This is a genomic window from Geodermatophilus sp. URMC 61 (assembly GCF_052931555.1).
This window is the reverse complement of record NZ_JBRFHZ010000002.1, coordinates 5,421,601-5,479,271: the sequence shown is the minus strand read 5'-3', so window position 1 is coordinate 5,479,271 and position 57,671 is coordinate 5,421,601. Positions and strand designations below refer to the sequence as shown.

Below are 57,671 nucleotides of genomic sequence, written 5' to 3'. Positions count from 1 at the left end.
ATGTCCTCGATCGTCACACGGAAGCAGCCGAGCCCGCCCCGGCTATCTCGCACGACGAACCATCCACGGCCACGCTGGCGCGGTACCAGCAACCCCGGCGCCTGCATCCCGCTAAGGGGATCCTCTGGGAGACACCGATGGCTGGCTGCTCCGAACCCTTGAACGTCGCCGAGGCAGCTTCATTCTTCGGGTCGACCCGCTCCGCAGCGGCTCGTTGACGGCCGTCTGCGCCGGGGAGGCGATCAATCGCTGAGGTCTTGGCGCAGCCCCGCCTTCGTCAGCAGGCCGTGGCGTGGGTGATCAGGTTGCCGCCCGGTTGTCGGCCTTCGGCGTGTCATCGAAGGCGGCGGAGCTTCACCGTTGGCCGGCCCCACCCTCGTCATGGTGCAGGCTGCCGGGGCAGCCACCCGCGCCGGGAGGACGGAGATCGTCGTGACGGGACCTGTGCACCAGCGGTCGAAGGCGGCGCTGGACGCCGACATCCGCGCCCGGCGCCGCACCGCGCTGGTCGTCAACGTCCGATCCCGCCGGGGACGCCGTCACTTCGTGACGGTGCACCGGCGGCTGCAGGCCACCGTGGAGCTGGTCGACGTGCGCCCGGTCGCCGACCCTCGAGGCCTGCCCGAGGCGCTCGCCGCCGCGGCCGACAGCGGCGCCGACCTGGTGGTGGTGGGCGGCGGCGACGGCACGCTGAGCGAGGCCGCGCACCAGCTCGCCCACCGCGACGTCTGCCTCGGCGTGGTTCCGCTCGGCACGACCAACAACTTCGCCCGCGGCCTCGGCCTGCCGCTGCGCCTGCCCGCCGCGCTGCGCGTGCTCACCGGCGGCAAGGTCGCCGACGTCGACCTCGGCCACGTGGCCGGGCGACACTTCGCCAACCTGACCAGCCTGGGGCTGTCGGTGCAGGTCGCCGAGCACGTGCCGCACCGGCTCAAGCGGGTGCTCGGCCGCGCCGCCTATCCGCTGACCGCGCTCGCCCTGCTGCCCGGCCACCGGCCCTTCACCGCGCGGCTGCGCATCGGCGACGAGGTCCACGAACTCGCCACCCACCAGCTCAACATCGCCAACGGCAGCCACCACGCCGGCCGGGCGATCGCCCCCGACACCGGCCTCGACGACCGCCGGCTGGTGGTGTACCGGCTCGGCGACGCCAACCGGCTCCGGCTGAGCCTCGCGACCGTACGCCAGACGGTCATCGGGCCCCGCCGGCCGCTGGCCCGCACCCGGTTCCTCACCGCCGGGGAGGTGTGGGTGGAGACCGACCCGCCCCTCGCGCTCGACGTCGACGGCGAGATCCGCGGATGCACGCCCGCGCGGATCACGCTGGAGGCCAATGCGCTGCGGGTGATGGTCGGCACGGGCTTCCCGGACAGCTGATCACTACTTGCCTCGCCATCATGGGCTTCTCCTGGGACGAGGAGCGCCGGCTCCTTCCGCGAGGGGGCAGGGTGATTCGTCCGCACCGCCGCCCGCGTGGGTTTCCGGTTTCTGTGCGTCAGTGACCGCGCCGTGGCGATCGCTCGCGCCCTGCAGGCGCGGACGTGGGCCGAGCAGTTCTACGACCCGCCTCACGCGGTCGTCGAGGACTCCGGGGGCTACCGAGGGACCCCGGGCGGCAAGGCGGACAGGTTATCCCGTCAGGGGAACCGGCTACGGCGACGTTCGGGCGAGCCGGGCGTTGGTCGCCAGGTCCCGTAGGGGATCCCCTGCGGGAACGGCATGAGTCGGTCCCCCCGCCAGGCGGACGTGGTCGTAGCGGGTTGGTCTACTGGACGCCGGACGTGTTCCACCCGTCCGTGGTTACCAGGACGCACTCCACGCCAGCCCTCCCCGACCGATGACTCCTGTGCAGCTATGGAGTCGTAGTGCTAGCAGCCGCGCCCAGCGGCCCACCAACATCAAGGGAAAGAAGATGCATGGCTAAGGTGCCGCCGCCGACGATCAGGCCGGTACTCGTGGCCGAGTTGCTCGCCGAGGGCGAGCGGATGCCGGTCTACGTCCACGTCATCGACCACCTCGACGCGCGCGTGCTCGTCGACACCGGCCTGACGGAGCTGCACCCGGCGGTATCCGACATGGACCCCCGCCTGATCCCCCTGAGCACGCAGGCTGACTTCGACGTGGCCGGCGTCGACGTCGTCATCAACACGCACTTGCACTTCGACCACTGCGGCGGCAACCACCTCTTCGCCAGCAGGCCGACATACGTCCAGCGCCGGGAGCTCGACGACGCGCGCAGTCTGGACGACTACACGATCCGCGACTGGGTCGACGCGCCCGGCGTGCGGTACGTGCCCGTGGACGGCGAACTCGAGGTGCTACCGGGGGTCCGGCTCGTCCCGACGCCGGGCCACACGCCAGGCTCACAGGTGGTCGTCGTCGAGACGGGCGGCCGCCCGATCATCATTGCCGGCGACACAGCCGTCTTCTTCGGGGAGCTCGACGAGCCTCGCACCGAAGGCCAGCGACTGGTGCGCGCTCTCGACCCTCAGCTGGTGTGGCTCTCGCACGAGCACGAGCCGTGGCGGCCGCAGGTCGACCAGCAGGTCTGACGCGAGGGAGCCATCCCGACCGTCCCGAGAGACCAGCAACCGGCCGCGAAGCCGTTCCGGTCAACGATCCCCTACGAGACGCCGCCGCCGAACCTTCGAGACCGCGGGGGCGTCGCCGCAGCGGGTACGTCTACTCGACACGTGGCGCGGCTGGAACGCTGGGCTCGCGCGCGTGGGATCCCTGATTCCCCTCGGCCGGCGAGAACAGGCGACCATCCCAGAGCCCCCGCCACCGGTCAGCCCGACAGCCGCTCGGCTGGGAGAACCCAGCCGAGCCGGCGTCATCTCAGGGGGCGGTAGCGTCCCCACCTCATGAGGACCGGTGCGGACAGCGCGATGGTCCCCGTCCCGGCGGGCAGCGTGGTGCTGAGGGACCGACGGTCGCGGCGCAGCTGGGCGGTCGGAGTCGCGGCGCACCAGATGTCCGCTCATCCGGTGACCCAGGCGCAGTACGCGCAGGTCACCGGGGAACGGCCGAGCACCGCGCGTGGCGACCGGCTGCCGGTGGAAGGGGTTTCGTGGTGGGACGCGGTGCGGTTCTGCCAGGCGCTGTCCCAACAGGAGCAGCTGGTCCCCGCCTACCGACTCGATCCCGACGGCGAGGGCATCGAGTGGGACGCGTCCGCCGATGGCTACCGGCTTCCCACTGAGGCCGAGTGGGAGCACGCCTGCCGCGCCGGGACCGGCGCCGCGCGGTATGGGGAGCTCGACGATGTCGCGTGGTACCGCGGCAACTCGGAGGGACGACTGCACTCGGTGGGCGGCAAGCAGCCCAACGCCTGGGGGTTGTTCGACATGCTGGGCAACGTCTGGGAGTGGTGCTGGGACGTCTACGACGCCGAGGTCTACGGCACCTACCGAGTGCTCCGCGGCGGTGGCTGGTTCGACGAGCACTGGAGCTGTCGGGCCTCGGTACGGCGCAGGAGTCATCCCACCTTCCGGATCGACGATGTCGGCTTCCGCGTCGCCCGTTCGGTCTCCCAGTGACCCGCAGCGGACCTCCGCCCCCGCTGTGGTGGCCGCGTCCGCGTCGGTGGGGTCTTCGCGGGAGGGCCAGCCGCACCGCACTCACTGAAGCTGTGACGGCGCAGGACCACCAAGCCGCCGGACAGGCCGACCTGGTACCGACGATGGCCCCACTGATCGGTGCATGGCGGACCGAGGGCGAGGTCTTCGGCGCGGACGACCGCACCGTGGTGGTGACCGTCGCGGGGAGCGACGTCTATGAGGAGCTCGGGCCGACTGTCGGAGCGCGTCGCCGCCGGCCCGTTGTGGCAGGACAACGACCTCGTCTTCGCCCAACCCAACGGCCGCCCGATCGAACGCAAGTCGGACTGGCGTGCGTGGAAGACCCTCCTGAGCGAGGCAGGCGTGCGCGACGTCCGGCTGCACGACGGCCGGCACACCGCCGCGACGCTCCTGCTGTCGGAAGGCGTGCACCCCCGGGGGGTCATGGAGGTGCTCGGACACGCACAGATGCGGACGACCACGGACACCTACAGCCACGTGATGCCCGTACTGGGCCGCGATGCCGCCGACCGCATGGGCAACGCGCTGTGGGACTGACGTGGCACCGGATCCGCGCCAGTGCCCACCACACCGGCACCAAGAACGACTCAGGGCGTCCACCGAATCGGTGAACGCCCTGGTCATCGGGGTGGAGCTGAGGGGACTCGAACCCCTGACCCCCACACTGCCAGTGTGGTGCGCTACCAGCTGCGCCACAGCCCCGTGTCCGACCCGGTCTGGTGTGTCCGAGCCAGGAGCCACTGTACAGGGCCACGACGGCGCCCCGACGCAGGGGGTCGGGTGGATCAGCTCTGCTTCATCTGGGCGATGCGGATGTGGTTGCCGAAGGGATCGCGGAGGCCGAAGTCGATGCCGTAGGGCTGGTCGACCGGCTCCTCGGTGATCTCCACGCCCTTGGCCTTGAGCTCCGCGTGGGTCTTGTGCGCGTCGTCGCACGCGAAGAACAGGTGGCCGCCGGCGGCGCCCTTGGCGACGAGCTCCCGCACCTGCGCGGCGGTCTCCTCGCTGAGGGACGGCGGACCCGGCTTCTCCAGCAGGACGGCGCGATCGGGCTGGCCGGGCAGATTGACGGTCAGCCAACGCATGGGGCCGAAGTGCATGTCGGCCTGGACCTCGAAGCCGAGCTTCCCGACGTAGAAGTCGAGGGCCTGGTCCTGGTCGGGCACGTAGATCTGGGTGATGGTGATCGCGGTCAGCATGGGACAGACGCTAGAGACGATCACACCCCCGGTGCTTCTCCGAAACTGCTCGGTCGGGCCCAGGCCATCGCGAAGCACGTGGGCACCGGCGGGAACGGGCCGCGGCGCCGGTACGCCGACGGCGGCTCCCCGACGACGTCCCGGAACACCCGGCTGAAGGTGCCGAGGCTCGCGAAGCCGACGTCCATGCAGATGTCGGTGACGCTGCGGTCGGTGGAGCGCAGCAGGAACATGGCCCGCTCGACCCGGCGCCGCTGCAGGTACCGGTTCGGCGTCTCCCCGAAGGTGGCGCGGAACGTCCGGATGAAGTGCGCCTCGGAGACCTGCGCGATCCGGGCCAGGGTGGGGACGTCGAGGGGTTCGGCGTAGGCACGGTCCATCGCGTCCCGGGCGCGCAGCAGCCTGCGGTTGGCGTCCTCGACAGCGCTGCCCACGCCGTTCATCCCAGCAGGGATCAGACCTCGACGCCGCGCTCTGCCAGCCACGGCACCGGGTCGATGCGCTTGCCGTTCATCCCGCCCTGGTGCACCTCGAAGTGCAGGTGCGGACCCGTCGACTGACCGCGGTTGCCCAGCAGCGCGATGGTCTCGCCGGCCTCCACGTACTGGCCGGGCTCGACGAGGATCTTGTCCATGTGGCCGTAGACGGTCACGTCGCCGTTCTCGTGGAGGACGTAGACGGCCAGGCCGAAGCCGCTGGCCGAGCCGGCCCGCAGGACGACACCGTCCATGGCCGCGTACTCCGGCGTCCGCATCGGGGCGGCCAGGTCGATGCCGTAGTGGAAGGTGCCCCACCGGCCCCCGTAGCCACTGGTGAATCGGGCGCCGTCGACGGGCAGCACCGCCTTGGGCCGCGCGGCCTCCCGGGCCGCCTCGGCGGCGGCCGCCTCCGCCGCGGCGCGCTCGGCGCGCGAGGCGGCCACCTCGGCCAGCCGGGCCTGGGCCTCCGCCTCGGTGATCGAGGCCATGGGCAGCGTCTCGACGTCGTCCTCGACGGTGGCCAGCTCCATCTGCGCGGCCAGCACCGAGTTCGGCCCGGTCGGGACGTCGGAGGCGTTCGAGACGCCGGTGGCGCCCGCGACCAGCCCCCCCACGACGAGCGCGGTGAGCAGCAGTGGGCCGCGTCGCGGGCCGGAGACGGGCCGCCGGGTCCGGGAGGGAGCGGGGACCCGGGGGTCCCCGGATCGCTGCGCGCGACGCCGACCGGCCATGCACCTACCCGTCCGTGGGGAGAACGCCCGTTGCCGGGCTCGAGGGCTCGCCGACGATCCAAACACTCCGTGATGGATCCGTAACCCTCCGCCCGGCGTGTCCTGGAGGACGCGCCGGAGTGACGTCGCCCACGTCCGGCGCGTCACACGGCCCGGCTGTTTGCGAGGGGTCGCGGGCGGCTACGTTCGGTCCTCGGCGTGAAAACACCGCGCCGCGACGCCCTGCGCCCATCGCGGCTCACGCCACCGAGTGGAAGGCCCTGGACTGGCCGGACCTCGTTGCCCCGTGTAGTCATGATCATCGCCGCACCGCGCGGCCCACGTCACCGGGCCGCTCAAGGACCGCCGCGAGGGGGGACGTCAGCGCACGACCTGCACGAGGGAGGACCGACGCCGCATGACCACGGCAGAGCCCATGACGGGACCCGAGGCGCCGGCCCACGACCGGGCGGCGGCCGCGGTCCTCCCGGCGCCCCCTGAGGCGGCGCTGCGGGTGCGCCCACTCCGGCAGGCGACGTTGCACAGGCACGACGCACGGGTCGCCGTCCCCACGTACGACCGCGGTGCACTTACCCCGGCCGTCGTCCACCTGAGCATGGGGGGCTTCTCCCGCGCCCACCAGCTGATCTACTTTGACGAGCTGGCCGAGCGGCGCATCTCCACCGAGTGGGGCGTGGTCGGCGTCGGCCTGCGGCGGCGCCACCTGCAGGAGGCCCTCGTTCCGCAGGACCACCTCTACACCGTCGTCGAGCGCAGCCCGGACGGCGAGCGCGCCCGGGTCGTCGGCGTGATGGTCGACTACCTCTACGCCCCGGACGACCCCGCGGCCGTCCTCGACCGGCTCAGCGACCCGCGCACACGGCTCGTGACGCTCACCATCACCGCGGGCGGCTACCTTCTCGACCCGCACACCCGTGCCTTCCGCGCCGACGACCCCGACGTGGCCCGCGACCTGGCGGAGCCGTCGGCGCCGTCCACCGTCTTCGGCTACCTGGTCGAGGCCCTCGACCGGCGCCGGCGGGCGGCCCTGGCGCCGTTCACCGTCGTCTCCTGCGACAACCTGCACCGCAACGGCGAGGCCACCCGTGCCTCCGTCGTCGGTCTGGCCCGGCTGCGCGACGAGGTGCTCGCCCGCTGGATCGACGACCGGGTCGCCTTCCCCAGCAGCATGGTCGACCGGATCACCCCGCAGACCCCACCCGAGGAGCGGGCCGCCCTCGCCGCCCGCTACGGCGTCGACGACCGCTGGCCGGTGGTCACCGAACCGTTCTCGCAGTGGTTCATCGAGGACGTCTTCAGCTCCGGCCGCCCGCCGCTGGACGAGGTCGGTGTCCACTTCGTCCCCGACGTCGGCGACTACGAGCTGATGAAGACGCGGCTGCTCAACGCGAGCCACTCGGCGCTGGGCCACCTCGGCTCGCTGGCCGGGTACATCCGCATGGACCAGCTGATGGGCGACCCGGTCTTCGCCGCGTACGTCGCCCGGCTGATGGACGACGAGGTCACCCCGCTGGTGCCGGAGCCCGACGGCGTCGACCTCGCCGCCTACAAGGACACGCTGCTGCACCGCTTCGCGAACCCGGCGATCGCCGACCGGTTGTCCCGGCTGTGCCGGCGCGGCTCGGCCAAGCTGCCGCAGCACCTGCTGCCCTCGCTGCGCCAGTCGCGGGTCGAGGGGCGCTCGGCACCGCTGCTCACGCTGGCCGTGGCCGGGTGGTGCCGGTACCTGCGCGGCACCGACGACGCTGGCCGCCCGCTGCCGCTGGAGGACCCGCGCGCCGCCGAGCTGCAGGCCCTGGCGCTGGAGGGCCGCGGCGACCCGCGGCCGCTGCTCGCCGTCCGCCCGGTGTTCGGCGACCTCGGCGACGACCCCGCGTTCGTCGCCGACCTGAGCCGCGCGCTGGCCCGGCTCGACCGACTCGGCGCCCGCGCCGCGGTCGCCGCCACCCTGGCCGCCCGCCCCCTCCCCCGATGACCGCCGTCCCGCCCGGAGGTACCACCCCGATGCCCGCCCTCCCCGAGCCGCTCGTCGCGCGACTCGAGGCCCTCCTCTGCGACGCCGACGGCAACCTCTTCCCCTCCGAGGAGCCGGCGTTCGTCGCGTCCGCCGGCGTGACGAACCGCTTCCTCGCCGACCTCGGCGTCGCCCGTCGGTTCTCCCCCGAGGAGCTGCGGCTGGCCACCACGGGCATGAACTTCCGGACGACCGCCCGCCGGCTGGCCGCCGAGGCCGGGCACCCGCAGGTCGACGTCGAGCCGTGGGTCGCCGAGGAGAAGCGGGCCGTCACCGCCCACCTCGGCGCCACCCTGACCCCGCACCCGGAGACCGGCGACGCCCTCACGGCGCTGTCGGCGTACCTGCGCCTCGCCGCGGTCAGCTCCAGCGCGCTGACCCGCCTGGCCGCCTGCTTCACCGCCACCGGGCTGGACGAGCTCATCCCGCCGGCCGTGCGCTTCAGCGCCGAGGACTCGCTGCCGGTGCCCACCAGCAAGCCCGACCCGGCCGTCTACCTGCACGCCTGTGAGCAGCTGGACATCGCGCCGGAGGCCGGGCTGGCCGTGGAGGACTCCGTCCCCGGCGCCCTGTCGGCGGTGCGGGCCGGCTGCCCCACCGTCGGCAACCTGCTGTTCGTCCCGGAGGGCGAGCGCGCGGAGCGAGCAGCGGCCCTGTTCGACGCGGGCGTGCTCACCGTGGTCGACTCCTGGCAGCAGCTGGCCGATCTGCTGCTCCCGGTGCTCACCCACCGGGCCACCGGAGACCTCATCCCGACCGGAGGAGATGGGTGAACATCGTCTACGTCGCCTTCCGCGGCCACTTCTCCGACAGCCCCCGCGCGCTCTACGAGGGGCTGCTCGAGCGCGGCGTCGAGGCGACCCACACCTGGCTCTCGGCCCCGCACACCCAGGCCACCTTCCCCGACGACATCGCCACGGTGACCTTCGGCAGCCCCGAGTCGATCGCGGCGCTGGAGGGTGCGGACCTGGTCATCAGCAACGACCACATCCCGCTGGACTGGGAGAAGAAGCCCGGCGCCCGGTACCTGCAGACCTGGCACGGCACCCCGCTCAAGCGGATCCACAACGACGTCCGCTGGGCGCCCGAGGGCCGGCTGGCCTACCTGGAGCACGACATCGCGAAGTGGGACATGCTGCTGTCGCCGAATGCGGTGAGCACCCCTCGGCTGCGCAACGCCTTCGGCTACCGCGGGGAGATCCACGAGACCGGCTACCCGCGCAACGACCTGCTCAGCAGTCCTCAGCGGGACGCCGTCCGCGCCGCCGTCCGCGCCGACCTGGGCATCGGCGACGACCAGACCGTCGTCCTCTACACCCCCACCTGGCGCGACGACCTGGTGTTCAAGAAGACCGGGCCGCAGGACTTCGAGTTCCCCGTCGACCTCGACGAGTTCACCGCCCGGCTGGGGAAGGACCACGTGCTGCTGCTGCGGCTGCACAACATGGTCATGGACCGGCTGGAGATCGTCGACGGCTCGCCGGTGCACGACGTCTGCAGCCACCCCGACATCCGGGACCTGTACCTGGCCGCGGACGCCATGGTCACCGACTACTCGTCGACGATGTTCGACTTCGCCATCACCGGCCGGCCGATGCTGTTCTTCACCTACGACCTGGCCTACTTCCGCGACGAGCTGCGCGGGTTCTACTTCGACCTGGAGGACGTCGCCCCCGGGCCGCTGCTGTCCACCAGCACGGAGCTGATCGACGCCCTCGCCGACCTCGACGGGGTGCGCGAGCGCTACGCCACCCGCTACGCCGAGTTCCAGCAGACCTTCTGCCACCTGGAGGACGGGCACGCCACCGAGCGCGTCCTCGACCTGATCTTCCCGCCGGTACCGGCCGGCGGGACCACCACCCGAGGAGGGGACGACCGTGCTCGCTGACCGCGCCACCACTGCCGAACCGACCGGGCCGACCCCCGCCGCGCCCGCGCTGGACGTGCCCGTCCAGGTCGTCATCCTCGCCGCGGGGATGGGCACCCGGCTGGGCCGGCCCTGGCCCAAGCCCCTGACCCCGCTGCACGACGGGCGCAGCATCCTGCAGCGCCAGCTCGACGGGCTGCGCTCGGTGCTCGGCCCCTCGGTCGACATCACCGTGGTCGTCGGGTTCGAGGCCGAGCGCGTCATGCGGGCGGTCCCCGACGTGCGCTTCGCCTACAACCCCGACTACCGGGTCACGAACACCTCGCAGAGCCTGCTGCGCGCCCTGCGGGCCACCCGGGACGGCGGCGTGCTGTGGCTCAACGGTGACGTGGTCTTCGACCCGGCGGTGCTCGAGACCGCTCTGCCCTCGCTGCGGGCCGACGAGAGCTTCGTGTGCGTCGACACCTCCACCGTCGCCGACGAGGAGGTCAAGTACACCGTCGACGCCGAGGGCTGGATCGAGGAGCTGTCCAAGACCGTGGTCGGCGGCCTCGGCGAGGCGGTCGGCATCAACCACGTCTCCTCCGCCGACAAGCCGGTGCTGATCGAGCACCTCGCGACCTGCGCGGAGCAGGACTACTTCGAGCGCGGCATCGAGACCGCCATCGCCTCCGCCGGGCTCCACGTGCGGCCGCTGGACATCTCGCAGCACGCCGCCGTCGAGGTGGACTTCGAGGCCGACCTCGAGCGGGCCAACGCGCTGTTCGCCGAGCACAGCCACCTGCAGCCGGTGACCGACGACCGGGTGTAGCAGCGGGTCTGCCCTGCCCCTGCCGCCGCGCGGCCCCCTGCAGGAAGAAGGACCCCCACCTCCCACCGTGGAAGGACCCCGTCCTCCTCATCCCTCGCAAGCTCGGGGTGGGACCCGGGACGGGGCCGCGGTGGGCCCCGGGAGGGGGCCACGTGGCGGAGGGCAGGGAGTCCTCTTCCTCAGCCCCTGGGCAGGGACTCCTCGGCCGGGCGGTGGCTCTCGCGGAAACGACGGGTGCCGACCAGGCCCCCGACGACGCAGCCGGCGCCCAGGGCCACCAGCACGGCCACCGCCGCGCGGGTCAGCAGCACCGGCCCCTCGGCCAGCACGTTCGACGTCCACAGCACGTCGATGTCGGGTAGCCCCTGCACGAGCAGCAGCCAGCCCAGGACGACGGCGAGCAGCGCGGTCAACCCACCGCGGCCCCGGACGGCGGCGACGAGCCCACCGACACCGACGGCGAGCGCGAGCAGCCCGGGCAGCAGCGCCGACACCAGTGCGCCGGCGTGCGAGGAGACGCTCGCCGCGGGTTCCGGCGTGGTCGCCGCGTGGTACACCGCGGCGGCGCCGCCGGCCACCAGCAGCACCCCCAGCGGGCGCGGTCCCCGGCCGACCAGCGCCGCGGCGACCGGGGCCAGTGCCAGGACGGTGTAGAGCGGCCACACCACCCAGGCCGGCGGCGGTGGGCTCCAGGTCAGCACGCCGCGCACCTGCACCGGCGTGCCGCCGTAGGACATCGGCACCACCCACGACGACACCACGTGCTCGCGGGTCGGGTCGGCGGCCACCGCGGGGGGCAGCAGGTCCTCGCTCATCCAGTGCGTGCGGTGGTCGTGCCAGACGTAGCTGGGCTCGGTCGACACCTGCACCCAGTCCGGCTCGACCGCCGGGTCGGCGTGCGCGGGCAGGGTCACCCGACCGAACCGGTCCAGGTTGATGTAGGTGGCCGGGCTGTTCGCGTTGCGCCACACGCCGTCGGGACCGATGCGCAGGTACGGCTCGTCGGAGTAGCCGGGCACCTCGACCTCGGTCGCGGTCGGGTTGACCACCTCGAACTCGTCGCCGAAGGAGAGCACCCGCACCGCGACCCCGGGCAGCGCCGGGTCGACCGCCAGCACCCGACCGTCGTAGTCGCTGCCCGCCGCTCCACCACCGACGTGCGCCTGGGCGGGCCCGGCCAGCAGCAGCCCGGCCAGGGCGGCGAGGACGACGACCAGCAGGCGGGCCGCCGCCCGGTTCACGCCCCGGCCACCAGGCCGAGGTCGCCGGCGATGTCGCGGCTGGTGTTGCCCGCGTCGAAGGCGACGTGGGCGCGGTCGTCGGCGCCGTAGAGCAGCAGCAGCGAGGAGTGCAGCCGGCCGGAGTCCTCGGCCAGCGGCACGCCCGCGGCCAGCTGGGCGCGGTCGATGGCGGCCTGGTCCCCGGTCAGCCCGAGGAAACGGGTCGGCAGGTCGGCGTCGAAGCGGCCCAGGTACTCGGCGAGCACCTCGGGGGTGTCGACCGCCGGGTCGGTCGTGACGAAGACCACCTGCACCCGCTCGGCCAGCGCCGGATCGACCCCGCGTAGCGCGACGGCGACGTCGGCCATCGTGGTCGGGCAGATGTCCGGGCAGTTGGTGTAGCCGAAGAACAGCAGCGTCGGCGCCCCGGCGGTCTCGGTGCCGAAGTCGTAGGGCTGACCGTCCGGGCCGGTGAGGGTGAAGGAGGGCCGCTGGTAGGGATCGGGCAGGTCCAGCCCGGCGTAGCGGTCCTCGGGGCCCTCGACCACCGCGGCGGCGTCGCCGGAGTGGTCGTGCCCCTCGGCGGATGCGGTGCCGTCGGCGGCCGCGCCCCCGCAGCCGGCCAGCAGGAGCCCGGCCGAGACGGTCAGGGCGGCCAGCCGGCTGCGGCAGGAGGTCGTCACGAGGACACGGTACGACGGCCCGCGCGCCATCCGACGACGATGCCGGCCACACCGGTGAACAGCGCCAGGATGGACACGAAGAGCGCCATGGCACCGGGATCGGTGTCGCCGTGGCCGGTGCCCGTCGCCGCGGTGTCGGTGGCCGTCCCGGTCGCGTCGTGGGTGGCGCCGACGGCGGTCGTGGCGGCGGCGTCGTCGGTGCCGGCCGTGGCCTCGGTCAGCGTGAGCACCGGGGCGGGGTGCTCCGGCTCGGCCTGGCCCTCGACGGTCGGCTCGATCCACGCCGACTCGGTGCCGTCGCCGTAGGTCTGCACCGTGGGGAAGGACAGCTGGCCGGCCTCGGGGAACGGTCCGCCGGAGAGGGCGAACTCCTGGAACTCGCCGGGCCGGATGCCGCCGCCGTCGGCCGCGCGGAACTCCACGACGGACACGTAGCCGGTCACCTGCTCGCCGTGGCTCTCCAGCGGCGTGGCCAGGGCCGACGTCGTCATGCTCACCGTCCAGCCGGGCACCGGCTGCGCGCGCAGGGAGGCCATCGCGGACTCCTCCGGGATGGAGATGCGCAGGGCGACGGTGCTGGCGGTGTCGCTTTCGGTCGGCACCCGGAAGGTCAGCTTGCCGAAGCCGCCGGCGGCGGCGTCGGTCGAGGAGACGCCGACGTGCGCGGAGGCGGCACCCGCTCCGGCGAGGGCGGCGGACAGCGCCGTCAGCAGGGCCAGGACGACGACGCCGAGCCGCGCGAGCGGTCGGGGCAGGGATGACGACACGGTTCTCCTGTCGGGACGGGGTGGAGCGGGATCCGAGGGCTCAGCGCACCGGGAAGGTGGTGGTGGCGGTGCCGGCCGTGAACTCGTCGAGCCGCACGGTGACGGCGAGGGTCCAGGTGCCTGCGCCGGGGACCGCCATGCCGTCGGCGACGTAGTGGCCGGGCCCGGCGGGCTCGAGGGCGATGTCGATCGGACCGATCTCCTGGGCCTCCTCGGTGAGGGTCACCCGGATGTCGACGGGCTGGGTCAGCTGCCCCCGCTCGTCGAGGAGGTAGAGGTGCAGCGTGTTCGGCCCGGCGGCGGCCGGGTCGACCGACACCTGCACGCTGCCGTCCTGCCCGGCCGTGGTCTGCACCGGCAGCGTCACGTCCACCGGCTGGGCGACCTCCGCGCGCGCCGGCGGCGTGCCGACGAGCACGGCCGACAGCGCCAGGACGACGAGGCCGACGGCGAGTTCGACGAGCACCGATCGGCGCAGCGCGGGCCGCTCGGTGGCGGCCGCGGCGGCCTGCACCTCGGCGCGTGCGCCGGCGGCCGAGGCGACCACGGGGTCGGGCTCGGGCTCCTCGGAGGACGCGGAGAAGGCGTGCGCGGTCACCCGGCGGCGCGGCGGGCGGGGCCGGCGGACGCCCAGGTGCTGCTGCACCCACACCCGCGAGACGCCGGCCGCGGCGAGCAGCAGGAGGACCAGCGCGAGCTTGGCCAGCAGCACCCAGCCGTAGGTCGTCGTCACCAGGGCGGTGGGCGAGCCGACCTCGCGGACCGACTGGACGACGCCGGTGACCACCAGCGCGGTGACCGAGCCGGCGGCCAGCCGGGAGAACGGCGGCATCGCGCGGGCGACGTCGGCCCCCGGAGCCTCCTCGCGCAGCACGCCACCCAGCAGCCCGGCCAGCCCACCCAGCCAGACCGCCATCGCCGCGACGTGCACCGCCGCGGCGGCGACCGCCAGGACCGGCAGCGGCCCGGCGACCGGGTGTCCGACGGCGGCCACGGTGCCGACGACGGCCACGGCGAACACCCCGCCCGCGACCACGTCGGGGAGCGAAGCGCTCCCCCGCCGCCAGACCGTGCGCAGGACGACCGCCAGCCCGGCCACGAAGACGATCCGCAGCAGGTGGGCGGCCCCGTTGGCCGAGTCTGCGGTGGCGCCGAGGAGCGCCGGGTCGGCGACGGAGGTGAGCCCGCTGCCGGCGGCGTAGGGACCCTGCAGGAGGAACGAGAGCGCGGCACCCACGGCGACGGCGACCAGCCCGCCGGTGGTCATGCGGCGCAGTCGCGCCGACGCCCAGCCGGCCGGCCACGCGGTCGAGAGCAGCACGGGCACGCCGATCGCGAGCGCCAGGCCGGCGAAGCCCAGCCAGCGGGCCGCCGGCAGCGCCGCGCCGACGACCGGGTCGGTGTCGCCCGTGCCCCCGGAGGCTCCCGCGGCCACCAGCTCGCCGCTCCCGACGGCGAAGGAGAAGGCCCCTGAGATGGGGTGCGAGTCGGCCGAGACCACCCGGTAGGTGACGAGGTAGCCGTCGTCGGGCAGGTCCGCGCGCAGCGGGACGACGACGGTGTCGCCCTCGACCGTGGCGTCCCCGGCGTCGACCCGCTGCCCGGAGGCGTCCAGCACGCGGGCGTAGCCGGCTCCGAGGGACACGCCCTCGGTGAAGGTCAGCGTGACCCGGTCCGGGGCCTCGGGGAGCCGGGCGCCCTCGGCCGGGTCGGTCGACACCAGCTCGGCGTGCGCGGCGGCCGGTGGCGCGGTCGCCACCCCGGCCACCGACCACAGCCCGAGCAGGGCCAGCAGGAGCAGCAGCGCCCCGGGCGCGCGGCGCCTCACGCCGGCACCCGCTCCCGGCCGACGGCGGGCAGCTCCCGGCGCCGGCGTCCCCGCCAGGCGACGGTGCCGACCAGCGCCACGCCGGCGAGCAGCAGCAGGTGGGTGACCGCACGCTCGGCGTGCACGCGTCCGGCCCGCAGGTCGGCGACGGTGAGGACGACGAGGAGCGCGGCGAAGGTGCCGAGGAACGGCAGCGCGCCGGCGGCGAGCCGGGGGGCGGCGGCCACGGCCAGGAAGGCCGCGGCGATGCCGAGGTTCCAGGCGCCGGTCTCGTGGGCCATGTGCACCGGTGCGCTCATCGCCGCGGTCCCGGCGGCGAGGGAGGGCCAGGCGAACGCGGCCTGTGCGACGCCGACGGCCAGCAGGGCCAGGCGCAGCGCGGCGGCGGCCAGCCGGGCGCGGGCCGCCGCCGCCGTGCCGGGCAGCTCGCGGGGCAGTGCGGCCAGCACCGTGGCCGTGAGATCCGGCACGACCGGGGCGGGGGCGAGCCGGGCGCGGCGGGTGACCAGCTCGGCCTGGCGCGCCCAGGCGGAGCAGGCGGGACACGCGTCCAGGTGCGCGTCGAGCTCGCCGGCGGGCAGGCCGGGCGACTCGCCGTCGAGCCGCGCGGACAGCGCCTCGCGGTACGGGGTGCACTGCATGATGGGTTGGTCGTCCTCCGAGGCTGGTTGGTTCCCCCTCATTTCGGGTGGCGTGGCGGTGACGGTCCACCGGGGAGGATGGGACGCATGGAGGAGCTGGAGCGGCTGGCGGCTGCCGCCGTCGACGGCGACCCCCTCGCCGCGGCGGCGCTGGTGCGCGCCACCCAGTCCGACGTCTGGCGGCTGTGCGCGGCCCTCGGCGACCGGCAGTCCGCCGACGACCTGACGCAGGAGACCTACCTGCGCGCCTTCGGGTCCCTGCACCGCTTCGAGGGGCGCTCGTCGCTGCGCACGTGGCTGCTGTCGATCGCCCGGCGGGTGTGCGCCGACGCCGTCCGGTCCCGCCGGCGTCGCCGGCTCACCCTCGTGCGGGAGGACGCCGAGCTCGAGGCCCTGGGCACCGGGGACGACGCCGACCGGGTGGGTGAGGGCGCCGCCGTCGCCGACCTGCTGGCCCGGCTCGCCTCCGACCGTCGCGAGGCCTTCGTGCTCACCCAGCTCCTCGGGCTGCCCTACGCGGAGGCCGCGGAGGTCGCCGGCTGCCCGGTGGGCACCATCCGGTCGCGGGTGGCGCGGGCCCGGGCCGACCTGGTGGGAGCCCTGGCGGAGGACGAGGCGGCGACCGGGCGGGCCTGACCGCCGTCAGCCGTCCCATTCACCGGGACGGGGCATGGGTCTATCCCCATCGATCTGGTAGACATTCCGTCGTGGCGGCGACGACGGTGCTCCTCGTGGGGCGGATCCACGTCGACCTGCTGCGCGTCTGCACCGCCTGCTGTCCGGGCTGCTGACTCCCGCGCTCCGCGCACTCCTCGTCGTCCCTCCCGCGCTGTGCTGCGCCTGCTCGCGCGCCCGCGGCCCCCTCCCCGGATCCGGAGACCCCAGCCCGTGAAGACCCTCGTCCTGCTCGCCCTCGCCGGCCTGGGCGCCCAGCTCGTCGACGGCAGCCTCGGCATGGCCTACGGCGTCACGTCGACGACGTTGCTGCTGGCCATCGGCACCAACCCGGCCGCCGCGTCGGCCACCATCCACCTCGCCGAGATCGGCACGACCCTCGCGTCGGGCCTGTCGCACTGGAAGTTCGGCAACGTCGACTGGAAGGTCGTCGCCAAGGTCGGCGTCCCCGGTGCGGTCGGCGCGTTCGCCGGCGCCACCGTGCTGTCCAACCTCTCCACCGAGGTCGCCGCCCCGGTGATGTCGCTGATCCTGCTGGCGCTCGGCGCCTACCTGCTCGTCCGCTTCACCCTCCGCGGCATCGACCGCCGCAACCTCGGCAAGCCGGTCCGCAAGCGCTTCCTCAGCCCCCTGGGCCTGGTGGCCGGGTTCGTCGACGCCACCGGCGGTGGCGGCTGGGGCCCGGTCGGGACGCCGGCGCTGCTGGCCAGCGGCCGGATGGAGCCCCGCAAGGTCATCGGCTCGATCGACACCTCGGAGTTCCTGGTCGCGCTGGCCGCCAGCCTCGGGTTCCTCGTCGCGCTGGGCTCCCAGGGCATCGACTTCCCCTGGGTCGCCGCCCTGCTCGTCGGGGGTCTGATCGCCGCCCCGATCGCCGCGTGGCTGGTCCGGCACGTCCCGCCGCGGCTGCTCGGCTCGCTCGTCGGGGGGATCATCGTCCTGACCAACACCCGAACGCTGCTGCGCAGCGACTGGATCGACGCCGCCGACCCGGTGCGCTACGCCGTCTACGCGGTCATCTACGCGGTCTGGGCCGCTGCGGTCGTGCACTCCTACCGCCAGTACCGCAAGGACCGGGCGCAGGAGTCCGCCGACGCCCTGGCCGCCGAGGCCGCCCGGCTGGCCGAGGCCGAGCACCCGGTGCCCCCGGCCGACGGCGCGGACGCCGCCGACCTGCGGCGCGGCGTCACGGCGGGCCGCCCCCGCGACCCGCGGGACTAGCGACCGCAGCACCACGCACGCAGGGAGGGCCCCGTCCGGCTGTAGCCGAGCGGGGCCCTCCCCCGTCGAAGGTCAGGCCATGTCGACCTGGGCTTCGACCAGTTGGCGGTATGCACCGGACACCGCGACGAGCTCGTCGTGCGTCCCTCGTTCCACGACCCTCCCTCGCTCCATGACCAGGATGAGGTCGGCGTTCCGGATGGCGCTCAGGCGATGCGCGATCACGATGGTGGTGCAGCCCACCGAGGCCAGGTTCTCCAGCACCGACCGCTCGGTCACGCTGTCCAGATCGCTCGTCGCCTCGTCCAGCAGCAGGATGGCCGGCTGGTGAGCGAGCGCTCTCGCGATGGCGATCCTCTGCTGTTGCCCTCCCGACAGGGAAGCGCCTCCGTCGAGCAGCAACGTGTCGTAGCCCATGGGCATGGCAGTGATGTCGTCGTGGATGCAGGCCAGCTTGGCGGCCTCGACCACCGCCTCGAGGGGCAGCGAGGGATCGGACAGTGCGATGTTCTCGCGGATGGTCGAGCCGAACAGGAAGGGTCGCTGGGTGACGATGCCCACCTGTCGGCGCAGGGAACGGACCTCCAGCTGGCTCATCTCGGCTCCGTCGAACAGGATCCGCCCGGACGAGGGGCTGTACAGCCCGAGGAGCAGGTGAGCGAGAGTCGACTTCCCGGACCCGGATCGGCCGGCGATGCCCAGATGCTGACCGGGCTCCACCTCGAGCGACACGTCGGCGACCACACGCGGGGCCAGCGAGCCGTAGGAGAAGGAGATCCCCTCGGCCCGCACGTGACCGTGCAGGTGGCCCGCGGGTGTCACGGATTCGCCCTCCTGCTCCCGGGGCGTGTCTAGCACGTCGTTGATGCGTTCCATGTAGCTCCGGGTCAGCTGGATCTGCAGCCCGGTCCCGACGAGCGTGGCGAGTGGCTCGAGGAACCCGGTCGCCAGCGCGGCGGCGGCGAGCAGAGTCCCGAGCGAGATCCGCCCCTCCAGGACCTGGGACGTACCCACGAGGAGCACGGCCAGCGGCGAGCCCATTCGCAGCGTGCCCATCACCGCCCCCACGGCGGCGTTCAGCCGACCTCGCGCCAGGGCCACGTTCACCTGGTCGACGTAGAGCCCCTCCCAGTGGTCAGCCGCCCGACGCTCGGCACCGCTGGCCTTGAGGGTCTCGATGCCGGCCAGGAGCTGGTACGTGTAGCCCTGCGCCTTGGCCTCGACCTGCAGGCTCTCCGACATCAGGTGCTGGTTGCGCCGCCAGGACAGGAGGAGGACGGCCACCTGGAGCAGGGCGAGCCCCAGCACGAGGGCAGCCAGCGTCGGGCTCAGCGCGACGAGCAGGACCAGGTAGAAGCTGGCCAGGCTGCCGTCCAGCAGGGCCGCCAGGGCGCCGGTCGTGAGGATCTCCCGCACGACGGCGTTGCTCTGCAGACGCATCATCAGGTCGCCGGCCGACCGTCGCAGGAAGAAGCCGTACGGCAGGTCGACGAGGTGTTCGACGAAGCTCGTGGTGAGCCGCACGTCGAGAATGGTGCGGAGCTGCAACAGGAGGTGGGCGCGCAACAGCGACGCCAGGAAGTAGTAACAGATCAGACCGGCCATGGCGGCGCCGACGACCATCAACAGGTGCTGGTCGCTGCGGGGGGCGATCTCGTCGACGATCAGCGCCGTGAGGAGCGGCAGGGCGAGTGCGACCAGCCGGATGAGCACCGACGCGACGAGCACCCGGCTGAGCATCCGGGACTGACCGAGCAGTGGTCGGAGGTAGCGCCACGTCCCCTTGGTCGTACGCGGGGTCCGCTGGAAATCGGGGCCCGGCTCGCAGATGACGGCCACCCCCGTGTAGGCACGGCGGAACGCCTCGAACGACAGTCGCCGACGTCCCAGCGCCGGATCGACGACGTGGACTCCCTTCCTCCCCACATGCTCGAAGACGACGAAGTGGTCGAACTCCCAGTGCAGGATCGAGGCGGGGGGAAGTGCCGCCAGTGCATCGATGTCGGCGGCCACCCCATGCGCCGTCATGCCGTACCACCGGGCCGCCTGGGCCAGGGCGAACGCGTCCACGCCGTCGCGGTTCGTGCTGGTCATCTCGCGCAGCTCGTCCAACGGTACGTGCCGGCCGTGGTAGGCGAGCACCATCGCCAGGGAAGCGGCTCCGCAGTCGGCTATCTCCAGCTGCCGCACCCAGGGCACCCGCCGGCGCACCACCTGCTCTCTCACGTCGACGCTCCCCTGAACTCCTGCAGGACGAGGGAGAACGCCCTCTCCGAGCCCAGGACGACCACTGCTCTGCCCGTCAGGCGCGCCGACGGCGTCGCGGGCGTGGCTCCCCCTCCAGGGCGCAGGACCCCGGTGACGAGGACGGCGGGCTGCGGGAACGAACTGAAGCCGACCCGTCGGATGTCGGCCTCGTCGGCAGCCTGTACATGCGTCACCGTGGCCGGGACATCTCCCCACCCCGCCTGCCCGGCCACATCGAGACGCAGTGGGTGACCGTCCTGCGGTTCGGTGCCGGCGACAGCTGGCAGGACGGCGACGAACGTCCGCGCCTGCGGGTCGACGAGGGCGGGTCCCGAAGCGGTCAGCTCCACCCGAACGGTGAACGCCAGCGCCAGGCCCACGGCCACCAGCGCCAGCACGACCCAGTAGAGCCATCGCACCCATGGAGCCCCGACCTGCAGCACAGCACCCGGCTGCCGCGGGCGGGACCGGTACTCGAGGGCCTCTCGGCGGAACAGGTCGGCGGACATGGTCACGACGAGGAGGTCAGGCGCCCCGCACGAGCGCTGTAGACACGGTCGAGCATCTCGTAGAGGACGAGTTCCTGGGCCCTCTGCGCGGAGCGCAGCAGCCGGTTGACGTGCATGTGGGCGTAGCTGGCCGCCACCTCGGTCAGCGGCAGCGACAGCTGCCGGCTCTCCGCCGTCCGGCGCAGGTCCGCTGCCAGGGGCGCGAGGCGCAGTGACCGCAGGTGCAGAGCCTCCAGGCCGGACGAGAGCCGGGAGGGGACACCCCTGCCGGGGTCGAACAGCGCCTCCAGGCCCGTCCGCTCCGTCCGGTACCGCCGGCCCACTGCACCTCGGAAGGCCCCATCGGCACCGAACTCCCGGCCGTACCCCTCCCGCGCCTCCCGCGCCACGGATCGCTTCTGCTCCAGACTGAGGCCGAGGTCGTCGAAGAGGAGGTCGATCCCCCGCAACGCAAGGCGCCAGCGCAGGTCGAGCCCCTCCTCCCCCGGCAGCGAGCGCAGGATGGCGAGAACGGCGTCACTGTCGGCATGGAAGACCCGCTCCGCCAGTTCGATGCCGAGGTCTCCCCCGTAGCGCTCGACCTCGCGCTCGTAGGTGTCGAACTGCACGCGCCACACCTGACCGGTGTCGAGGGAGGCGGCAGCCGCTGCTTCCAGCCGCGGCCGGACCTCGGCCGCGAGCCGCCCCGGTTCACCGTGCACCCGGATCCGGAGATGCCAGTCGGGGTCGCTGTAGCGGATGAAGAACCAGCGATCGGCGTCGCCGGCCGCCACGGCGGATTCCACCACGGGCCCGACCACCCGGGTCAGCACCTGGTCGGCGGTGGCGGCACCGGCGTACAGCTTGGCGTAGAGCCACTCAGAGCCGGGCGGGAAGCGACGACGCACGGAGACCGCACGGCCAGGCATCGTCCCCTGACTCGGCTCCTGGGGTCCTGTCCGGACGAACGGGACGATCACCTCGTGCACGAAGCGCCCTTCAGGGCCGGAGGCGCACAGCTCGTCCGGGCCCGGGAACATCTCCACCAGCACCGCCCCGCGTCGCCCGCGGATCTGGTGGGCGAGCGCTTCGACGCTCAGCACGTCGTCCAGGTCGACCAGGAGTTGGTTGTCGCCGTCCGAGAGAGCGACGTGGCGGGGCAGCCGCCGGTCGGCACGCCATCGCTGCACGGCGGCGAACCCGGAGGCGGTCCCTGCCTGACCGAGCGTCTGCACGTCCGACTCGGCCAGGTTCCAGCGCGCACGGGACAGCACCACCCGTCCACTGACCACCCGGGGCAGGAAGGACGCGTCGGAGAGCGGACCCCAGTCCCAGGCGAGGTACCCGGCCACGTCCTGGGTCTGGAGCCGGCACAGGAAGCGGTAGAGCCCCAGGCTCCGCCAGCTGTAGTTGTGCGCGGTGGTCAGCCGGGGCACGACCTCGCACCCGAGGCGACGGGAGCGGAGGACGACCCGGTCACCGCGCACCGACACCAGCAGGTCCGAGACGGGGATCTGCCGATCCGTCGGCGCACCGGAACGGCCGAGGTAGGGGATCTCGTAGTCACGCAGTACAGGGCGACACAGGATGTTGCCGATGCGGCCTTCGGGCAGGTGCACGATCTCGGCGAACACCGGCTCGGGACGGCGCGCCTCCTCAGCGTGCAGCTGGGCCTCGACCCGCGTGAGCAGATCCGGGTCGGCATGGCAGAAGCGACCCAGCATCGTCGCACCGGACGGACCCGCCACGTGGTCGATCAGGACCCGGAACGCCCCTCGTGCGATGGCGTCCTCCGACTCGGCGGCCACCGCGGCCATGACGTGGAAGGCGTCGGGGACCGGAGGTCGCCGGCCGGTGGCGAGGCGCTCGAGGTCGGCGGCCTCGATGCTGACCTCACCGGCCCCTTCCTGGAGCGCCCGTACGAGCTTCTGGAGGAGCAGGCCGTCCCGTCCTGTCCAGCGCCCGCCCTCGGACGTCCCGCCGCTGCCGAGCGGTAGCCCGGCCAGGAGAGGGGAAGCTCCGGCGTGCGGCGCATCGGAGACCTCGAAGCCGATGCCCGTCTCCTCGTCCAGCGCCTCGGCGAGGGGGACCTCGCGGGTCTCATAGCGAGAGCGGAACGCCTCGCGGAACCGGGACAGGCTGTCGCGGAGGCGGGCCGGCGCCAACTGGTGGAGCACCCGCACGCCCCGGCTGATCTCGCTGAGGACCTGGCTCCCCAGGGTGGTGTCCCCTCCCGGCTTGACCAGGTCGACCTGGACGAGGCGCGAGAGCTCGGGCCGGGCGGGGAGCTCGTCGAGGACCGCGGTGATCGCCCGGTAACGATCAGGCGATACTCCCGGGCCCTCGGCGTCGATCTTCTCCAGCGCAAGGCGCGCCTCGTCGAGCCGGCCGGACAGCGGCGCGGTCTCGGCGTGCCCGGCCAGGGTCGCCACCAGGCCGTGGATCGGCTCGTCGCCCGTGACGCCCGGGCGCAGGTCGGACACCAGGAGCTGGCTGTCGACGAGCTCGGCGACGTACTCGTCGGCCTCGGCCCGCGTGATCTCCCCGTCGACCAGCGCAGCGGCCAGCTCCCCGAGCGTCGCGCCGTCCTCGGCCCGCTCCAGCGTGGCGGTCAGGTGGGGACTCTTGTCGACCGCCACTAGGTGGTACGAGCGGCGCGCGTCGGCGAAGCGGGCCTCGGCGAGGTGCAGTCGTCCCGCTGCTTCGTACAGGCTGGAGTTGGGTCGGTAGGTCAGCCCCGCGCGCAGGCGCGGGTCCCGCTCGACCGCCGCGGACAGCGCCCAGAGGTAGTCCATGTCCAGCCGGCTGTGGCGCTGGTAGTGGGCCCGGGACGGCAGCCGGAGGCTCGTCTGCGGGCCGGTCGTGCCGGTCGTGCAGCCGGCGAACAGACCGAAGGGCGTGGCGCGGGCGGCAGCCCGGCTGAAGTACGCCACCAGGGCGGCCTCGAGCCTGCGACCCCGTCTGCTGTCCGGTTCCCGGGTCCAGTGGTCGAACGCCTCGTCCAGGTCCGGGGAGGCCACGAAGAGCGCGTCTCTGAGCTCTGGGCGGGACACCGCTGCCCGGAGCCGCTCGCGGACCCTCGCCCGGTCCCTGGCCAGCGCCCGATCGAGCCCATGCGGGTCCTCGACGGCCCCGACGGCCTCCAGCCCCTCACCCAGGGCTGCGAGTTCGTCGAAGGGCAGCAACGGGGTGCGGAGGACGAAGAAACCCGAAGGAGCGAAGGGCGGCGTCTGTCCACGCCCGGTCATGTGATTCGTACCTCCGAGTCGCGGGGTGCCGAGAGCAGGAACACCTGGTCCCACGAGGGTTCGACCGGCGTGGCAGCGGCCAGGAGCACCAGAGCGATCCCCGCTGCTCCGCCGACCACCCCGATGCCGGTCCACGGCCCCGCCCGGAGGTCCGGGGTCCCGGTCACCCACTGACCCCCGCTGGACCGCGCCAGGTCACACCAGTCGAGCGTCCGCTCCAGCCAGTCGATCGCGGCACGTGCCAGCTGCGGTTCTCCACTGGCCTGGTACAGCCGGTTGTAGACGTGCGCCAGCCCAGCCGTGCCATGGCACACGCTGGCATCGACGACCCCCGTCTCCGGCACCGGACGCTCGGCGGCACGGCAGGCGAGCGCCACCGCCTCTCGCGCCCACTCCGGTTCTCCGGCGCCCTGCGCTGCCGTCCACAGGGCTGCGGCCACTCCCGGATCGCCGTAGCACCACGCAGTGCGGGCGGGAACGGGCTCGAAGCCCGGCGCCACCCAGATGGGGAAGGTGGGCCCCGACGCGGTCTCCACTGCCTGGGCCAGGAGCCAACGCACGGCGCCCTCGAGGAGGGGACGCACGGTCGCCCGCTCGACCCCGGCGCCACAGAGTGCGCCGAGCAGCGCGATGACGCCGGGGACCCCGTGGGCCACGCCGAGGTCGGCGCGGCCGGACGGATAGCGCTCCCGCTCGCTCGCCTCCCAGATGTGCGCTGGGTCGGTCCACCAGAAGACCCCGTCGTCGTCCTGTCGCGCGATGTCTGTGAGTCGCTCGACGATGCGATGGACACACTCGGCCGCCACGGGACGCCGACGGCGTTGCAGGGCGTACACGCCGAGCCCGGTCAGCCCGGCAACCAGGTCGTGGGACACCGGCCCCACCGGACGGCGCGACAGGACGCGTGCGACGGCGTCGTCGACAGCCGCACCGCCGTCCTCACCCGGTCCGTCCAGCAGGCAACCCACGACGTCGGCCGCCCACGCGATGCCGGTGAACCCGCTCCAGAATGAGCTCCCCATGACCTCGTGAGCCAGGCCCTCGATCGCTTCATCGAGGTGATCTCGAGCGAGCTCGGCCGCGCGGGCGTCTCCACGCGCCCTCGCCAGCCACGCGTAGAGGACCGCTAGGCCCGCCTGTCCCCCGGCGAGCGAGAGAGCCCGCTCACCGGGGGACCGGGAAGTGACGGACTCCGCGATGGCATCGACAGTTTGCAGAGTCCGCTGTCGGGCGGTACCCGACACCAGCGGTCGCCAGTTGGTCACGGCTCGCCCACGCCTCCGGTGGGTGCAGCCGGCAGGTCGATCGCCAGGGGTGGCCAGGCGGAGCAGCATGATCTACAGGTCGGAGGTCGACCCGTTCGCGCCTCCCGGCCCAGGAAGACCCGCATGTCCATCTGGCCTCTCGTGGTGGATCGAACCGACTCGACTAGTGACCGTTGTGCTCGTCGTGTTCGTCCGGGCCGGTGCCATTGCAGCTGCCGTGCTGGCCCGAAGGACCGTTGCCATTGCCGTTGCAGCTGCCGTGCTGGCCGGTACCACCGTTGTCGGACGGGTCCCCGCCACCCACGACACGGGCCAGGTCCTCGTCGTCCAGGATGCGGAGCGTCTCCTTGGAGAGGGTCAGAGTCCTTCTCACCATGCACCTCCATGTGTCATTCCTGGACTGATGTCACTGCATGCAGCCCAGCCCAGGTCGATATCGGCTGCCTACTAAGAGGGCCCACAACGGGCATTGCGGATTCGTCGTTCAAGGCATGCGAAATCTGAGTGACGACGTGATTCAGACTGGAATCCAGGTGGCAGGACCAACCGCACTGCCTGGATAGGGCCGAAGACGATAGCTGGTGATATCGGGTCTACGGGGCCGATGGCTGGTAGATCCGGAACAGTAGCGACCGCCCTAAGACCCGTAAAGAGGGGGTTGCCATGTTTTCCGGGACTATTTTGAGCTTCATGGTGGTGACGGAGCGTCACAAGGGCTTGTCATCCCTATGAGCTTCACGGTGGTGACTTCTCGTCACGGAGGGCCAGGTCCCCTTCTCTGTTGAGCGTCAAGATGGTTGCTGAGTGTCACGCGGCCCGCCATCTCTTTCCTTTGAGCTTCATGGTGATGACCGTGCGTCACGAACGCTGGCTGTCCCTCGCGGCGGTTCGGGGGTGCCCGGTCTCCCACGGGGCCCACCGGAGCCTCGGGGAGGACTCTCGCCCTCTCACGTCACCGAGCGGCCAGCAGCGTCGCCTCGAGGTCGGCGGGCAGTCCGGGACGGGGCAGGCCGTGCGGCGGGGGCGGCAACTCCTCGACGCCGCGCAGCCAGGCCCAGGTGTCGGCCACGGTCCGGGCGAGCGGCCGGCTGGGCAGCCCGAGCTCCCGCGCCCGGGCGGTGTCGACGTCCCACGCCGTCCGGGCCATCTCGGCGCGCAGCCACAGCGGCAGGTGCAGCCACGGCTCGACGCCGGCCGACAGCAGGTCGGCGTCCGGGACCGGGACCCACTCCGCGTCGCCACCGGTCACCTCCCGGCAGAGCTCGAGCAGGCCGCCGAGGGTGGCCATGCCCACCGGCCCGGTCGCGTTCACCGCGCCGGGTACGCCCCGCTCGGCCATCTCCACCAGCCAGCCGGCCAGGTCGCGGACGTCCACCGCGGCGATCGGCTGGTCCCACCCCTCCGCCGGGACGACGACCCGGCCGCCGCGCGCGATCCGCCGCAGCCACCAGCCCAACCGGTCCACCCGGTCGTCGGGGCCGACGATGAGGCCGGCGCGCGCGGTGAGGAACCGGCCCGGCAGCGCGGCACCGATCGCGCGTTCGGCGAACGCCTTGACCGGCCCGTACTCGTCGTCGTCGCTCTGCCAGGTGGGTTCGCCGTCCTCGGGGCCGAGCGGGCCGGGCGGCCAGTTCGCGTAGGCGTTGAGGCTGCTCACGAAGGCGTACCCCCGCACGCCGCTCAGCACGGCCGCGGCGTTGCGGGCAGCGGCCCGGGTCTGGCAGGAGGTGTCGACGACGAGGTCGGGCGTCCAGCCGTCGAGCGCGGCCGGGAGCGCAGCGGGGTCGTCGCGGTCGCCGTGCAACGCGCGGGCGCCGGCGGGCGGGTCCCCGGAGACGCCGCGGGTGAAGGTCGCGACCTCGTGACCGCGGTCGAGGGCCGCGGTGGTCACGTGCCGGCCGAGGAAGTGGGTGCCGCCGAGGACGAGCAGTCGCATGCCCGTCAGCCCAGCCCAGCCGCTCCCCCGCCGTCCAGCCGGTTCGCGGTCGGCGTAGCCGGCCCCCTGCAGGGCCCCGCCCTGAGTGTGCGAGAGGTGGGGAGGACGGGGTCCTTCCTCAGACCGCCCGGGTGTAGGGCGAGCCCACCGGCACCTGCGGCAGCGGGGTGGACCGGGCGGCGGCGAGCACCATCTGCGGCGAGCGCGGCAGGCCGCGGCGGGTGCACAGCCGCAGGGCGCGTGCCCCGGTGATGACGTCGGTCTCCGGGGGGACGACGAGCAGGTCGGCACGGCGGGTACCGCCGGCCCAGGTCAGGCAGACCACCCCGGCGTCCATGCTGCGGAAGCCGCCGGTGCGGACCACCCGCCCACCGACGACGACCTTGCGCGGCGCCGGCGACCAGACGTCGAGCGGGTAGGTGAAGCGCTCGATGCGCAGACCCCGCTTGTCCAGCGCGGCCACCAGCTCGGGCACTTCGACCGCGAGGTCGCGACTGCGCGGGAACCAGGCCCCGTCGAAGGCCTGCTCGCCGGACCCCGCGTCGCTGCGCAGGCTCACCCGGACGTCGATCCCGCCGCGGTGCCCCTCCGCCGCCGCCAGCGTGTGCCGGGTGTCCCTCATCCGCGTCGCCTCCTCGTCGATCCGGGCCCGCCGACACGGCCCCGAGGAGAACGTAGGCAGCCGACGCGGCGGGTCCCCGTGAGCGTGTCGTGGGCGGGTCGGCGCCCTCCGGCCCGCCGTCACCCCTCGTCATGGGACGGTCACGGCGCTCCCGCGGACCTGCGCGTCCGCGGGAGCGCCGGGAGCGTCAGGAGGTCAGCTCGAAGACCGTCGTGCTGTCGTAGACCTCACCCGGGCGCAGCACCGTGGAGGGGAAGTCCGGCTGGTTGGGCGAGTCCGGGAAGTGCTGGGTCTCCAGCGCCAGCCCGTCGCCCTGCCGGTAGACCCCGCCGCCGGTGCCCACCAGCGTGCCGTTGAGGAAGTTGCCCGAGTAGAACTGGATGCCCGGCTCGGTGGTGGAGATCGTCAGCGTCCGGCCGCTGGCCGGGTCGTGGAGCACCGCGGCCTCCTCGAGCGCGTCCTCGGCATCCGAGCCCTCGCGCGCGCCGTCGTCCCCGCGGTCGAGCACCCAGTTGTGGTCGTAGCCCTGCCCGTACAGGAGCTGCTGGTCGGCCACGCGGATGCGCGCGCCGATCGGCGTGGGCCCGCGGAAGTCGAACGGCGTGCCCTCGACCGGGGCGATCTCGCCGGTCGGGATGAGCGTCTCGTCGACCGGCGTGAAACCGCTGGCGTTGAGCTGCAGCTCGTGGTCGTAGACGTCCCCGGAGCCCTCGCCGGCCAGGTTCCAGTAGGTGTGCTGGGTCAGGTTGACGACGGTCGGGGCGTCGGTCGTGGCCTCGTAGTGCACGGTCAGCCGTGACTCGGCGTCCAGGCGGTACGTGACCGTAGTGGTGAGCGTGCCGGGGAAGCCCTGGTCGCCGTCCTCGCTGACCAGCTGCAGCTGCAGTGCGGCCACGTCGGCGTCGCTGACGTCGGTGGCGGTCCAGACCCGCTCGGAGAAGCCCCCGGGGCCGCCGTGCAGCGTGTTCGGGCCGTCGTTGAGCGGCAGCTGGTACGTCTGCCCGTCGAGGGTGAACCGGCCCCCGGCGATGCGGTTGCCGTAGCGGCCGATGAGCGCGCCGAAGTAGGGGTCGCCCTGGGTGTAGTAGCCCTCGAGGTCCGGGTAGCCCAGGACGACGTTCTCGACCTGGCCGTCGGCGTCGGGGACCTCCAGGGTCTGGATGACGCCGCCGAAGGTCAGCACGCGCATCGTCGTGTCGCCGTTGCTGAGGGTCCAGCGCTCGACCGCGGTGCCGTCGGGGGTGGCCCCGAAGGGCTCGACGGTCGTGCTCGGGCCACCGCCGTCGTCCCGCCCGTCGTCGTCGGTCGCGGCGGCGGGTGAGGCGAGGCCGCCGGCCAGCAGGCCGGCGCCGAGGACGGCGACCAGCGTGCGGTGGCGCGCGGTGCGGAACGGGCTGGGGTGCTGTCCGGGCATGAGGACTCCGGTGTCCGTGGGCGGTCCACCGGCGTCGTCGCACGGTGGCAGGACCGCTGCCGGACCCGTCCTCGCGGACGGCGTGCGCCCGGCCCCCGTGGTGCGGCCCCAGAACGCCGCCAGACGCTAGGGACGCCCTGGAAGGGGTGTCAACGCCACTGCGCCTCCCACCCCGCGAAACGCGGGAGGCCCCGCCCGGGCACACCGGACGGGGCCTCCCGCACGGCCCCCGTCCAGAGGCTCGTGGCGGGCTTGCGACCTACGAGGAGGACGGGGTCCTCTTGCGGTTCTTCGCCTTGCCCCGCTCGTTCTGGTCGAGGATCACCTTGCGCACCCGGATGGTGGCCGGTGTCACCTCGACGCACTCGTCCTCGGCGCAGAACTCCAGCGCCTGCTCGAGGTTCAGGATGCGCGGCGGGACCAGCCGCTCGAGCTCCTCCGCGGTCGAGGACCGCATGTTGGTGAGCTTCTTCTCCTTGGTGATGTTGACGTCCATGTCGTCGGGGCGGCAGTTCTCACCGACGATCATGCCCTCGTACACCTCGGTGCCCGGGGCGACCATCATGGAGCCGCGCTCCTGCAGCGAGAACATCGCGTACGACGTCGCCACGCCCTGCCGGTCGGCGACCAGCGATCCGGTCGGTCGGGCGCGCATGTCGCCCATCCACGGTTCGTAGCCCTCGAGGTTGTGGTTGAGGACGCCGGTGCCGCGGGTCTCGGTGAGGAACTCGGTGCGGAACCCGATCAGGCCGCGGGACGGGACGATGTACTCCATCCGCGCCCAGCCGGTGTCGTGGTGGACGAGGTTCTCCATCCGGCCGCGCCGGGTGGCCAGCGCCTGGGTCAGCGTGCCGACGTACTCGCCCGGGGTGTCGATGGTGACCCGCTCGACCGGCTCGTGCAGCTTGCCGTCGATCTCCTTGGTGACCACCTGCGGACGGCCGACGGTCAGCTCGAACTCCTCGCGGCGCAGCTGCTCGACGAGGATGGCCAGCGCCAACTCGCCACGGCCCTGCATCTCCCAGGTGTCCGGCCGCTCGGTGGGCAGCATCCGCACCGAGACGTTGCCGACCAGCTCCTGGTCGAGGCGGTTCTTGATCAGCCGGGCGGTGAGCTTCTTGCCCGAGCGGCCGGAGATCGGCGAGGTGTTGATGCCGATGGTGATCGAGATCGACGGCTCGTCGATGGTCAGCGGCGGCAGCGGCCGCGGGTCGTTCGGGTCGGCGAGCGTGTCGCCGATCATGATGTCCTCGATGCCGGCGATGGCGACCAGGTCTCCGGGGCCGGCACTCTCGGCCGGGGTGCGGGTGAGGCCCTCGGTGACCAGCAGCTCGGTGATCTTGACGCGCTGGATGGTGCCGTCGGTCTTGCACCAGGCAACCTGCTGGCCGTTCTTCATCGTGCCGGAGTGGATGCGCAGCAGGGCCAGCCGGCCGAGGTAGGGCGAGGCGTCGAGGTTGGTGACCTGCGCGCGCAGCGGCTCCTCGGCGTCGTAGGTCGGCGCCGGGATGGTGTCCAGCAGCGTCTTGACCAGCGGGCCCAGGTCGGGGCTGTCGGGGCTGGTGCCGTCGGCCGGCCGGGTGAGCGAGGCCTGACCGGTCTTGCCGTTGCTGTAGACGATGGGGAACTCGAGCGCGTCGGTGTCCAGGCCGTTGTCCTCGAGCAGCTCCATGAACAGCTCGTAGGTCTCGTCGACGACCTCGGCGATGCGGGCGTCGGAGCGGTCGGTCTTGTTGACCACGAGGATGACCGGCATCCCCTTGCCCAGTGCCTTGCGCAGGACGAAGCGGGTCTGCGGCAGCGGGCCCTCGGAGGCGTCCACGAGCAGGACGACGCCGTCGACCATCGACAGGCCGCGCTCGACCTCGCCGCCGAAGTCGGCGTGGCCGGGGGTGTCGACGATGTTGACCGTGACGGGGTTGCCGTCCTCGTCGGCCAGCCGGATGGCGGTGTTCTTGGCGAGGATGGTGATGCCGCGCTCACGCTCGAGGTCCATCGAGTCCATGACGCGGTCCTGCGTGGAGTCGTTGTCCGTCCCCTCGCCCTTGGCGCGCCCGAGCGCGCCCGCCTGGCGGAGGAGGGCGTCGACCAGGGTGGTCTTGCCGTGGTCGACGTGAGCGATGATCGCCACGTTGCGCAGGTCGTCGCGGGTGGGCATGCGGGAGGGCACCTCGGGAGAGATCAGGGGGGTCGGCGCGTCCGTCTCTGTTGCGGAGCGCCTCGACACCAGGGTCAACAGCCGCCGGCCCGGCGACCTTCCCATGCTAGTTGAAGGACCCCCTGCCCCCTCCGGAGAAGGACCCCGTCCTCCTCACCGCTCGCAGCGAGCCTCTGGAAGGGGCCGCCCGGGACGGGGCCGCGGCGGGACCTGCAGGGGGCCGACCGGCCGGTCAGGCGCGGTCGGCCACCGCGTACGTGACCCCGGCGGCGACGACGGTCACCAGGGCGACCGCCAGCCAGGACGCCATCCCGACGCCGAGGGCCAGCACGTGTGCGAGCACGAAGGCGCCGATGTAGAGCGCACCGAGACCGAGGGCCACGGCCCAGCCGCGGTGCCGCTGCCACAGCCACGCGGCCGCCAGCCCGGCACCGGCGAACAGCGCGCCGCCGAGGGCGCGGATCCCGGTGCCCTGCGCGACACCGAAGCCGGCCGCCAGGCCGATGGCGACCAGGAGAGCGGAGGGGAAGCGGGTGCGCGTGCGGTTCAGGGTGGAACTCGTCATGCGGCCAGTCTCCCCGGCCGCGTCCAGCCGTCGTCGGTGCCGGGCTACACGGCCGGACGGACGAGCCCGAACCGTCGGCCGAGCAACGGGCCGACGACCGGCCAGGCCGATGCCCGCAGCGATGTGTCCCGTACGGTCATCCGCCAGCGCTCCTCGGGCGCGAACCACGACGCCGTGCGGGCGCCCGCGTCGGCGAGCCGCGCCACGACCGGCCCGAGTCGATCATGGGCCCGGTCCAGCGCAGCGGGGACCTCGGCAACGGCCGACGCCGTCGCCAGTTCCTCGGCCACCGCCACACCGCCGGCCAGCGCGAGGGAGGCCCCCTGTCCGGCGAGCAGGGAGACGCACCAGCAGGCGTCGCCGAGCAGCGCGACCCGGCCACGGTGCCACACGCGTGAGCGGACCTGGACGGTGCGGTCGGTGTAGCGGTCGACGGCCGAGGAGAAGGTCTCGAGGAGGTCGGGGACGAGCCAACCGAGGTCGCCGAAGCGGCGGTGCAGCGTCCCGCGGAGGTCACCATCGGGCTCGCCCCCACCGTCGGGCGACCGGTGCACGAGGAACGCAGCCGTGCGCCCCTCGTCCAGGGGATACACGGCCACCAGGCGTCCGGGGGCGGTGAGGGTGACGAAGTCCTCCCGGCGCACACCCGGCAGGCTGCCGTCCAGGATCCAGGACCAGACGGCGTGACCGAGGTCGCGGGTGCTCCACTCGTCCGGCGCCAGCAGGTCGTCGCGCACCCGGGAGTGGATGCCGTCGGCCGCGAGGACGACGTCCCACTCCTCCTCGGCGCCGTCGGCGTAGCGCACGACGACCGGGTCGCTGGCCGCCGCGGCCGGCTGCACGCCGATCACCTGGCGACCGTGGGCGGACTCGACCCCGGCGTCCCGCGCTGCGGTGTGCAGCTCGGTCTCGAGGTCGCCCCGCAGGAAGTTGTAGTGCCGCCCGCCGAACACGCGACGGCGCAGAGCCGGGTAGCCGACGGCGAGCCGTGGTCGACCGGACCCGTCGACGAACACCAGTCGCTCGATCGGGGCGTGGATCCGCTCCAGCCCGGGTCGCAGCCCCAGCCGGTCCGCCGCATCGACGCCCAGGCCGAAGAAGTCGATCATGTAGCCGCCACCTCGTGGCCCGGGCGCAGCCTCCACCACGGTCGCGGACCTGCCGAGCTGGCGCAGCCGCAGGGCCACCGACAGCCCGGCGATCCCGGCTCCGACGACGAGGACCCGCACGCCACGCCTCCTCCTGCCGCGCGGAGCGGGACCGAACGCCGCTCCGTGTACGAACTCGCAGACGGCACGAGGTGCGGTGGGGTTCCCACGACCCGCGGGCTCCCGGACGCGCGAAGGCCCCGGACGATGATGCGTCCGGGGCCCTCGCGTCGCCCGTGGTCAGCAGCAGGCGGTCGGCCGACACGTCGTCGGGCGCAGCCACCCGCCGCTGACCACGGGGTGGAGCGTGCGTCTCAGCGGAGCACGGCCTCGATCTCGAGCTCGATGCTGATCTTGTCACCCACGACGACGCCCCCGCCGTCCATCGGCATGTCGATGTCGACGCCGAACTCCTTGCGGGAGATCTCGGTCTTGGCGCTGAAGCCGGCGCGGGTGCCGCCGTAGGCGTCGGGGCCGAAGCCGTTGACCTCGAGGGCCAGCTCGACGGGCTTGGTGATGCCCTTGATGGTCAGGTCGCCGACGACGGTCCAGTCGGCGCCGTCGGTGCGGACCTCGGTCGAGCGGAAGGTCATCACGGTGTGGTTGCCCACGTCGAAGAAGTCGGCGGAGCGGATGTGCGCGTCGCGCTGCTCCTGCCGGGTGTCGATCGAGTCCATGTCGATCGTGGCGGTCACGGTGGACCGCGTCGGGTCCTCGGCGGTGACGATCTCGCCGGAGAACTTGGTGAAGTAGCCGCGGACCTTGCTGACCATCATGTGGCGGACGGAGAACCCGACCGTCGAGTGGCTGGCGTCGATGTCCCAGGTGCCGACGACGTACCCGGGGATCTGGATGGCGGTGGTCATGAGGGCCTCCATGTGGTTGAGCGTTTGACCTTCTGCCCAGCGACAGCATAGTTGAGCGCTCATCTATTCCGCCAGTACCCTGGGAGCATGACCTCCGACGTGTCGCTCGCTCCCCGGGACCCCGGCTCCGACGCCGAGGGCACCCGCTGGCTCGACGCCGAGGAGCAGCAGGCCTGGCGGGCCTGGCTCTACAGCGCCCAGCTGCTGCTCGACCGGCTCGACCGGGAGCTCACGCACGCGACCGGGATCTCGCACGCCTACTACGAGATCCTCGTCGCTCTCTCGGAGACCGAGGGCCGGATGATGCGGATGAGCGAGCTCGCCGACCGGTGCCTGTCCTCGCGCAGCCGGCTCTCGCACGCCGTCTCCCGGCTGGAGGAGCGCGGCTGGGTGCGCCGGCAGGTCTGTCCGGACGACGGCCGCGGCCAGCTCGCCGTCCTCACCGACGACGGGTTCCAGGCGCTCGAGGCGGCCGCTCCGGTGCACGTCGAGGGCGTCCGCACGCACCTGTTCGACCAGCTCTCCCCCGAGCAGGTCGCCGCGATGCGCGACGTCGGTGAGACGCTGCTGCGCCACCTCGGCCCCCGCTGAGGACGGACCCTACGGCGCCGTGACGTCGGCGGGCGGGGCCGGCCAGCGGGGCACGCCGGCGACCGCCGGCCCGTCCCCCAACCGGGCGGGAAACCGCGGCGGCCGCCGCTCGAGGAACGACGCCACGCCCTCGGCGGCGTCCGGACCGGCGCCGAGCTCGACGAGGGCCCGGGACTCGGCGCGGTGGGCGTCCCAGGGCGAGGGCGCGCCGAGCATCGACCACAGCAGCTGACGGGCGGCTCCCACCGCGACCCCCGAGGTGTTGTCGGCGATCTCGCGGGCCAGGCCGAGCGCGGTGGGCAGCAGCTCGTCGTCCGGGACGACCCGGGACACCAGCCGACCGCGCAGCGCCTCGGCGGCGTCGAACACGCGGCCGGTGGCCACCCACTCCATCGCCTGGCTGATGCCGACGATCCGCGGCAGGAACCAGGACGACGCGGCCTCGGGCACGATGCCGCGGCGGGTGAAGACGAAGCCGAACCGGGCCGACGCGGCGGCGATCCGGACGTCCATCGGCAGCGTCATCGTGGCGCCGATGCCGACCGCGGCCCCGTTGACCGCGGCGAGCACGGGCTTGCGCAGCCGGGCGAACGGCAGGGACGCGATGCCGCCCCAGTCCCGCGGGACGCCGTCCACCGTGCCGCGCGGGACGGGGTCGGGACGCGCGCCGCGGTCGCGGAAGGTGTCCTCTCCCCCACCGAGGTCGGCCCCGGCGCAGAAGGCCCGGCCGGAGCCGGTCACGACCACCACCCGGACCTCGTCGTCGGCGTCGGCTGCTGCGGCGGCTCCGGCGAGCTCCGCGGCCATGACCGGTGTGAAGGCGTTGAGCCGCTCGGGCCGGTGCAGGGTGATCGTGGCGACGCCGTCGGCGACCGCGTAGCGCAGCTGGGTGGGGGTCACCCGAGCGCGCCGGCGACCGCGAGCCGGGCGACGGCGTCCAGGTGCTCGGCGGCGTCACCGAGGAGCAACCGGTCGACCTTGGCCCGCCGCCAGTACAGGTGGGCGTCGTGCTCCCAGGTGAAGCCGATGCCACCGTGCACCTGGACGCAGGTCTCGGCGGCCCGCTCCAGCACCTCGGCGGCCAGGGCCTTCGCGGCCGACGCGGCCAGCGGCAGCTCCTCGGGCGCGGCGTCGGCCGCCCAGGCCGCCCACCACACCAGGGAGCGCAGCTGGTCCACGCCGACCCACGCGTCGACCAGCATGTGCTTGACCGCCTGGTAGGAGCCGATCCGCCGGCCGAACGCCTCGCGCTGCTGCGCGTAGCCGACGGCCATCTGCACGGCGGCGTCGGCCGCACCGAGGTCCTCGGCGGCGAGCACGACGGTGGCGACCTGCCGGGCGCGGGCCCACAGCCCAGCTGCGTCCTCGGCGAGCACCCGGCGCGAGGTGAGCCGTACCGAGGCCAGTCCGCGGGTGGCGTCCAGCGGTGGCCCGGCGGTGGCCTCGCCCTCCCCGACGACGAGCGCGCCGCCGTCGTCCAGGCCGAGGAAGGAGGTCGCGCCGGCCGCGTCGATCGAGGGGGACGAGCCGGTGAGCGGGCCGTCGACGACGGCGAACGCCGCCGACCCGTCGGCCAGCTGCGCGGCCAGGTCGGGGGCGCCGGTCAGCAGCACCGCGGCGCGCGCCGCGGTCGCCAGGGACGGGCCGGCCAGCACGGCCCCGCCCTGCTCGGCGACGACGGCGAGGTCGAGCAGCGACCCGCCCGCGCCGCCGGCGGACTCGGGGACGGGAATGCCGAGGAAGCCGATGTCGGCCAGCGCCTTGCGGCCCGGCGCGACGGCGCCGCCCTCGAGCGCGTCGCGGGCGGCGGCCGGCGAGGCCGAGCCGCGGTAGAAGTCGCGCGCGCCGGCGGCGGCGTCGCGCTGGTCGGGGCCGAGGTCGAAGTTCACCGCGCACTCCCGGCGGGCCGGCTCGAGAAGGGCGCCGCCTTGTCCGAGCGCGGTTCCGGCGGGAGGCCGAGCACCCGTTCGCCGAGGATGTTGCGCAGCACCTGGTCGGTGCCGCCGGCGATGGCCAGGCCGGGCAGGAAGCCCTGGCTGCGCTGCCAGGTCTCGTCGCCCTCGGCGGTGGCGGCGTACACGGCGTCGTCCCCGAGCAGCCGGACGCCGGCGTCGGCGACGAGCTTCGCCGCAGCGGTGCCGGCCAGCTTGCCCGCGCTCGCCTCCGGCCCGGGCATCCCGCCCCGGCCGAGCTCGGTGAAGCGGCGGTAGCCGGTGTAGCGGGTCGCGAGGGAGGCGACGACCGCCCGGCCGACGGCCTGCCGGGCGAGCACCTGCCGCTCGGGGTCGAGCTGCGGCAGCCGCTGCCGGGCGTGCGCGACGAGCCTCTCGACCGGGACGCCGAGGTCGCTGCCGGCCCCGCCGATGGCCACCCGCTCGTTCATCAGCGTGGTCAGCGCGACCCGCCAGCCCTCGCCGGGCTCCCCCAGCCGCTCGCTGTCGGGGATCCGGACGTCGTCGAAGAACACCTCGTTGAACCCGGCGGAGCCGATCATCTGGCGCAGCGGCCGCACGGTCACACCGGGGGCGTGCATGTCGACGACGAACATCGTCAGGCCGGCGTGCTTGGGCTTCTGGGGGTCGGTACGGGCGAGCAGGATGCCGTGGTCGGCGACGTGCGCCAGCGTCGTCCAGACCTTCTGGCCGTTGACGACCCAGTCGTCGCCGTCCCGGACGGCGGTGGTGCGCAGCGCCGCGAGGTCGGAGCCGGACGCCGGCTCGCTGAACAGCTGGCACCACACGTCGTCGGCCCGCAGCAGACGGGGGAGGTACCGCTGTCGCTGGTCGTCGCTGCCGTGGGCGATGACCGTCGGCCCGCACATGCCCAGGCCGATGTGGTTGATCAGCGCCGGCACCCCGGCGCGGGCCAGCTCCTGCTGCACGATCGCCTGCTGCACGAGCGTGCCGCCCTGCCCACCGTGCTCGCGGGGCCAGGTGACACCCACCAGGCCGGACTCGTACAGCACCCGCTGCGTGCGGCGCAGCTCGGCCTCGGCGGTGGCGGCGTCGACCGTCTCCTCCCCCGCGCCGACGTGCAGCAGCTCGGCGGCGTGCTCCTCGAGCACCCGCCGGACACCGGCCCGGTACTCCGCTTCCTCGGGGGTGTCGTCGAAGTCCACGAGCGGTGCCTCTCTCCGGCCGGCGGGGTCGGCCGCAGCGTGACAGCGGTCACCCGCAGTGGTCAACGACGACCGACTGTTGACCACCTCGGTCGCCCCGGCCAGCATGACGCGGATCACGCCCGGCGGTCAGGAGGACCAGGTGAGCGCAGACGTCCCCCGGCTGATGGGCCGCGGCATGACGACCAGCGACCAGCTGGCGCGGTGGGCCCGGCGGACGCCGGACGCCCCGGCGCTGCGGTTCGAGGGGACCGGGCACAGCTACGCGGAACTCGACGAGCGGGTGACCCGGCTGGCGCGCGCGCTGGCCGACCGCGGGGTGGGCGTCGGCGACCGCGTCGCCGTCCTCGGGCTCAACGGGCTGGAGGTGTGGGAGGCCTACCTCGCCGGGGTGCGGCTGGGCGCGATCGTCGTCCCGGTGAACTTCCGGCTCGTCGCCGACGAGGTCGCATACGTGCTCTCCGACAGCGGCGCGGTGGCCCTCGTGGTGGACACCGCGCTCGCTGAGGTGGCGGCCAAGGCCCGCGAGCAGGCGCCCGGCGTGCACACCGTGCTGACCATCGGCGGGGACTACGAGGAGGCGCTGGCCGCGGCGGGCACGGAGCCGCTGGACGTCGAGGTGGACGAGGGCGCGGCCGCCTTCACCATGTACACCTCGGGCACCACCGGCCGGCCCAAGGGCGCCGTGCTGACCCACCGCAACCTGCTCATGCACGTCTTCAGCCAGGTCACCCACCTCGGCTGGGACCCCGACGACCGGGTGGCCGTCCCCGGGGCGCCGCTGTTCCACATCGCCGGGCTCGCCGGCGGCCTGCCGCCGCTGCTGCTCGGCGGCACCCACGTGATCCTGCGCTCGGGCGGCTTCGACCCGGTCGCCACCCTCGACCTCATCGAGCGGGAGCGGGTCAGCAGCATCTTCCTGGTGCCGGCGATGTGGGCGGCGGTGGTCGCCGTCCCCGACATCGCCTCGCGCGACCTGTCCTCGCTGCGGCGCATCTCCTGGGGTGCGGCGCCCGCGTCGACGACCCTGCTGCGGACGATGGCCGACACCTTCCCGCAGGCCGAGGTGGTCACCGCCTTCGGGCAGACCGAGTGCAGCCCGGTCACCTGCTTCCTCCGCGGCGAGGACTCGGTGCGCAAGATCGGCTCGATCGGGACGCCGATGCTCAACGTCGAGGTCCGCGTGGTGGACGACGCGATGGACGACGTCCCGCAGGGCGAGGTCGGCGAGATCGTGTACCGCAGCCCGATGGTGATGCGGGAGTACTGGAACAAACCCGAGGAGACGTCGATCGCCTTCGAAGGTGGCTGGTTCCACTCCGGCGACCTGGTGCGGCAGGACGAGGAGGGCTACCTCTACGTCGTCGACCGCAAGAAGGACATGATCATCACCGGCGGCGAGAACGTGTACTGCGCCGAGGTGGAGGACGTGCTCGCCGGGCACCCCAAGGTCGGCGAGGTCGCACTGATCGGCGTCCCGGACGCGCGCTACGGGGAGGCGCCGCTGGCCGTCGTCGCCCCGCGGGACCCGGCCGACCCGCCGTCGTCGGCGGAGCTCACGACGTGGTGCCGGGAGCGGCTCGCCGGCTACAAGAACCCTCGGGAGTACTCGATCGTCGAGGCCCTCCCGCGCAATCCCGGCGGCAAGGTGCTCAAGACCCGGCTGCGCGAGGAGCACTCGGCCGGCTCACTGGTCGCCGAACCGGTGGTGTGAGCCTTACGGCAAGTAAGGAAGCCGTTGCGGAGTGAGGTGGGGTCATGCCCACGAGCACGGTGACGAGCAAGCGCCAGATCACCATCCCGCTCGAGGTCCGGCATCGGCTCGGGCTCGCCCCCGGTACACGGATCACCTTCGTGCTGACCGACAGGGGGTCCTACGAGATCGTGCCTGCCACGAACACCGTGCGGACGCTGAAGGGTCGCGTGCCCGCCCCCGCACGGCCCGTGTCCCTGGAGGAGATGGACGCAGCGGTCGCCGACGCAGCTCGGCGAGCAGCCGCCCGGTGATCGGCCTCGACACCGACGTCCTCGTCCGCTACATCACCCAGGACGACCCGGAGCAGTCCGCTCAGGCGAACGCCGTGGTCGACGCCCTGGACGAGGAAGAACCCGGCTTCGTCTCGATCGTGACCTTCGTCGAGCTGTACTGGGTGCTGACCAGCGCCTACGGCGTCGAACGACGGGAGGCGGCGGTCATCCTCCGCACCCTGTCGGAGGCGCAGGAACTCGTGTTGGAGTCACCGGAGGCGGTACGCCGGGCGCTCGGTTCCGTCGATGACGATGCCGACCTGGCGGACGCCGTCATCGCCGAACTCGGGGTCATGGCCGGCTGCCGCACCACTGTCACCCTCGATCGGCGAGCCGGCCGCCTGCCCGGGATGTCACCGGTCCCGAGCGCCTGACGCGTCCGTCACCGCGAGGACCGACACGTCAGACCGAGCAGCCATCCGGGCCGCAGACCTCGCCGCCGGTGATCACCGGGATGAGCGGCGTCCGCTCGGCCCAGGCCCGCTCGAGCACCTGCAGCAGCGCGTCGGCCGGCTGGGCGCCGTTGACGCCGTACTTGCGGTCGACGACGAAGAACGGGACGCCGCTGATGCCCAGTGCCTGCGCCTCGGCCTCGTCGGCCCGGACCGCGCCGGCATAGCGCTGGTCCTCCAGCGCCGCACGCACCTCGTCGGCGTCCAGCCCCGCCTCGGCGGCCAGCCGGACCAGGGTCTCGCGGTCGCCGACGGCCTCGCCCTCGCTGAAGTAGGCGGTCAGGAGCCGCTCCTTGACCGCGTCCTGCACGCCGCGCTCACCGGCCAGGTGGATCACCTGGTGGGCGTCGAAGGTGTTGGCGCGCACCGCCTTGCCGAACCGGAAGTCCAGCCCCTCGGCGGCGGCCTGCTGCGTCATGTGGTCGGTCATCTGCTGCGCGCTCGGCACCGAGGTGCCGTACTTGCGCGCCAGCCGCTCGGCGTACTCGGTCGGTGAGATCTCCTCACCCGCGGCGGCCGACGGCGCGCCCGGGTCGAGCTCGAAGGACTTCCACTCCACCTCGACGGCGTCCCGGTGGGGGAACCGCGCCAGCGCGGCCTCGAAGCGGCGCTTGCCGATGTGACACCAGGGACAGACGACGTCGGACCAGATCTCCACCTTCACGCCCGGCCCAACGTCGGCGTGCGGCTCGGCTCTTCCCGAGGGCCGGCGGTCGTGGGACGCCGGGTCTCGCGTACGCCGGGTGATGGGTGTAGGGCTGGTGCGTGAGCGGTCGGGGGACCGATTTCTTCATCAGCCACGCCGGTCGGGACACCGCCTGGGCGGAGTGGCTGGCGTGGCAGCTGCAGGAGGCCGGGTACTCCGTCGAGCTGGCCGCCTGGGACTGGGCGCCGGGTGAGGACTTCGTGGCCCGCATGCAGACGGCGCTGGAGCGCGCCGACCGGCTGCTGGCGGTGTGCACCGAGGCCTACTTCACTTCCGCGTTCGGCGGCGCCGAGCTACGCGCGGCCTTCGCCGCATCCGCAGCGGCGCAGGGGCGGATCGTGCCGGTACTCGTCGAGCCGGTCACCCTGCCGCCGCTGTACTCCAGCCTGGTCCACCTGGACCTGACCGGCATGGACGAGGCCACCGCGGCCACCCAGCTGCGGGCCCGGCTGGCCGGTGGGCGGCCGACGAGCGCGCCGCCGTTCCCCCGAGCCGGGTCGGCGCTGGCGGAGAAGCCGGGGTTCGCCGGTCGGCTACCGACGGTGTGGAAGGTGCCGCCGCGCAATCCGTGGTTCACCGGCCGGGACGGCATGCTCGCCGAGCTGCGCCGGCGACTGCACTCGGGTGAGGGCACGCTGACGGTCCAGGCCCTGTACGGGCTGGGCGGGGTGGGCAAGACCCAGCTGGCGATCGAGTACGCGCACCGGTTCGCCGCCGACTACGACCTGGTGTGGTGGATCGATGCCGCACAGCCGGTGCTCATCCCCGAGCAGCTCGCCGCGCTGGCCACCCGGCTGCATCTCGGTCCGGGGTCGACGGTGACCGACACCGCCGACCGGCTGCTCGCCGAGCTGCGCGGCCGGGCCCGCTGGCTGCTGGTCTTCGACAACGCCGAGCGCCCGGCCGACGTCGCCGACTACCGGCCCGGCGGCACTGGGCACGTGCTCGTCACCTCCCGCTCCCCCGGATGGGGAGCGTTGGGCGGTCGGTTGGAGGTCGACGTGCTCGCCCGCACCGAGACGATCGCACTCCTGCGCGCCCGGATCCCGACCATGAGCTACGAGTTGGCCGACAAGCTGGCCGCCGAGCTCGGCGACCTGCCGCTGGCGGCCGCGCAGGCCGCCGGCTACCTCGAGCAGACCGACCTGTCGGCGGCGGACTACCTCCGCCGGTTCCGCACTCGCCGGGCGACCCTGCTCTCCCGCGGAGACGTGGTCGGCTACTCCGGTCGGCTCGACACCACGTGGGCGCTGTCGCTGGAGCGGTTGCGCGGCGAGGACCCGGCCGCCGTCCGACTGCTGGAGCTGTCCGCGTTCTTCGCTCCTGAGCCCATCCCCCTCAACGTGTTCAGCGGCCACGCCGAACTGCTCGAGGAGCCGCTGTGCAGCGTCGCCGCCGACCCCGATGCCCTGGCCGACACCGTCGGCACGCTGGTCGGCTACTCACTGGCCCGCCGGTCCCCCGACGGCTTCCAGCTGCACCGGCTGGTGCAGGCGGTCATCCGCCACCAGCTGCCGCCCGACCGGCGGCAGGCCACCGCCGAGCAGGTGGTGGCGCTGCTGGCCGCCACCGCCCCCGGCGACCCCGAGGATCCGGCCGGCTGGGCCGCCTACGCCACGCTGGCCCCGCACGTGCTCGCCACCGCCCCGATGGGGGACTCCTCACCCGCCGGCCGGCAACTGGTCCTGAACACCGCCCGCTACCTGCTGGCCCGCGGCGATGTCCACGGCAGCCGGTCCGTGGGCGAGCAGGGGCTCGACCGCTGGCGGGCGATCCTCGGCGCCGACCATCCCGACGCACTGGCTGGGGCGATCACTCTCACCTCTGCCCTGTTCGGGCTGAGCGAGGCAGAAGCGGGCCGCGCGCTGGGCGAAGACACCCTGCAGCGCTGCCGCTGGGTGCTCGGCCCGGACCACCCGACCACCCTGGAGGCAGCGACCGCCCTGACGCTCGCCCTGGTCCAGCTGGGCGAGGCGGAGCAGGCCCGCGCCCTGGGCGAGGACACCCTGCAGCGCGCCCGCCGGGTGCTCGGGCGTGATCCCGTCACCACCCTCGGGGTGGCGACCGCCCTCACCCTCGCGCTGGACCAACTGGGCAGGGCGGAGGCGGCCCGCACCCTGGGCGAGGACACCCTGCTGCGCGCCCGGAGGGGGCTCGGCCCTGACCACGCCACCACCTTGGTGGCGGCGACCGCCCTCACCTCGGCGCTGGCCCAGCAGGGGAAGGCGGAGCCGGCCCGCGCCCTGGGCCAGGACGCGCTCGAGCGCTGCCGCCGGGTGTTCGGCCCGGATCACGTCCTCACGCTGTGGGCAGCGACCGTCCTGGCCTCGGCGCTGGCCCAGTTCGGTGCGGGGGATCCGGCCCGCGCCCTCGGCGAGGACACCCTGCAGCGCGCCCGCCGGGTGCTCGGGCCGGACCATCTCATCACCCTGTCGGCGGCGGCCGCCGTGACCATCGCCCTGGCGGCGCTGAACGAGGGGGATCCGGCCCGCGCCCTGGGCGAGGACACCCTGCAGCGCGCCCGCCGGGTGCTCGGCCCGGACCACCTGATCGTCCTGTGGACGGCCAGCGCGCTGACCCACGCCCTGGTACAGCTCGGCGAGGTGGAGCCGGCTCGCGTCCTGGGCGAGGACACCCTGCAGCGCTGCCGCCGGGTGCTCGCCCCCGAGCACCCGATCGCGCAATACCTGATGCAGGCCGTCAGCCCCAACCAGCTCCTCGGTGAGGACGCCGCTGCCGCCCGCCCGGATCCTCAGCCGTGAACCCGGATCTGCGGACGCGAACCGAGGTTCAGTCGAGGAACAGCTCCCGGGAGACGACGCCGGTGTCGGGGTTGTCGGTGAACAGCCCGTCGATGCCGGTCTCCCAGAACACCAGCTGCTCCTCGATCGCCCGGCCGTAGTCGCCGGGCTCCTCGCCGGCGTCGCGCAGCTCGGCAGGGAGGAACTCGTTCTCGTTGCGGAAGGTGTACGGGTGCACGACCAGGTCAGCGGCGTGCGCGTCGGCCACGAAGGACGTCGGCTCGCCCAGGGTGCCGTCGGCCTCGCGCGGGATGACCTGGGCCTTCTCGGGGCCGACTCCGTCGGCGTACTCGCCGATCCCCGCCAGCCCCTCGGCCGTGGACAGGTCGGCGTAGGTGCGCGGGTCACCGGCGGCCACCAGGTCGGCCGGCGCGCCGGTCGCCGACATGAGCTGCACCAGGGGGACGTCAACGACCCCGTCGAGCTCGCGCAGGTTGGCCGTCTCGAACGACTGCAGGAACACCGGCGCGTCGCGCCGGTCCAGCCCGGCCTGGTCGAGGTCCGCCACCAGCGGCTCCTCGAGCGAGAGGTCGATGGCGTCGAAGTAGGTCGGGTGCTTGGTCTCGATGTAGACGCCGATCTCGCGGCGCAGCTCCCGGGACAGCTCCTCGCGCAGCTCGAGCACCTCGTCGAGGGTCGGCACCTGGTACAGGCCGTCGTAGACGGTGTTCTCCTCCCGGACGTCGGGCAGCCGCTCCACCGCGCGCAGCGTGCGCAGCTCGGCCAGCGTGAAGTCCTCCGTGAACCAGCCGGTCAGCTCGACGCCGTCGATCACCCTGGTGGTGCGCCGGTCGGCGAACTCGGGGCGCTCGGCGACGTCCGTCGTCCCGGAGATCTCGTTCTCGTGGCGGGCGACCAGCACACCGTCCCGGGTGCTCACGACGTCGGGCTCGATGTAGTCCGCGCCCATGCGGGCGGCGAGCTCGTAGGAGGCGAGCGTGTGCTCGGGCCGGTAGCCGGACGCGCCGCGATGGCCGATGACCAGCAGGTCGTCGGCACCGGGGCCGGCCTCCTCGCGCGGCGGCGCGGCGGTGGCCGGCCCGGTCAGCAGCAGCGGGACGGCGATCACGGACGCGGCCAGCAGCGCGGTCCGGCGGTGGGCAGCTCGCACGGTTGTCTCCCCCGGGCTCGGACGACGACCGTCGTCGCCGGCCCGGGCAGATCCCAGCCCGCCGACGTGGCCGCTGTCGAGACCTCGGGCGAACGGCGCTGAACCGCGTGGCGTCGACGGGCCGCCGCACCGGCCCGGCTCAGCCCTGCCAGACCTCGGCGACCTCGCCGGCCACGCGGGCGGCCTGCGCCCGGCCGGCCCGTGCGGAGCCCGCCCGGGCGGCGGGGTCGAGGACGTTGCGGCCGATCGCGCGGCGGCTGGCGTCGTCCGGGGAGACGACGGCGACCCGCGCGATCATCCCGGTGACCTGCGCGTCGACGCTGGAGAGCGGTCCGATGCCCCGCGGGATGGGCGCGAGGACCACCACCCGGTCGTAGCCGTCGGCGAGGTCGGCGTTGGCCGCCGAGCGCATGCCGCCGTCGACGTAGCGGCGGCCGTCGATGGTGACCGGCGGGTACACGCCGGGGACGGCGCAGCTGGCCGCCACGGCCTGCAGCAGCGGGACGCCGGAGGTGCGGTCGAGGACGCGGAACTCGCCGGTCCCCGCGTCGACGGCGGTGATGCGCAGGTCCCGGTCGGGCCACTCCGGACTGACCAGGCGCGAGCCGATCACGTCGAGCCGCTCCTGCTCGGTCGGGGTCAGTCCGGCCCGCTCGGTGGCCAGCGCCAGCGCGCCGATCCGGCGGCGGAACCCGACGTCGTCCCCGCGGCTGCGCAGCGCCGCCAGGCCGTAGCGGAGCAGCGCGGAGCGGGTCATCCGGGCGGCCTGCTCGCCGGTGGGCGGCTCGAGCTGGCGGGCGAACAGCATCTCCAGGTCGGCGCCGCTGGCGAGCTGCGCGCCGACCACCGAGCCGGCCGAGGTGCCCACCACGAGGTCGGCGCCGGTGAGGTCGACGCCGGCCTCGGCGAGGCCGGCGAGCACGCCGATCTCCCAGGCGATGCCGGTGATCCCGCCGCCGCCGAGGACGAGGGCGCTGCGCTGGTCGCTCATCTCGCCATCCTCACCCACGGTCCGCTCTCGACACGCGTAGTGACGTGCGCCACGCTGTGGGCCCCCGGAGAGGAAGGACCCGCATGACCGCCACGCAGGACGCACCGACCCCGACCGCGCACAGCTGGCCGCCCGGCCTGCCGCGGTCGCTGGACTACCCCGCGGTCCCGGTCGGCTCGATCCTGCGGGCGGCGGTGCGCCGCTGGGGTGACCGGACGGCGTTCGTCGACCACGACGTCCCGCTGACCTACACCGAGCTGGGCACCCGGGCGCACGCCGTCGCCAACTGGCTGGCCGACCACGGCGTCGGGCGCGGCGACGTGGTCGCGGTGCACATCCCGAACTGCCGCCAGTACCCGGCGGTGTACTACGGGGTGCTGCTGGCCGGGGCGACCTTCTCCCCCACCAACCCGCTGCTGCCGGCCGCCGACCTCGCCGCGCAGCTGACCGACGCCGGCGCGCGCGTGCTGGTCACCTGGGACCAGGTGCTGCCGTTCGTGCGCTCGGCGCTGGCGGCCACGCCCGTGGAGACCGTCGTCGTCACCGGCGAGGCGCACACCCTCGACCTCGACGCCCGCCTGGAGCTCGAGCCCGGGGACGTCGACCTCGCCGACCTGCTCGCCGGCGACCCCACCGACCGGCACCTCGACGCCGCGGTCGACCCGGCCGCCGACCTGGCGCACCTGGCCTACACCGGCGGCACCACGGGAGTGAGCAAGGGCGTCGAGCTGCCGCACCGCGCCGTCGTCACCAACGTGCTGCAGTCGGCCTGCTGGTCGTCGGGGTCGGTGCCCGAGCTCGACGAGGCCGGCGACGTGACCCTGCGGCAGGTGCTCGGGCGGGACGAGTACCCGACGGCGCTGGGCGAGGCGCGGCTGATCAACCTCACGCCGTGGTTCCACGCCATGGGCGCCATCGGTTACCTCAACGGCATGGTGATGGCCGGGACGATGACGGTCATCCACATGCGCTTCGACCCGGTGCGCTACGTCGAGGACGCCGTCCGGTACGCCGTGACGTCGATCGGCGGGGCGCCGCCGGTGTTCGTGGCGCTGCTGCAGGTGCCGGGTTTCCTGGAGGCCGACTGGTCCGGCGTCCGCGGGGTGTCCTCGGGGGCCGCGCCGCTGGCGGTGACGCTCATCGAGCGGCTGCAGCAGGTGTTGCCCAACGCCGTCATCGGGGAGGGGTACGGGCTCACCGAGGTGACGATGCAGGCGACCGGCAACCCGGTGTACCGGTCGGGCACCCGCAAGGCCGGCACGGTGGGCGTGCCGATCTTCGACACCGAGGTCAGCATCCAGCCGCTCGGTGGCGGCGCTCCGCTGCCGCCCGGCGAGCGCGGCGAGGTGTGCATCCGCGGGCCGCAGGTGATGCGCGGCTACGCGCGCCGGCCGGAGGCGACCGCCGAGGCGATCGACCCCGACGGGTGGTTCCACACCGGGGACGTCGGCGTCCTCGACGAGGACGGCTACCTGGCGATCGTCGACCGCACCAAGGACATGCTGCTCTACAAGGGCTACAACGTCTTCCCGCGTGAGCTGGAGGAGCTGCTGTTCGGCGTCCCCGGGGTGGCCGGGGTGGCCGTGGTGGGCCGGCCGGACGAGGAGGCCGGGGAGCTGCCGGTCGCCTACGTCGTCCGCAAGGCCGGCGACGCCGGCGCCGCGCTGACGGCCGAGTCGGTGATGGCCGCGGTCAACGACAGGGTGACGCCGTACAAGCGGCTGCGCGACGTCGTCTTCATCGACGCGATCCCGGTGTCGGCCGCCGGCAAGGTGCTCAAGCGGGAGCTCGCCGCGCGGGAGCGGTCCGCCGCCACCGGCGGCTGATCCCCCGCCCCTGTCGCCGCACCCGTCCGCTCACCCGGACGGGTGCGGCGGTGCAGGCACGATCGCGGTCGGCTCACTATCGTCCGGCGGGTGGCGAGCGAGACCGAGTCGGGCACCGAACACACCGGCGTGCAGCTCGCGCACGTCGAGCCCTCGCCGATCCGCCAGGTCGCCCGGAGGATCGTCTTCGCCGTCGTCGTCTTCGTGGTCACGGTGCTGCTGGTCTACCTCGACCGGGAGGGATACCGGGACCTCGACGACCTCGGTGAGATCACCCTGCTCGACGCTGCGTACTACGCGACGGTGACGCTCTCCACCACCGGGTACGGCGACATCACGCCGGTCACCGAGCAGGCCCGTCTGGTCAACCTGCTCGTCATCACGCCGCTGCGCGTGCTGTTCCTGATCGTCCTCATCGGGACCACCCTCGAGGCGCTCACCGCGCGCTCCCGGGAGGAGTTCCGCATCCGCCGCTGGAGGTCCCGCGTGCGCCAGCACGTCATCGTGTGCGGCTACGGCACCAAGGGCCGCAGCGCCATCCGTTCCCTGCAGGCCAGCGGCACCCCGCTGGAGCAGATCGTCGTCGTCGACCCCGAACCCCGGGCGATCGAGGAGGCCAACTCGGTCGGGCTGCACGGGATCGTCGGTGACGCCGGCCGCACCGACGTCCTGCGCCGAGCGCACGTCGAGCGCGCCCGCGCCGTGATCGTCGCCGCCAACCGGGACGACGCGTCCGTGCTGATCACGCTCACCGTGCGGCAGCTGAACCCCAGCGTGCCGATCACCACCTCGGTGCGCGAGGAGGAGAACGCCGCGCTGCTGCGCCAGTCGGGGGCCGACACGGTCATCACGACCTCGGCCACCTCGGGGCGGCTGCTGGGCCTGTCCACGGACGCCCCGCGGGTCGTGGCCACGGTCGAGGACCTCGTCACCGGCGGCCAGGGCCTCGACCTCCAGCAGCGGCGGGTCAGCGCCGGCGAGGTGGGCCTGGGGCCGCGGCAGCTGCGCGACATCGTGCTCTCGGTGACCCGGGGCGGACGCACGCTGCGCTTCGACGACCCGCTGATCGGCACCTTGGAGGCCGAGGACGTGCTCGTCGTCGTGCGGTCGCACCCACCGGGCGGTCAGCTCGCCGCGAGCTGACGGCTCCACGTGTCGTCCGCGGCCTCGCGCTGGGGTCGGACGTCGGCGTCGGGCGGCCAGGAGTCAGACGGCGATCAGTCGGCGCGGAGGACCCAGGTCCGGGTGGGCCGGTGACGGCCACGCAGCTCGGCGACCGCACCGGGCTCCCAGTGCTGCGCCTCCCCTGCGCCGGCGTCGCGCACGGCGTCCTCGCTGGCCACCACCCGCCCGGGCGTGTCCTTGGCCAGGTCGGTGAGCCGGGCGGCCTCGTTGACCGGGTCGCCGATGACCGTGTACTCCAGCCGGCTGGCGGCGCCGACCTGACCGGCCCACACCTGACCGCAGGCCACACCGACGCCGACGTCCACCTCGCCGGCCGCGGCGACGGCCGTGCAGATCCGCCGGGCCGCGCGCAGGGCCGCGCCGGCCGGGTCGGGGTGGTCCGTCGGAGCGCCGAAGACGCACAGCACGGCGTCCCCCTCGAACTTGTTGACCAGCCCGCCCTCGCTCTCGACGGTCTCGACGACCACGGCGAAGAAGCGGTTGAGCAGCCCCACCATCTCCTCGGGCCCGGTGCGCAGCACCAGCGAGGTGGAGCCGGCGATGTCGACGAAGAGCGCGGCGACCGTGCGGAGCTCGCCGCCGAGCGAGACCCCGGTGACCAGGGCCTGCTGCGCGACCGTCGTCCCCACGTGACGACCGAACAGGTCGCGCAGCCGCTCGCGCTCGGCGAGGCCGGCGACCATCGTGTTGACGCCCTCCTGCAGCAGCCCGATCTCGCCGGCGTCGTCGACCGGTACGCGGACGTCGTGGTCGCCCGCGCCGACCCGCCGCACAGCGCGGCGCAGGTCGCGCAGCGGCGCGCCGACCGAGCGGCCGGTCAGCAGGGTGGCGAGCAGCCCGACGAGCAGGGCGACGACCGTGAGGAACACGACCGCGGCCCTGTTCGGGCCCTCGGGGTTGCTCGGGTCGAGGAAGAGCAGGACCAGGCCGAGCAGCGGGACGCCGCTGGTCAGCCCCCAGGTCAGCAGCAGCCGCATGCGGACGCCGAGGCTCAGCGCACCCGTCGGCGGGTGGGCCTGGAGCGCGCGGGCGGTGACGTCGCGGCCCATCCGCAGCGCGAGCAGGTAGCTGACCCCCGCGGCCACCACGCCACCGAGCAGCGCGGCCAGGGCGATCCGCAACCCGACCAGCGGGAACGGGGAGACGACGGCACCGACGACACCGACCAGCAGCGCGCCGCCGAGCCACGTGACCGCGGCGACGCGGGCGATGTCGACGGGCAACCGCAGCGCGTGGGCGGCCTCCGCCGGGGTGGGACGGCGGCCTGCGCTGAGCCACGCCGCGGTCGGCCGCTGCCACCGCAGCCCGACCAGGACGCCGAGCGGCAGCGCGACGGCGAGGTAGACGAGCGCGGTCAGCACGATGACGGCGCGGCCCCCGGCGGGGTCGTGCGCGCCGGCGGACAGGCCGAGCAGCAGCAACCCGACGGTGCCGACGCCGCCGAGGTTGGCGACGACGACCAGCACGACGAGCACCGGCACCGTGCGCTGCCCGGTGGGCGCCCACTCGAGCGCCGCGTCGAGACGGCGGGCGGCGGCGGGGACGTCCCTCATGGACCGGATGCGGGGGCCGGGAGGTCGCGCACGGCCCCCATCGTCACCGAGGCGGGCTCCCCTCCCCGCAGCCGGGGCCTCAGACGGGGACGGCCTCCAGGGCGTCGGCCTGCTGCACCAGGTCGGCCGCGGTGGTCAGCCAGCCGGCGACCAGCAGCAACGGCCACGCCTGCTCGTCGTCCAGCGAGGCCGTCGTCGCCACCAGCGAGGCCTGGGCCACGGCCCTGCACGCCATGTTCCGCATGACGGCTCCTTCCATCGGTTGCCCGGACGGTCGGCACCGACGGGGCCGGGGTCCAGCCGTGCAACACAGATGTCATCCCGAGGGGTGGACGGCGCACCGCCGCGGGGGACTCGCACGCCGAGCGGGGGCTCACCCCTCGGCCGCAGCCACCTCCGCCGTGGGGAGCCGGCGCAGTGCCGGGTCGTAGCCCAGGCGCTCGCTCGCTTCCGCCGCGGCACGGGCCACGACGGGCCCGAGCCGCTCGACGTCGCGCTCGGTGACCCGCTGGGTCGGGAAGCCCAGCCCCAGCACCACGGCCAGCTCGCCCGTGTGGTCGAGGACGGGTGCGGCGATCGAGCCGACATCGGCGTGACGCTCGCCGAAGGCGGCGTAGAAGCCCTGCTCGCGGGCCACGGCGACCTGCCGGTCGAGCTCCTCGAGACTGGTCGGGGTCAGCGGGGTGAACCGGGCCAGCTCACCGCTCTCGAGGTCGCGGCGCGCCTCGGGGTCGAAGGCGAGGAAAACCTTGCCGGGCGCGCCGGCGTGGATGGGCATCACCATGCCGACCATGAACGGGCGCATCACGACATGGCGGGTCTCCGCGACGGCGACGATCGTCCGGAACACGCCGTCCCGCACGTAGAGGCAGGCGGTCTCACCGGTCTCGTCGCGCAGCTGCTGGAGCACCGGCTTCACCAGCCGGACGACGTCGAGACCCAGGGTCCCCGGCGTCGCCCAGCGCACCAGTGAGATGCCGATGCGGTACCGGTCGCCGTCCCGGTCGAGGAAGCCCTCGTAGACCAGGTCCTGCACCAGCCGCTGGCAGGTGCTCTGAGGCAGACCGGTGGCCCGCACGAGGTCGCGCATCGTCGGGTCGGGCGCCTCGACGGAGAAGCAGTTCAGGATCCGGGTGATCTTGTGCAGGACGAGCGTGGACGCCCTGCCCTCCTCGTGCCGTGCCACCACCGTCGATTCCTCACGAGCGCCGTCCGAACTGGTCCCCCGGCCCCGAGGGCCCGACCGCCTCATCGTAGGTCGCCCGTCGCCGCCTCCCCGGCGTCGAGTGGGCACCCACGGGCTGCGGTCGTGTGTGCCACATCACTGTGAGCCCGTTGACACCACGATGCTGCTACCCGCATGGTGGTGATGCAACCCACGATGTGAGTGGCCCGTCGTGCCGCCTCCCACTCCCACACCCCGACGTGGAGACCTCATGCCTGCCTCGCCCAGCCTCGTGACGTCCGAGACGGCTCCCGAGCCGAAGACCGCGCACTCGTCCCGGATCGGGCTGATCGTCCCCAGCTCGAACACCACCATGGAGACCGAGCTGCCCGAGCTCTTCGGGCGCCAGTCGGAGGCGACCGGTCACCGGTACACGTTCCACTCCGCCCGCGCGACGCTGAAGAACGTCACCCGCGAGGAACTGCTGGCCATGGTGGCCAAGGCGGCCGACTGCGCGACCGCCGTCTCCGACGCCGACGTCGACGTGATCGCCTACGCCTGCCTGGTGGCGGTCATGGCGCAGGGGCCGGGCGCGCACGTCGACTCCGAGTCGGTCATCGCGCAGGCCGCCTCCGACAACGGGCACCCGGCAGCGGTCGCCAGCAGCGCGGGGGCGTTGGTCCGCACGCTCCACGAGCTCGGCGCCGCCCGGGTCGCGATGGTGGCCCCGTACATGAAGCCGCTGACGAAGATGGTCAGCGACTACATCGAGGGCTCCGGCATCACCGTCGTCGACAGCGCGAGCCTCGAGGTCGCCGACAACCTCGCCGTCGGCTGCCTCGACCCGGGCGCCCTACCGGCGATCGCCCGCGACCTCCAGCGGGAGGGAGCCGACGCGATCGTGCTGTCCGCCTGCGTGCAGATGCCGTCCCTCCCGGCGGTTCAGGCCGTCGAGGACGAGCTGGGTCTCCCGGTGGTCACCGCGGCGACGGCCACGGCCTACGAGGTGTTGAAGGCCCTCGGCCACACCCCGGCGATCACCGGAGCCGGCCGCCTGCTGTCCGGCGCGCTCGTCCCGACCGCCGCCCAGGCCGGCTGACGGCGCCGGCCATGTCGCTGTCGATCATCGCCTTCCTCGTCCTGATCGCGGCCTTCGCGATCGGCTCGATCACCAGCATCAGCGCCGGGCTGCTCGCGCTGGTCGCCGCCTTCGGGGTCGGCACGCTGCTGGCCGGCCTCCCGCTGGCCGACGTCATCGCCGAGTTCCCGTCCGGGCTCTTCTTCATCCTGGTCGGCGCCACGCTGCTGTTCGGCATCGTGCGGATCACCGGGACCATCGACCTTCTCGCGTACTGGGCCGAACGGCTCGCGGGCGGCCGGCGGCTGCTCGTGCCCACGCTGATGTTCCTGCTCACAGCCCTGCTCGCCTCGGCCGGCGCGTTCACCCCGGCGGCCATCGCCATTGTCGCCCCGGTCGCGCTCGCGCTGGGCAGCCGGTTCGGGATCAGCACCCTCGCCATGGGGCTGGTCGTCGTGCAGGGCGCCAACGCCGGCGCCTTCTCCCCGGTCAACCCCTTCGGCGTGCTGTCCAACCTCATGCTCGACGAGGCCGGGGCGGGCGGGTCGGCGACGCTGCAGCTGTACGTCTCCTGCTTCCTGTTCAACGCCGTCCTGGGCGTGCTGGCCTACGTCCTCGTCCAGACCGTGGTGAACCGGCGCGAGCGCGGCGCCGCTGCGGACGATCTCGTCGCCGACGGGAGCAGCGGCGCCGGCGCCGGCGTCCGGCCGGCCGGTCCCCCGACGGGCGGCGTGGCGACCGCCGTCGCCACCGAGACGGCGACCGAGGCACCAGCGCCCACCAAGGTCGAGGTCACCCCGATGCGGGTCCTCACCCTGCTCGGTCTGGCCGCCCTGCTGGTGCTGACGACGGTGTTCGGCATCGACGTCGGCGTGGCCTCCCTCGTGATCGCGCTGGCCCTGATCGTCGTCAAGCCGTCGGTGCAGAAGCCGGCCGTCGAGTCGATGCCGTGGTCGGCGATCGTGCTGGTCACCGGCATCGTGACCTACGTCGGGATGCTGGAGACCATCGGCGCCCTGGAGGACCTGCAGAACGGCATCGAGGGCCTGGGCAACAGCTCCGTGGCCGCACTGGTCGTCAGCTACGTGGTCGGCATCGTCTCGGCGTTCGCGTCGACCACCGGCACGCTGGGCGTCATCAGCCCGGTCGTGGTGCCCATCGCCGCCGACCCGCTGCTCACGCCGATCGGCGTGGTGACCGCGGTGAGCATCAGCTCGTCGGTGGTCGACACCAGCCCGATGTCGACCAGCGGCGCACTGCTCATGGCCAGCGCGCAGCCGAGGGACGAGCGGCTGTTCTTCCGGGCGCTGCTGCTGTGGGCCATCGGGATGATCGCGGTGGTGCCGCTGCTCGTCTGGTTGCTGTTCGTGCAGCTCGGCATCGGCTGACCCGGCCGGTACCGCTGGGCACGAGGGCCGTCTCCCACCGGGGGGCGGCCCTCGCCGTCCGGGTGGACGCTGCCGCGACCCCCCGGATTGGCGGGAGCGTGGCATGGTCTCCCGAGGGAGACTGACCGGGCCAGGAACGGTCGGATCGTGGGGGACGGTCGATGTCGAAGCAGTCCGGGGCCGAGCGGAAGCACCGGCACGGGTCGGGCCTGTGGCAGGGCGCGGCCGTGGTCGTCGCCGCCGCCACCCTGATGGCGGGCTCGCAGGTGGCCGATGCCGGCCGCCCGGCCGCGAGCACTCCGCAGGTCCCGACGCCGGCCGGGGTCGAGACGTCCACGTCCACCCACGCGGCCAGCAGTTCCGCCGTCATCCCGTACGCCGCCCCCGGCACGACCACGTCCACCGCGTCGTCGTCCCCCTCGTCCCCCTCCTCCCCGTCGTCGAGCGCGGCGGCGGCCGCGTCGGGCCTGGCGGCCGGCGGGATCCCGTCGGTCGCCAAGGCGGCCTACGACTCCGCGGTCGCGACGGCGCCCGCGGAGTGCGGCATCGAGTGGTCGCTGGTCGCCGCCATCGGCCGCGTCGAGTCCAACCACGGCCGCTTCGCCGGAGCGGTGCTGCGGACCGACGGGCGGTCGGCGCCCCGGATCATCGGGATCCCGTTGGACGGGACCGGCACGGCGCTCATCCGGGACACCGACGGCGGACGCCTCGACGGCGACACCGTCTTCGACCGCGCCGTCGGCCCGATGCAGTTCATCCCGTCCACCTGGGCGCGCTACGCCAGCGACGGGGACGGCGACGGGAGCAGCGACCCCTTCGACATCCAGGACGCCGCTCGTGCGACCGCCCGGTACCTGTGCGCCGCCAGTGGCGATCTCACCACGGTGAACGGCCAGCGGCGCGCCGTCCTCGCCTACAACCACTCCGACAGCTACGTGGCGACGGTCCTGACCCTCGCCGCCCGGTACGCCGGGACGCCGGCACCCACCGTGCCGACCGACGTGGCGCCCTCGCCCTCGGAGCCGCCGGCGAACCCGGGTCCGCCGCCGGCGGTGCCGCCCGCCGCGGTCCCGTCGTCGTCCGCCCCGCCGTCCACGACCTCGATGACGACGTCACCGCCGGTCACGACGTCCCCGCCGAGCACGACGCCGCCCACGGTCACCGCCCCACCGTCGACGACCCCGCCCACGGTCACCGCCCCACCGTCGACGACGCCGCCCACGGTCACCGCCCCACCGTCGACGACGCCGCCGAGCACGACGCCGCCGACGGTCACCACCCCGCCGACCACGACGCCGCCGACGGTCACCACCCCGCCGACCACGACTCCGCCGACGACCACGCCACCGGCGACCACGACCCCGTCGACCACGACCCCGTCGACCACGACCCCGTCAACGACCACGCCGACCACGACGCCGCCGACGGTCACCACCCCACCGAGCACCACGCCGCCCGCAGGCACGACCCCGCCGTCGTCGACGTCGCCGACGGTCACCACCCCGCCGGCCACGACGTCCGGGTGCCCGACCCCGGCGGTCGCGTCGCTCGGCACGGTCGACATCCGCGACGGCTCAGCGGACCCGTCGATGGCGACGGCCGTCGGTGCCCGGGTGGTGGACGCGGGCGGCACGGTCGGCGTCGTGAGCACCACGCAGGACACCACCTCCGGTGTCCTGTACCCGGAGGGCCAGAACGGGGTGGCGACGGCACTCGCCGACGCGCTCGGCCTGACCGACGCCGCGCAGGTCGGTGACGTCGACCGGGTCACCGTGGTCGTCGGGGCCGCCGACGCCGCTCGGCTGTCCTGCACCGACTGACCTCACCTCGGCCGGCGCCGCTCTTCAGAGGTCCACGGGGCTCGTGGCGAGGACCGCCTCCGCGACGACGAGGTCCTGCCAGGACATGCCGACGCTCTTGAAGACCAGTGGCCGGTCGGTCGGCGGGGTGACCGCGCCGGTCACGACGTCGCGCACGGGCACGAGGTCGGCGGCGGTCAGTGCGCCCTCGGCGATCGCCAGGACCACGTCGCCGGCCTCGCGCAGGGCGGTGGCGGCGTCCTCGACCACCACGGTGGCCCGGCCCAACAGCGGCGCATCGAGTTCTCGGGCATCGGGCTCGTGCGAGCCGACCGCGACCACCACGGCGTCGTCGCGCAGCAGGCCCGAGTCGAACAGCGGTGAGCGCGCCGAGGTCGCGCAGACGACGACGTCCGCCGTCCGCAGCGCCTCGTCGGCCTGCACGGAGCCGAGCCGGACCACGTCCAGCGACGTCCGGGACGGATCGCGGACCAGGTGGGTGACTCCGGCCAGCCGGCGGACGGCGGCCAGCGTGGCGACGTGCCCGACCGCCTGGGGCCCGGCGCCGACCACCGCCACCCGCAGCGGCCGGTCGGGCAGGGCCGGGAGGACGGCGGCGACCGAGACCGCCGGGGTCCGCAGTGTGGTCAGCGCCGTGCCGTCGAGCACCGCGCGCAGCGCGAGGGTCTCCCGGTCGAACAGCAGGTAGACGGCCTGGATGCGGGGCAGCCCGCGAGCCGCGTTGCCGGGGGCGACCGTGGCGACCTTCACGCCGGTCGCGCCCGGCGTCTCGGAGGGCATGAGCAGGAACTGGCCGTGCGCGAGGCCGACCGCCGTCCGGGGCGGGTCGGTGACGGGGTCGAACCCGCCGCGCAGCGCGGCCGTGACCGCCCGGACCGCCGCGGCCGGACCGAGCGCGGCGACGGCGTCCGCATCGAGGAACCTCACCGCAGCACGACCTCGGGGACCGGCGGGTCCGCGATCGCCGGCGGAGCACCCGCAACGGCTCGGCTCGGTCGCCGGCCGGTGCGCCGGTCGGGGCTCGCGCTCCAGGGTGCCAGCACGGCGGCACCCTGCCACACCGCGGACGCACTGCGCCCTCCCCTGGCCTGCTCCCGGACCGGTCGATGCCGATACGAGGGAGGCTCGCCGTCAACCGTGAGTTGACGCCACCGATACCGTCAACCTACGGTTGACGGCATGACGACAGGGCTCCGGGCGACCGTCCGCCTCGACGACCTCATCGGCGCCATCGCCAGTGCGCACCCCGAGCCCCTCGACCGACTCACCAACGCGGTCGTGCTGGCCGAGCACCTCGATGAGGTCGCCGATGCCCTCATCGGGCACTTCGTGGACCAGGCTCGCCGGGCCGGGGCCTCGTGGTCCGAGATCGGACAGAGCATGGGGGTCACCAAGCAGGCCGCGCAGAAGCGCTTCGTCGCCCGCGGCCCGTCGGGTGCTACCACGCCCCTCGACCCTAGCCAGGGGTTCAGCCGGTTCACCGACGAGGCCCGCGCCGTCGTGGTGACCGCGCAGGAACGAGCGCGGGAGGCCGGCAACGACACCATCACCGTCGGCCATCTGGTGATGGCGCTCCTCGCCGACCCGCAGAGCACGGCCGCCCGCGCTGTCGCGGCGCAGGGGGTGTCACTGGACGAGGTCCGCCGGACGGCGACGGCCACGCTGCCGCCCGCCGCGGCGACCGTGCCCGACCTCATCCCGTTCGACGCCCACGCCCGCGCCGCGCTCGAACAGACCTTCGCGGAGGCCCAGCGCCTCGGTGCGGAGACCGTCGGCAGCAAGCACCTCCTGCTCGCGGTCCTGACCGTCGAGGACGGGACCGGAGTACTCGCCGGCCTCGGCGTCGACCGTGCCGCCGTCGAGGTCGGCAGCCCCGGAGCGGGTGGTCCCCAGCCGCGGTCGACAGGGGGGGTGAAGGCCGTCGACGGAGCACCGCGGGCACCGTCTCGACCCCTGTGACGCGCCGTCCGGCGTTGGAGTGGCGCCTGCGCCGCGGCACGACGGGCAGCGAGCGGGATGACCGCCGGCAGCTGCCCCTGAGCAGTTGCACGGATCGGCACGGACGTTGCTCGGGCCAGTGGTTGCTCGGCCAGGCACGCTCACGGCACCGGCGTGCTCGACGGGGATGACGACGTCCCGGGGAGGAGGGGACGCTGATCGCCGACCTCATCCAGCAGGCCCGGT

The 57,671-nt window shown here is 73.7% G+C and carries 52 protein-coding genes and 1 tRNA gene (1 of these 53 running past the window's edge); 21 read left to right on the top strand and 32 right to left on the bottom strand.

The genetic code is table 11. From position 1 onward, the window contains the following. A protein-coding gene (locus ACU610_RS25765) for an alanine racemase (protein ID WP_446770532.1) crosses the window boundary here: on the bottom strand, positions 1–2 show a 2-nt sliver of it. It extends 1,081 nt beyond the left edge of the window; just 2 of its 1,083 coding nucleotides fall inside the window; only part of the start codon is in view: it crosses the left edge, with 2 bases visible at positions 1–2; its stop codon lies off the left edge, out of view. A gap of 430 nt (positions 3–432) precedes the next feature. Here ACU610_RS25765 and ACU610_RS25760 point away from each other — a divergent pair, with 430 nt between their 5' ends. The 4 genes from ACU610_RS25760 (at position 433) to ACU610_RS25745 (ending at position 4,118) form a co-directional block, all read left to right on the top strand. Then, complete coding sequence (locus ACU610_RS25760; RefSeq protein ID WP_446770531.1) at positions 433–1,377, top strand: diacylglycerol/lipid kinase family protein; 945 nt, start codon at positions 433–435, stop codon at positions 1,375–1,377. 488 nt (positions 1,378–1,865) lie between these two features. After that, complete coding sequence (locus tag ACU610_RS25755; protein ID WP_446770530.1) at positions 1,866–2,552, top strand: MBL fold metallo-hydrolase; 687 nt, start codon at positions 1,866–1,868, stop codon at positions 2,550–2,552. 312 nt (positions 2,553–2,864) lie between these two features. After that, complete coding sequence (locus ACU610_RS25750) at positions 2,865–3,539, top strand: formylglycine-generating enzyme family protein (protein ID WP_446770529.1); 675 nt, start codon at positions 2,865–2,867, stop codon at positions 3,537–3,539. A gap of 237 nt (positions 3,540–3,776) precedes the next feature. Next, entirely contained in the window at positions 3,777–4,118 is a 342-nt protein-coding gene (locus ACU610_RS25745) for a tyrosine-type recombinase/integrase (RefSeq protein ID WP_446770528.1), read from the top strand. Between the two features lie 92 nt (positions 4,119–4,210). Here ACU610_RS25745 and ACU610_RS25740 read toward each other — a convergent pair. From ACU610_RS25740 to ACU610_RS25725, 4 genes are all read right to left on the bottom strand, one after another. Next, positions 4,211–4,283, bottom strand: a tRNA-Ala gene (locus ACU610_RS25740). Between the two features lie 83 nt (positions 4,284–4,366). After that, complete coding sequence (locus tag ACU610_RS25735) at positions 4,367–4,780, bottom strand: VOC family protein (RefSeq protein WP_446770527.1); 414 nt, start codon at positions 4,778–4,780, stop codon at positions 4,367–4,369. A 20-nt stretch (positions 4,781–4,800) separates the two neighbouring features. After that, positions 4,801–5,214: a helix-turn-helix domain-containing protein gene (locus tag ACU610_RS25730; protein WP_446770526.1), complete on the bottom strand. Its 414-nt coding sequence runs from the start codon at positions 5,212–5,214 to the stop codon at positions 4,801–4,803. A gap of 20 nt (positions 5,215–5,234) precedes the next feature. Then, the gene (locus tag ACU610_RS25725; RefSeq protein ID WP_446770525.1) at positions 5,235–5,990 is read right to left on the bottom strand and encodes a M23 family metallopeptidase; all 756 of its coding nucleotides are present in this window, start codon (positions 5,988–5,990) and stop codon (positions 5,235–5,237) included. A gap of 397 nt (positions 5,991–6,387) precedes the next feature. On the opposite strand from ACU610_RS25725, the gene ACU610_RS25720 reads away from it, so the two are divergent. From ACU610_RS25720 to ACU610_RS25705, 4 genes are read left to right on the top strand one after another with little or no spacing between them, the layout of a single operon-like run. Then, complete coding sequence (locus ACU610_RS25720) at positions 6,388–7,965, top strand: mannitol dehydrogenase family protein (RefSeq protein ID WP_446770524.1); 1,578 nt, start codon at positions 6,388–6,390, stop codon at positions 7,963–7,965. Then, positions 7,962–8,777 (top strand): HAD family hydrolase, encoded by an 816-nt coding sequence (locus tag ACU610_RS25715; protein WP_446770523.1) that lies wholly within the window; start codon positions 7,962–7,964, stop codon positions 8,775–8,777. Before ACU610_RS25720 ends, ACU610_RS25715 begins: the two co-directional genes overlap by 4 nt. Then, positions 8,774–9,892, top strand: a complete 1,119-nt coding sequence (locus tag ACU610_RS25710) for a CDP-glycerol glycerophosphotransferase family protein (RefSeq protein WP_446770522.1) — start codon at positions 8,774–8,776, stop codon at positions 9,890–9,892. Before ACU610_RS25715 ends, ACU610_RS25710 begins: the two co-directional genes overlap by 4 nt. After that, positions 9,882–10,682, top strand: coding sequence for a phosphocholine cytidylyltransferase family protein (locus ACU610_RS25705; protein ID WP_446770521.1), 801 nt, complete (start codon positions 9,882–9,884; stop codon positions 10,680–10,682). Before ACU610_RS25710 ends, ACU610_RS25705 begins: the two co-directional genes overlap by 11 nt. A 179-nt stretch (positions 10,683–10,861) precedes the next feature. Here ACU610_RS25705 and ACU610_RS25700 read toward each other — a convergent pair whose 3' ends face one another. From ACU610_RS25700 to ACU610_RS25680, 5 genes are read right to left on the bottom strand one after another with little or no spacing between them, the layout of a single operon-like run. Beyond that, positions 10,862–11,923: a hypothetical protein gene (locus tag ACU610_RS25700; RefSeq protein WP_446770520.1), complete on the bottom strand. Its 1,062-nt coding sequence runs from the start codon at positions 11,921–11,923 to the stop codon at positions 10,862–10,864. Beyond that, positions 11,920–12,585 carry an SCO family protein gene (locus ACU610_RS25695; protein WP_446770519.1) on the bottom strand — a complete coding sequence of 222 codons (666 nt, stop codon included), beginning with the start codon at positions 12,583–12,585 and terminating at the stop codon, positions 11,920–11,922. The genes ACU610_RS25700 and ACU610_RS25695 overlap by 4 nt, the downstream gene beginning before the upstream one ends. Further along, positions 12,582–13,352: a YcnI family protein gene (locus ACU610_RS25690; RefSeq protein WP_446770518.1), complete on the bottom strand. Its 771-nt coding sequence runs from the start codon at positions 13,350–13,352 to the stop codon at positions 12,582–12,584. Before ACU610_RS25690 ends, ACU610_RS25695 begins: the two co-directional genes overlap by 4 nt. 40 nt (positions 13,353–13,392) lie before the next feature. Beyond that, the gene (locus ACU610_RS25685; protein WP_446770517.1) at positions 13,393–15,180 is read right to left on the bottom strand and encodes a copper resistance protein CopC; all 1,788 of its coding nucleotides are present in this window, start codon (positions 15,178–15,180) and stop codon (positions 13,393–13,395) included. Beyond that, positions 15,177–15,821, bottom strand: a complete 645-nt coding sequence (locus tag ACU610_RS25680) for a zf-HC2 domain-containing protein (RefSeq protein WP_446770516.1) — start codon at positions 15,819–15,821, stop codon at positions 15,177–15,179. The genes ACU610_RS25685 and ACU610_RS25680 overlap by 4 nt, the downstream gene beginning before the upstream one ends. An 87-nt stretch (positions 15,822–15,908) precedes the next feature. Here ACU610_RS25680 and ACU610_RS25675 point away from each other — a divergent pair, with 87 nt between their 5' ends. Further along, positions 15,909–16,457: a sigma-70 family RNA polymerase sigma factor gene (locus ACU610_RS25675; protein WP_446770515.1), complete on the top strand. Its 549-nt coding sequence runs from the start codon at positions 15,909–15,911 to the stop codon at positions 16,455–16,457. Positions 16,458–16,709: 252 nt separating this feature from the next. Continuing rightward, complete coding sequence (locus ACU610_RS25670; RefSeq protein ID WP_446770514.1) at positions 16,710–17,717, top strand: sulfite exporter TauE/SafE family protein; 1,008 nt, start codon at positions 16,710–16,712, stop codon at positions 17,715–17,717. Positions 17,718–17,789: 72 nt separating this feature from the next. On the opposite strand, the gene ACU610_RS25665 is transcribed toward ACU610_RS25670, so the two are convergent. The 12 genes from ACU610_RS25665 to ACU610_RS25610 form a co-directional block, all read right to left on the bottom strand. Beyond that, on the bottom strand, positions 17,790–19,943 hold the full coding sequence (locus ACU610_RS25665; protein ID WP_446770513.1) for a peptidase domain-containing ABC transporter: 2,154 nt from the start codon (positions 19,941–19,943) through the stop codon (positions 17,790–17,792). Then, entirely contained in the window at positions 19,940–20,479 is a 540-nt protein-coding gene (locus tag ACU610_RS25660; RefSeq protein ID WP_446770512.1) for a hypothetical protein, read from the bottom strand. Before ACU610_RS25660 ends, ACU610_RS25665 begins: the two co-directional genes overlap by 4 nt. Next, positions 20,476–23,700 (bottom strand): lantibiotic dehydratase, encoded by a 3,225-nt coding sequence (locus ACU610_RS25655; protein ID WP_446770511.1) that lies wholly within the window; start codon positions 23,698–23,700, stop codon positions 20,476–20,478. Before ACU610_RS25655 ends, ACU610_RS25660 begins: the two co-directional genes overlap by 4 nt. Continuing rightward, complete coding sequence (locus tag ACU610_RS25650) at positions 23,697–25,034, bottom strand: lanthionine synthetase C family protein (RefSeq protein WP_446770510.1); 1,338 nt, start codon at positions 25,032–25,034, stop codon at positions 23,697–23,699. Before ACU610_RS25650 ends, ACU610_RS25655 begins: the two co-directional genes overlap by 4 nt. A 94-nt stretch (positions 25,035–25,128) precedes the next feature. Next, entirely contained in the window at positions 25,129–25,338 is a 210-nt protein-coding gene (locus tag ACU610_RS25645) for a hypothetical protein (protein WP_446770509.1), read from the bottom strand. Between the two features lie 579 nt (positions 25,339–25,917). Continuing rightward, a complete protein-coding gene (locus ACU610_RS25640) occupies positions 25,918–26,901 on the bottom strand; it encodes an NAD-dependent epimerase/dehydratase family protein (protein WP_446770508.1) in 984 nt (327 codons plus the stop codon). 118 nt (positions 26,902–27,019) lie between these two features. Beyond that, positions 27,020–27,523: a DUF5994 family protein gene (locus ACU610_RS25635; RefSeq protein ID WP_446770507.1), complete on the bottom strand. Its 504-nt coding sequence runs from the start codon at positions 27,521–27,523 to the stop codon at positions 27,020–27,022. Positions 27,524–27,710: 187 nt separating this feature from the next. Continuing rightward, the gene (locus ACU610_RS25630; protein WP_446770506.1) at positions 27,711–28,937 is read right to left on the bottom strand and encodes an aldose epimerase family protein; all 1,227 of its coding nucleotides are present in this window, start codon (positions 28,935–28,937) and stop codon (positions 27,711–27,713) included. 259 nt (positions 28,938–29,196) lie between these two features. After that, positions 29,197–31,095, bottom strand: coding sequence for a translational GTPase TypA (typA, locus tag ACU610_RS25625; protein ID WP_446770505.1), 1,899 nt, complete (start codon positions 31,093–31,095; stop codon positions 29,197–29,199). Positions 31,096–31,327: 232 nt separating this feature from the next. Beyond that, positions 31,328–31,660 carry a hypothetical protein gene (locus ACU610_RS25620; RefSeq protein WP_446770504.1) on the bottom strand — a complete coding sequence of 111 codons (333 nt, stop codon included), beginning with the start codon at positions 31,658–31,660 and terminating at the stop codon, positions 31,328–31,330. Between the two features lie 44 nt (positions 31,661–31,704). Continuing rightward, positions 31,705–32,889, bottom strand: coding sequence for an FAD-dependent monooxygenase (locus tag ACU610_RS25615; RefSeq protein ID WP_446770503.1), 1,185 nt, complete (start codon positions 32,887–32,889; stop codon positions 31,705–31,707). Between the two features lie 233 nt (positions 32,890–33,122). Continuing rightward, on the bottom strand, positions 33,123–33,674 hold the full coding sequence (locus ACU610_RS25610) for a YceI family protein (RefSeq protein WP_446770502.1): 552 nt from the start codon (positions 33,672–33,674) through the stop codon (positions 33,123–33,125). Between the two features lie 87 nt (positions 33,675–33,761). On the opposite strand from ACU610_RS25610, the gene ACU610_RS25605 reads away from it, so the two are divergent. After that, positions 33,762–34,265, top strand: a complete 504-nt coding sequence (locus ACU610_RS25605; protein WP_446770501.1) for a MarR family winged helix-turn-helix transcriptional regulator — start codon at positions 33,762–33,764, stop codon at positions 34,263–34,265. Positions 34,266–34,274: 9 nt separating this feature from the next. Here the strand turns inward: ACU610_RS25605 and ACU610_RS25600 are convergent, their stop codons facing one another. The 3 genes from ACU610_RS25600 to ACU610_RS25590 are packed head-to-tail and all read right to left on the bottom strand — an operon-like array spanning position 34,275 to position 37,383. Continuing rightward, entirely contained in the window at positions 34,275–35,165 is an 891-nt protein-coding gene (locus ACU610_RS25600; protein ID WP_446770500.1) for an enoyl-CoA hydratase-related protein, read from the bottom strand. Further along, entirely contained in the window at positions 35,162–36,154 is a 993-nt protein-coding gene (locus tag ACU610_RS25595; protein ID WP_446770499.1) for an acyl-CoA dehydrogenase family protein, read from the bottom strand. Before ACU610_RS25595 ends, ACU610_RS25600 begins: the two co-directional genes overlap by 4 nt. Beyond that, positions 36,151–37,383 (bottom strand): acyl-CoA dehydrogenase family protein, encoded by a 1,233-nt coding sequence (locus ACU610_RS25590; protein ID WP_446770498.1) that lies wholly within the window; start codon positions 37,381–37,383, stop codon positions 36,151–36,153. Before ACU610_RS25590 ends, ACU610_RS25595 begins: the two co-directional genes overlap by 4 nt. Positions 37,384–37,525: 142 nt before the next feature. Between ACU610_RS25590 and ACU610_RS25585 the strand changes: the two genes are divergently transcribed. From ACU610_RS25585 to ACU610_RS25575, 3 genes are read left to right on the top strand one after another with little or no spacing between them, the layout of a single operon-like run. Next, complete coding sequence (locus ACU610_RS25585) at positions 37,526–39,097, top strand: long-chain-fatty-acid--CoA ligase (RefSeq protein ID WP_446770497.1); 1,572 nt, start codon at positions 37,526–37,528, stop codon at positions 39,095–39,097. A 44-nt stretch (positions 39,098–39,141) separates the two neighbouring features. Next, positions 39,142–39,390, top strand: a complete 249-nt coding sequence (locus ACU610_RS25580; RefSeq protein WP_446770496.1) for an AbrB/MazE/SpoVT family DNA-binding domain-containing protein — start codon at positions 39,142–39,144, stop codon at positions 39,388–39,390. Continuing rightward, positions 39,387–39,785, top strand: a complete 399-nt coding sequence (locus ACU610_RS25575; protein WP_446770495.1) for a PIN domain-containing protein — start codon at positions 39,387–39,389, stop codon at positions 39,783–39,785. Before ACU610_RS25580 ends, ACU610_RS25575 begins: the two co-directional genes overlap by 4 nt. A gap of 28 nt (positions 39,786–39,813) precedes the next feature. Here ACU610_RS25575 and ACU610_RS25570 read toward each other — a convergent pair whose 3' ends face one another. Then, a complete protein-coding gene (locus ACU610_RS25570; RefSeq protein WP_446770494.1) occupies positions 39,814–40,527 on the bottom strand; it encodes a DsbA family oxidoreductase in 714 nt (237 codons plus the stop codon). Positions 40,528–40,628: 101 nt separating this feature from the next. Between ACU610_RS25570 and fxsT the strand changes: the two genes are divergently transcribed. Continuing rightward, complete coding sequence (gene fxsT / locus ACU610_RS25565; RefSeq protein WP_446770493.1) at positions 40,629–43,331, top strand: FxSxx-COOH system tetratricopeptide repeat protein; 2,703 nt, start codon at positions 40,629–40,631, stop codon at positions 43,329–43,331. Positions 43,332–43,359: 28 nt separating this feature from the next. Here the strand turns inward: fxsT and ACU610_RS25560 are convergent, their stop codons facing one another. Further along, positions 43,360–44,481 carry a glycerophosphodiester phosphodiesterase gene (locus ACU610_RS25560; RefSeq protein ID WP_446770492.1) on the bottom strand — a complete coding sequence of 374 codons (1,122 nt, stop codon included), beginning with the start codon at positions 44,479–44,481 and terminating at the stop codon, positions 43,360–43,362. Between the two features lie 139 nt (positions 44,482–44,620). Beyond that, positions 44,621–45,472, bottom strand: a complete 852-nt coding sequence (locus ACU610_RS25555) for a patatin-like phospholipase family protein (RefSeq protein ID WP_446770491.1) — start codon at positions 45,470–45,472, stop codon at positions 44,621–44,623. A gap of 83 nt (positions 45,473–45,555) precedes the next feature. On the opposite strand from ACU610_RS25555, the gene ACU610_RS25550 reads away from it, so the two are divergent. Both ACU610_RS25550 and ACU610_RS25545 read left to right on the top strand, forming a co-directional pair. Further along, positions 45,556–47,298, top strand: coding sequence for a class I adenylate-forming enzyme family protein (locus ACU610_RS25550; protein ID WP_446770490.1), 1,743 nt, complete (start codon positions 45,556–45,558; stop codon positions 47,296–47,298). Between the two features lie 90 nt (positions 47,299–47,388). Beyond that, complete coding sequence (locus tag ACU610_RS25545) at positions 47,389–48,441, top strand: potassium channel family protein (RefSeq protein WP_446770489.1); 1,053 nt, start codon at positions 47,389–47,391, stop codon at positions 48,439–48,441. A gap of 74 nt (positions 48,442–48,515) precedes the next feature. Here the strand turns inward: ACU610_RS25545 and ACU610_RS25540 are convergent, their stop codons facing one another. From ACU610_RS25540 to ACU610_RS25530, 3 genes are all read right to left on the bottom strand, one after another. Then, positions 48,516–50,036: an adenylate/guanylate cyclase domain-containing protein gene (locus tag ACU610_RS25540; RefSeq protein WP_446770488.1), complete on the bottom strand. Its 1,521-nt coding sequence runs from the start codon at positions 50,034–50,036 to the stop codon at positions 48,516–48,518. A 79-nt stretch (positions 50,037–50,115) separates the two neighbouring features. Continuing rightward, on the bottom strand, positions 50,116–50,280 hold the full coding sequence (locus ACU610_RS25535) for a hypothetical protein (protein WP_446770487.1): 165 nt from the start codon (positions 50,278–50,280) through the stop codon (positions 50,116–50,118). Positions 50,281–50,409: 129 nt separating this feature from the next. Further along, positions 50,410–51,225, bottom strand: coding sequence for an IclR family transcriptional regulator (locus ACU610_RS25530; protein ID WP_446770486.1), 816 nt, complete (start codon positions 51,223–51,225; stop codon positions 50,410–50,412). A 247-nt stretch (positions 51,226–51,472) separates the two neighbouring features. On the opposite strand from ACU610_RS25530, the gene ACU610_RS25525 reads away from it, so the two are divergent. The 3 genes from ACU610_RS25525 to ACU610_RS25515 all read left to right on the top strand — a co-directional run bounded on the left by ACU610_RS25525 (position 51,473) and on the right by ACU610_RS25515 (position 55,487). Continuing rightward, a complete protein-coding gene (locus ACU610_RS25525) occupies positions 51,473–52,300 on the top strand; it encodes a maleate cis-trans isomerase family protein (RefSeq protein ID WP_446770485.1) in 828 nt (275 codons plus the stop codon). A gap of 11 nt (positions 52,301–52,311) precedes the next feature. Then, a complete protein-coding gene (locus ACU610_RS25520; protein WP_446770484.1) occupies positions 52,312–53,667 on the top strand; it encodes an SLC13 family permease in 1,356 nt (451 codons plus the stop codon). Between the two features lie 161 nt (positions 53,668–53,828). Then, positions 53,829–55,487 carry a lytic murein transglycosylase gene (locus tag ACU610_RS25515; RefSeq protein ID WP_446770483.1) on the top strand — a complete coding sequence of 553 codons (1,659 nt, stop codon included), beginning with the start codon at positions 53,829–53,831 and terminating at the stop codon, positions 55,485–55,487. Positions 55,488–55,511: 24 nt separating this feature from the next. On the opposite strand, the gene ACU610_RS25510 is transcribed toward ACU610_RS25515, so the two are convergent. Beyond that, entirely contained in the window at positions 55,512–56,414 is a 903-nt protein-coding gene (locus ACU610_RS25510) for an ornithine cyclodeaminase family protein (protein WP_446770482.1), read from the bottom strand. Between the two features lie 252 nt (positions 56,415–56,666). On the opposite strand from ACU610_RS25510, the gene ACU610_RS25505 reads away from it, so the two are divergent. After that, on the top strand, positions 56,667–57,446 hold the full coding sequence (locus ACU610_RS25505; RefSeq protein ID WP_446770481.1) for a Clp protease N-terminal domain-containing protein: 780 nt from the start codon (positions 56,667–56,669) through the stop codon (positions 57,444–57,446). Positions 57,447–57,671 lie beyond the last annotated feature (225 nt).

Coding starts and splice junctions, on each gene's coding strand:
- ACU610_RS25750 (WP_446770529.1), top strand. CDS start 2,865: ATGAGGACCGGTGCGGACAGCGCGATGGTCCCCGTCCCGGCGGGCAGC.
- ACU610_RS25745 (WP_446770528.1), top strand. CDS start 3,777: ATGAGGAGCTCGGGCCGACTGTCGGAGCGCGTCGCCGCCGGCCCGTTG.
- ACU610_RS25735 (WP_446770527.1), bottom strand. CDS start 4,780: ATGCTGACCGCGATCACCATCACCCAGATCTACGTGCCCGACCAGGAC.
- ACU610_RS25725 (WP_446770525.1), bottom strand. CDS start 5,990: ATGGCCGGTCGGCGTCGCGCGCAGCGATCCGGGGACCCCCGGGTCCCC.
- ACU610_RS25720 (WP_446770524.1), top strand. CDS start 6,388: ATGACCACGGCAGAGCCCATGACGGGACCCGAGGCGCCGGCCCACGAC.
- ACU610_RS25715 (WP_446770523.1), top strand. CDS start 7,962: ATGACCGCCGTCCCGCCCGGAGGTACCACCCCGATGCCCGCCCTCCCC.
- ACU610_RS25680 (WP_446770516.1), bottom strand. CDS start 15,821: ATGCAGTGCACCCCGTACCGCGAGGCGCTGTCCGCGCGGCTCGACGGC.
- ACU610_RS25675 (WP_446770515.1), top strand. CDS start 15,909: ATGGAGGAGCTGGAGCGGCTGGCGGCTGCCGCCGTCGACGGCGACCCC.
- ACU610_RS25655 (WP_446770511.1), bottom strand. CDS start 23,700: ATGACCGGGCGTGGACAGACGCCGCCCTTCGCTCCTTCGGGTTTCTTC.
- ACU610_RS25650 (WP_446770510.1), bottom strand. CDS start 25,034: ATGCTGCTCCGCCTGGCCACCCCTGGCGATCGACCTGCCGGCTGCACC.
- ACU610_RS25640 (WP_446770508.1), bottom strand. CDS start 26,901: ATGCGACTGCTCGTCCTCGGCGGCACCCACTTCCTCGGCCGGCACGTG.
- ACU610_RS25635 (WP_446770507.1), bottom strand. CDS start 27,523: ATGAGGGACACCCGGCACACGCTGGCGGCGGCGGAGGGGCACCGCGGC.
- ACU610_RS25630 (WP_446770506.1), bottom strand. CDS start 28,937: ATGCCCGGACAGCACCCCAGCCCGTTCCGCACCGCGCGCCACCGCACG.
- typA (WP_446770505.1), bottom strand. CDS start 31,095: ATGCCCACCCGCGACGACCTGCGCAACGTGGCGATCATCGCTCACGTC.
- ACU610_RS25620 (WP_446770504.1), bottom strand. CDS start 31,660: ATGACGAGTTCCACCCTGAACCGCACGCGCACCCGCTTCCCCTCCGCT.
- ACU610_RS25610 (WP_446770502.1), bottom strand. CDS start 33,674: ATGACCACCGCCATCCAGATCCCCGGGTACGTCGTCGGCACCTGGGAC.
- ACU610_RS25605 (WP_446770501.1), top strand. CDS start 33,762: ATGACCTCCGACGTGTCGCTCGCTCCCCGGGACCCCGGCTCCGACGCC.
- ACU610_RS25580 (WP_446770496.1), top strand. CDS start 39,142: ATGCCCACGAGCACGGTGACGAGCAAGCGCCAGATCACCATCCCGCTC.
- ACU610_RS25555 (WP_446770491.1), bottom strand. CDS start 45,472: ATGAGCGACCAGCGCAGCGCCCTCGTCCTCGGCGGCGGCGGGATCACC.
- ACU610_RS25550 (WP_446770490.1), top strand. CDS start 45,556: ATGACCGCCACGCAGGACGCACCGACCCCGACCGCGCACAGCTGGCCG.
- ACU610_RS25540 (WP_446770488.1), bottom strand. CDS start 50,036: ATGAGGGACGTCCCCGCCGCCGCCCGCCGTCTCGACGCGGCGCTCGAG.
- ACU610_RS25535 (WP_446770487.1), bottom strand. CDS start 50,280: ATGCGGAACATGGCGTGCAGGGCCGTGGCCCAGGCCTCGCTGGTGGCG.
- ACU610_RS25525 (WP_446770485.1), top strand. CDS start 51,473: ATGCCTGCCTCGCCCAGCCTCGTGACGTCCGAGACGGCTCCCGAGCCG.
- ACU610_RS25520 (WP_446770484.1), top strand. CDS start 52,312: ATGTCGCTGTCGATCATCGCCTTCCTCGTCCTGATCGCGGCCTTCGCG.
- ACU610_RS25515 (WP_446770483.1), top strand. CDS start 53,829: ATGTCGAAGCAGTCCGGGGCCGAGCGGAAGCACCGGCACGGGTCGGGC.
- ACU610_RS25505 (WP_446770481.1), top strand. CDS start 56,667: ATGACGACAGGGCTCCGGGCGACCGTCCGCCTCGACGACCTCATCGGC.